The organism is Kribbella catacumbae DSM 19601, assembly GCF_000372465.1.
Lineage (GTDB): Bacteria > Actinomycetota > Actinomycetes > Propionibacteriales > Kribbellaceae > Kribbella > Kribbella catacumbae.
Genome location: NZ_AQUZ01000051.1, coordinates 1 through 55,931 on the forward strand (window position 1 = coordinate 1; position 55,931 = coordinate 55,931).

The 55,931-nt window shown below is 67.4% G+C and carries 52 protein-coding genes (1 of these 52 running past the window's edge); 21 read left to right on the forward strand and 31 right to left on the reverse strand.

The window, feature by feature from the left end; translation table 11 throughout:
• Nucleotides 1–293: 293 nt before the first annotated feature.
• The 5 genes from A3ES_RS0135470 to A3ES_RS0135490 form a co-directional block, all read right to left on the reverse strand.
• A complete protein-coding gene (locus tag A3ES_RS0135470) occupies nucleotides 294–815 on the reverse strand; it encodes a gamma carbonic anhydrase family protein (protein WP_020391594.1) in 522 nt (173 codons plus the stop codon).
• Between the two features lie 73 nt (nucleotides 816–888).
• Nucleotides 889–2,127, reverse strand: a complete 1,239-nt coding sequence (locus tag A3ES_RS0135475) for an MFS transporter (RefSeq protein WP_026163504.1) — start codon at nucleotides 2,125–2,127, stop codon at nucleotides 889–891.
• A complete protein-coding gene (locus A3ES_RS0135480) occupies nucleotides 2,124–3,491 on the reverse strand; it encodes a GH1 family beta-glucosidase (RefSeq protein ID WP_020391596.1) in 1,368 nt (455 codons plus the stop codon). The genes A3ES_RS0135475 and A3ES_RS0135480 overlap by 4 nt, the downstream gene beginning before the upstream one ends.
• On the reverse strand, nucleotides 3,481–4,089 hold the full coding sequence (locus tag A3ES_RS0135485; RefSeq protein ID WP_020391597.1) for a YbjQ family protein: 609 nt from the start codon (nucleotides 4,087–4,089) through the stop codon (nucleotides 3,481–3,483). Before A3ES_RS0135485 ends, A3ES_RS0135480 begins: the two co-directional genes overlap by 11 nt.
• A gap of 27 nt (nucleotides 4,090–4,116) precedes the next feature.
• Entirely contained in the window at nucleotides 4,117–7,311 is a 3,195-nt protein-coding gene (locus A3ES_RS0135490) for a penicillin acylase family protein (protein WP_020391598.1), read from the reverse strand.
• Between the two features lie 140 nt (nucleotides 7,312–7,451).
• Here A3ES_RS0135490 and A3ES_RS0135495 point away from each other — a divergent pair, with 140 nt between their 5' ends.
• Nucleotides 7,452–8,042 (forward strand): TetR/AcrR family transcriptional regulator, encoded by a 591-nt coding sequence (locus A3ES_RS0135495; protein WP_020391599.1) that lies wholly within the window; start codon nucleotides 7,452–7,454, stop codon nucleotides 8,040–8,042.
• Here A3ES_RS0135495 and A3ES_RS49545 read toward each other — a convergent pair.
• Nucleotides 8,039–8,974 carry a neutral zinc metallopeptidase gene (locus A3ES_RS49545; protein ID WP_157630913.1) on the reverse strand — a complete coding sequence of 312 codons (936 nt, stop codon included), beginning with the start codon at nucleotides 8,972–8,974 and terminating at the stop codon, nucleotides 8,039–8,041. The two genes, A3ES_RS0135495 and A3ES_RS49545, sit on opposite strands and share 4 nt — an antisense overlap.
• Nucleotides 8,975–9,102: 128 nt before the next feature.
• Between A3ES_RS49545 and A3ES_RS0135505 the strand changes: the two genes are divergently transcribed.
• A complete protein-coding gene (locus A3ES_RS0135505) occupies nucleotides 9,103–10,218 on the forward strand; it encodes a beta-eliminating lyase-related protein (protein WP_026163505.1) in 1,116 nt (371 codons plus the stop codon).
• A 56-nt stretch (nucleotides 10,219–10,274) separates the two neighbouring features.
• Here A3ES_RS0135505 and A3ES_RS0135510 read toward each other — a convergent pair whose 3' ends face one another.
• Nucleotides 10,275–12,311: a DEAD/DEAH box helicase gene (locus tag A3ES_RS0135510; protein WP_020391602.1), complete on the reverse strand. Its 2,037-nt coding sequence runs from the start codon at nucleotides 12,309–12,311 to the stop codon at nucleotides 10,275–10,277.
• A gap of 375 nt (nucleotides 12,312–12,686) precedes the next feature.
• Here A3ES_RS0135510 and A3ES_RS49550 point away from each other — a divergent pair, with 375 nt between their 5' ends.
• The 3 genes from A3ES_RS49550 to snpA all read left to right on the forward strand — a co-directional run bounded on the left by A3ES_RS49550 (nucleotide 12,687) and on the right by snpA (nucleotide 14,369).
• Nucleotides 12,687–13,013, forward strand: a complete 327-nt coding sequence (locus A3ES_RS49550; RefSeq protein WP_083933906.1) for a TetR-like C-terminal domain-containing protein — start codon at nucleotides 12,687–12,689, stop codon at nucleotides 13,011–13,013.
• 52 nt (nucleotides 13,014–13,065) lie between these two features.
• Nucleotides 13,066–13,542, forward strand: a complete 477-nt coding sequence (soxR, locus tag A3ES_RS0135525; RefSeq protein ID WP_020391605.1) for a redox-sensitive transcriptional activator SoxR — start codon at nucleotides 13,066–13,068, stop codon at nucleotides 13,540–13,542.
• 170 nt (nucleotides 13,543–13,712) lie between these two features.
• Nucleotides 13,713–14,369, forward strand: a complete 657-nt coding sequence (snpA, locus tag A3ES_RS0135530) for a snapalysin (RefSeq protein ID WP_020391606.1) — start codon at nucleotides 13,713–13,715, stop codon at nucleotides 14,367–14,369.
• Between the two features lie 226 nt (nucleotides 14,370–14,595).
• Here the strand turns inward: snpA and A3ES_RS0135535 are convergent, their stop codons facing one another.
• On the reverse strand, nucleotides 14,596–15,615 hold the full coding sequence (locus A3ES_RS0135535) for a LacI family DNA-binding transcriptional regulator (RefSeq protein WP_020391607.1): 1,020 nt from the start codon (nucleotides 15,613–15,615) through the stop codon (nucleotides 14,596–14,598).
• 234 nt (nucleotides 15,616–15,849) lie between these two features.
• On the opposite strand from A3ES_RS0135535, the gene A3ES_RS0135540 reads away from it, so the two are divergent.
• Entirely contained in the window at nucleotides 15,850–16,929 is a 1,080-nt protein-coding gene (locus A3ES_RS0135540; protein ID WP_020391608.1) for an ABC transporter ATP-binding protein, read from the forward strand.
• Nucleotides 16,930–17,006: 77 nt separating this feature from the next.
• Here the strand turns inward: A3ES_RS0135540 and A3ES_RS0135545 are convergent, their stop codons facing one another.
• Nucleotides 17,007–18,017: a glycosyltransferase family 2 protein gene (locus tag A3ES_RS0135545; RefSeq protein ID WP_020391609.1), complete on the reverse strand. Its 1,011-nt coding sequence runs from the start codon at nucleotides 18,015–18,017 to the stop codon at nucleotides 17,007–17,009.
• Between the two features lie 124 nt (nucleotides 18,018–18,141).
• Here A3ES_RS0135545 and A3ES_RS49555 point away from each other — a divergent pair, with 124 nt between their 5' ends.
• Nucleotides 18,142–20,778, forward strand: coding sequence for a YfhO family protein (locus tag A3ES_RS49555; protein WP_020391610.1), 2,637 nt, complete (start codon nucleotides 18,142–18,144; stop codon nucleotides 20,776–20,778).
• Here A3ES_RS49555 and A3ES_RS0135555 read toward each other — a convergent pair.
• From A3ES_RS0135555 to A3ES_RS0135570, 4 genes are all read right to left on the reverse strand, one after another.
• On the reverse strand, nucleotides 20,775–21,758 hold the full coding sequence (locus A3ES_RS0135555) for an ABC transporter permease subunit (RefSeq protein WP_020391611.1): 984 nt from the start codon (nucleotides 21,756–21,758) through the stop codon (nucleotides 20,775–20,777). The genes A3ES_RS49555 and A3ES_RS0135555 overlap by 4 nt on opposite strands.
• Nucleotides 21,755–22,711: an ATP-binding cassette domain-containing protein gene (locus tag A3ES_RS0135560; protein ID WP_020391612.1), complete on the reverse strand. Its 957-nt coding sequence runs from the start codon at nucleotides 22,709–22,711 to the stop codon at nucleotides 21,755–21,757. The genes A3ES_RS0135555 and A3ES_RS0135560 overlap by 4 nt, the downstream gene beginning before the upstream one ends.
• A 229-nt stretch (nucleotides 22,712–22,940) precedes the next feature.
• The gene (locus A3ES_RS0135565; protein ID WP_020391613.1) at nucleotides 22,941–23,981 is read right to left on the reverse strand and encodes a CU044_5270 family protein; all 1,041 of its coding nucleotides are present in this window, start codon (nucleotides 23,979–23,981) and stop codon (nucleotides 22,941–22,943) included.
• Entirely contained in the window at nucleotides 23,974–24,639 is a 666-nt protein-coding gene (locus A3ES_RS0135570; RefSeq protein ID WP_020391614.1) for an RNA polymerase sigma factor, read from the reverse strand. The genes A3ES_RS0135565 and A3ES_RS0135570 overlap by 8 nt, the downstream gene beginning before the upstream one ends.
• A 181-nt stretch (nucleotides 24,640–24,820) precedes the next feature.
• On the opposite strand from A3ES_RS0135570, the gene A3ES_RS0135575 reads away from it, so the two are divergent.
• The 5 genes from A3ES_RS0135575 (at nucleotide 24,821) to A3ES_RS49565 (ending at nucleotide 30,054) form a co-directional block, all read left to right on the forward strand.
• The gene (locus A3ES_RS0135575) at nucleotides 24,821–25,129 is read left to right on the forward strand and encodes a metal-sensitive transcriptional regulator (RefSeq protein WP_020391615.1); all 309 of its coding nucleotides are present in this window, start codon (nucleotides 24,821–24,823) and stop codon (nucleotides 25,127–25,129) included.
• Between the two features lie 35 nt (nucleotides 25,130–25,164).
• Entirely contained in the window at nucleotides 25,165–25,395 is a 231-nt protein-coding gene (locus A3ES_RS0135580) for a heavy-metal-associated domain-containing protein (RefSeq protein ID WP_020391616.1), read from the forward strand.
• On the forward strand, nucleotides 25,392–26,384 hold the full coding sequence (locus A3ES_RS0135585) for a hypothetical protein (protein ID WP_020391617.1): 993 nt from the start codon (nucleotides 25,392–25,394) through the stop codon (nucleotides 26,382–26,384). Before A3ES_RS0135580 ends, A3ES_RS0135585 begins: the two co-directional genes overlap by 4 nt.
• Before the next feature lie 14 nt (nucleotides 26,385–26,398).
• The gene (locus A3ES_RS0135590; protein ID WP_020391618.1) at nucleotides 26,399–28,630 is read left to right on the forward strand and encodes a heavy metal translocating P-type ATPase; all 2,232 of its coding nucleotides are present in this window, start codon (nucleotides 26,399–26,401) and stop codon (nucleotides 28,628–28,630) included.
• Nucleotides 28,631–29,049: 419 nt separating this feature from the next.
• Nucleotides 29,050–30,054: a HipA domain-containing protein gene (locus A3ES_RS49565; RefSeq protein WP_020391620.1), complete on the forward strand. Its 1,005-nt coding sequence runs from the start codon at nucleotides 29,050–29,052 to the stop codon at nucleotides 30,052–30,054.
• Nucleotides 30,055–30,125: 71 nt separating this feature from the next.
• Here the strand turns inward: A3ES_RS49565 and A3ES_RS0135605 are convergent, their stop codons facing one another.
• The 5 genes from A3ES_RS0135605 to A3ES_RS0135625 form a co-directional block, all read right to left on the reverse strand.
• On the reverse strand, nucleotides 30,126–31,670 hold the full coding sequence (locus A3ES_RS0135605) for a glycoside hydrolase family 13 protein (protein ID WP_020391621.1): 1,545 nt from the start codon (nucleotides 31,668–31,670) through the stop codon (nucleotides 30,126–30,128).
• 25 nt (nucleotides 31,671–31,695) lie between these two features.
• Nucleotides 31,696–32,667 (reverse strand): carbohydrate ABC transporter permease, encoded by a 972-nt coding sequence (locus tag A3ES_RS0135610; RefSeq protein ID WP_020391622.1) that lies wholly within the window; start codon nucleotides 32,665–32,667, stop codon nucleotides 31,696–31,698.
• A complete protein-coding gene (locus A3ES_RS0135615) occupies nucleotides 32,664–33,593 on the reverse strand; it encodes a carbohydrate ABC transporter permease (RefSeq protein WP_020391623.1) in 930 nt (309 codons plus the stop codon). Before A3ES_RS0135615 ends, A3ES_RS0135610 begins: the two co-directional genes overlap by 4 nt.
• Nucleotides 33,594–33,618: 25 nt before the next feature.
• The gene (locus A3ES_RS0135620) at nucleotides 33,619–35,001 is read right to left on the reverse strand and encodes an ABC transporter substrate-binding protein (RefSeq protein WP_026163509.1); all 1,383 of its coding nucleotides are present in this window, start codon (nucleotides 34,999–35,001) and stop codon (nucleotides 33,619–33,621) included.
• Nucleotides 35,002–35,174: 173 nt separating this feature from the next.
• Complete coding sequence (locus tag A3ES_RS0135625; RefSeq protein WP_026163510.1) at nucleotides 35,175–36,185, reverse strand: LacI family DNA-binding transcriptional regulator; 1,011 nt, start codon at nucleotides 36,183–36,185, stop codon at nucleotides 35,175–35,177.
• A gap of 87 nt (nucleotides 36,186–36,272) precedes the next feature.
• On the opposite strand from A3ES_RS0135625, the gene A3ES_RS0135630 reads away from it, so the two are divergent.
• Complete coding sequence (locus A3ES_RS0135630; RefSeq protein WP_020391626.1) at nucleotides 36,273–37,517, forward strand: DUF4032 domain-containing protein; 1,245 nt, start codon at nucleotides 36,273–36,275, stop codon at nucleotides 37,515–37,517.
• 63 nt (nucleotides 37,518–37,580) lie between these two features.
• Here the strand turns inward: A3ES_RS0135630 and A3ES_RS55720 are convergent, their stop codons facing one another.
• From A3ES_RS55720 to A3ES_RS0135640, 3 genes are read right to left on the reverse strand one after another with little or no spacing between them, the layout of a single operon-like run.
• Nucleotides 37,581–37,841, reverse strand: coding sequence for a PIN domain-containing protein (locus A3ES_RS55720; protein WP_337587780.1), 261 nt, complete (start codon nucleotides 37,839–37,841; stop codon nucleotides 37,581–37,583).
• 9 nt (nucleotides 37,842–37,850) lie between these two features.
• Complete coding sequence (locus tag A3ES_RS56845; protein WP_020391628.1) at nucleotides 37,851–37,973, reverse strand: hypothetical protein; 123 nt, start codon at nucleotides 37,971–37,973, stop codon at nucleotides 37,851–37,853.
• Entirely contained in the window at nucleotides 37,970–38,206 is a 237-nt protein-coding gene (locus A3ES_RS0135640) for a hypothetical protein (RefSeq protein ID WP_020391629.1), read from the reverse strand. Before A3ES_RS0135640 ends, A3ES_RS56845 begins: the two co-directional genes overlap by 4 nt.
• A gap of 168 nt (nucleotides 38,207–38,374) precedes the next feature.
• Between A3ES_RS0135640 and A3ES_RS0135645 the strand changes: the two genes are divergently transcribed.
• Both A3ES_RS0135645 and A3ES_RS0135650 read left to right on the forward strand, forming a co-directional pair.
• The gene (locus A3ES_RS0135645; protein ID WP_020391630.1) at nucleotides 38,375–38,884 is read left to right on the forward strand and encodes a SigE family RNA polymerase sigma factor; all 510 of its coding nucleotides are present in this window, start codon (nucleotides 38,375–38,377) and stop codon (nucleotides 38,882–38,884) included.
• Complete coding sequence (locus A3ES_RS0135650; RefSeq protein WP_020391631.1) at nucleotides 38,884–39,936, forward strand: hypothetical protein; 1,053 nt, start codon at nucleotides 38,884–38,886, stop codon at nucleotides 39,934–39,936. The genes A3ES_RS0135645 and A3ES_RS0135650 overlap by 1 nt, the downstream gene beginning before the upstream one ends.
• A gap of 549 nt (nucleotides 39,937–40,485) precedes the next feature.
• Here A3ES_RS0135650 and A3ES_RS0135655 read toward each other — a convergent pair.
• The 4 genes from A3ES_RS0135655 to A3ES_RS0135670 form a co-directional block, all read right to left on the reverse strand.
• Nucleotides 40,486–40,884, reverse strand: a complete 399-nt coding sequence (locus A3ES_RS0135655) for a type II toxin-antitoxin system VapC family toxin (RefSeq protein WP_020391632.1) — start codon at nucleotides 40,882–40,884, stop codon at nucleotides 40,486–40,488.
• On the reverse strand, nucleotides 40,884–41,156 hold the full coding sequence (locus A3ES_RS0135660) for a type II toxin-antitoxin system Phd/YefM family antitoxin (protein WP_026163511.1): 273 nt from the start codon (nucleotides 41,154–41,156) through the stop codon (nucleotides 40,884–40,886). The genes A3ES_RS0135655 and A3ES_RS0135660 overlap by 1 nt, the downstream gene beginning before the upstream one ends.
• A gap of 112 nt (nucleotides 41,157–41,268) precedes the next feature.
• Nucleotides 41,269–42,036, reverse strand: coding sequence for an SDR family NAD(P)-dependent oxidoreductase (locus A3ES_RS0135665; protein WP_020391634.1), 768 nt, complete (start codon nucleotides 42,034–42,036; stop codon nucleotides 41,269–41,271).
• Nucleotides 42,033–43,184, reverse strand: a complete 1,152-nt coding sequence (locus A3ES_RS0135670; protein WP_020391635.1) for an acyl-CoA dehydrogenase family protein — start codon at nucleotides 43,182–43,184, stop codon at nucleotides 42,033–42,035. The genes A3ES_RS0135665 and A3ES_RS0135670 overlap by 4 nt, the downstream gene beginning before the upstream one ends.
• A gap of 85 nt (nucleotides 43,185–43,269) precedes the next feature.
• On the opposite strand from A3ES_RS0135670, the gene A3ES_RS0135675 reads away from it, so the two are divergent.
• The 4 genes from A3ES_RS0135675 to A3ES_RS49575 all read left to right on the forward strand — a co-directional run bounded on the left by A3ES_RS0135675 (nucleotide 43,270) and on the right by A3ES_RS49575 (nucleotide 47,339).
• A complete protein-coding gene (locus A3ES_RS0135675; protein ID WP_020391636.1) occupies nucleotides 43,270–43,854 on the forward strand; it encodes a TetR/AcrR family transcriptional regulator in 585 nt (194 codons plus the stop codon).
• 75 nt (nucleotides 43,855–43,929) lie between these two features.
• Nucleotides 43,930–44,811 (forward strand): S1 family peptidase, encoded by an 882-nt coding sequence (locus A3ES_RS0135680; protein ID WP_051084883.1) that lies wholly within the window; start codon nucleotides 43,930–43,932, stop codon nucleotides 44,809–44,811.
• A gap of 33 nt (nucleotides 44,812–44,844) precedes the next feature.
• A complete protein-coding gene (locus tag A3ES_RS0135685; RefSeq protein ID WP_020391638.1) occupies nucleotides 44,845–46,491 on the forward strand; it encodes a DUF7800 domain-containing protein in 1,647 nt (548 codons plus the stop codon).
• Entirely contained in the window at nucleotides 46,488–47,339 is an 852-nt protein-coding gene (locus tag A3ES_RS49575; protein ID WP_020391639.1) for a formylglycine-generating enzyme family protein, read from the forward strand. Before A3ES_RS0135685 ends, A3ES_RS49575 begins: the two co-directional genes overlap by 4 nt.
• Here A3ES_RS49575 and A3ES_RS0135695 read toward each other — a convergent pair.
• Together A3ES_RS0135695 and A3ES_RS0135700 are read right to left on the reverse strand one after the other, a co-directional pair.
• Nucleotides 47,320–48,297: a LacI family DNA-binding transcriptional regulator gene (locus A3ES_RS0135695; protein WP_020391640.1), complete on the reverse strand. Its 978-nt coding sequence runs from the start codon at nucleotides 48,295–48,297 to the stop codon at nucleotides 47,320–47,322. The two genes, A3ES_RS49575 and A3ES_RS0135695, sit on opposite strands and share 20 nt — an antisense overlap.
• Complete coding sequence (locus A3ES_RS0135700; RefSeq protein WP_020391641.1) at nucleotides 48,294–49,760, reverse strand: arylsulfatase; 1,467 nt, start codon at nucleotides 49,758–49,760, stop codon at nucleotides 48,294–48,296. Before A3ES_RS0135700 ends, A3ES_RS0135695 begins: the two co-directional genes overlap by 4 nt.
• Before the next feature lie 228 nt (nucleotides 49,761–49,988).
• Here A3ES_RS0135700 and A3ES_RS0135705 point away from each other — a divergent pair, with 228 nt between their 5' ends.
• A complete protein-coding gene (locus tag A3ES_RS0135705; RefSeq protein WP_020391642.1) occupies nucleotides 49,989–50,876 on the forward strand; it encodes a S1 family peptidase in 888 nt (295 codons plus the stop codon).
• 102 nt (nucleotides 50,877–50,978) lie between these two features.
• Here the strand turns inward: A3ES_RS0135705 and A3ES_RS0135710 are convergent, their stop codons facing one another.
• The 3 genes from A3ES_RS0135710 to A3ES_RS0135720 all read right to left on the reverse strand — a co-directional run bounded on the left by A3ES_RS0135710 (nucleotide 50,979) and on the right by A3ES_RS0135720 (nucleotide 53,738).
• Nucleotides 50,979–52,601, reverse strand: coding sequence for a cellulase family glycosylhydrolase (locus A3ES_RS0135710; RefSeq protein WP_020391643.1), 1,623 nt, complete (start codon nucleotides 52,599–52,601; stop codon nucleotides 50,979–50,981).
• 454 nt (nucleotides 52,602–53,055) lie between these two features.
• On the reverse strand, nucleotides 53,056–53,460 hold the full coding sequence (locus tag A3ES_RS0135715) for a type II toxin-antitoxin system VapC family toxin (protein WP_020391644.1): 405 nt from the start codon (nucleotides 53,458–53,460) through the stop codon (nucleotides 53,056–53,058).
• On the reverse strand, nucleotides 53,457–53,738 hold the full coding sequence (locus tag A3ES_RS0135720; RefSeq protein ID WP_020391645.1) for a type II toxin-antitoxin system Phd/YefM family antitoxin: 282 nt from the start codon (nucleotides 53,736–53,738) through the stop codon (nucleotides 53,457–53,459). Before A3ES_RS0135720 ends, A3ES_RS0135715 begins: the two co-directional genes overlap by 4 nt.
• Nucleotides 53,739–53,955: 217 nt before the next feature.
• Between A3ES_RS0135720 and A3ES_RS49580 the strand changes: the two genes are divergently transcribed.
• Nucleotides 53,956–54,912: a hypothetical protein gene (locus A3ES_RS49580; RefSeq protein ID WP_157630915.1), complete on the forward strand. Its 957-nt coding sequence runs from the start codon at nucleotides 53,956–53,958 to the stop codon at nucleotides 54,910–54,912.
• Between the two features lie 80 nt (nucleotides 54,913–54,992).
• Here the strand turns inward: A3ES_RS49580 and rlmB are convergent, their stop codons facing one another.
• Nucleotides 54,993–55,931, reverse strand: partial view of a 23S rRNA (guanosine(2251)-2'-O)-methyltransferase RlmB gene (gene rlmB, locus A3ES_RS0135730; RefSeq protein ID WP_020391647.1) — the 3' portion only. The gene runs 21 nt beyond the window's last position; the window shows 939 of its 960 coding nt (coding positions 22–960); the start codon falls outside the window, past its right edge; its stop codon occupies nucleotides 54,993–54,995.

Genomic DNA, 55,931 nt, shown 5'->3' on the forward strand with positions numbered 1-55,931 from the left:
CCCGGTGCCCAAAGTCAGCGCTCGTACCGGGCCGGACGCGACCTTGGGCACGGAGCCGACACACAGCCGCCGAACCGGTGACTACCCGGTGCCCAAAGTCAGCGATCACCGGCCGGACGCGACCTTGGGCATGGGGTAGGCATCAACTTGCCGAGCTGGTGACTGGTGGGTGCTCAAAGTCAGCGCTCACCCCCGAGCGGGCGTGACCTTGGGCACCGGGTAGGCGGCAATTTGGCGAGCTGGTGACTGGTGGGTGCTCAAAGATGACATGCATGGGCCGGTGGTGGCGGGGGCTAGCCGACCTGCTTGGCGGAAGCTGCGTGGCGGCGGGCTAGGTGGTGGTAGACGGTGGCGTTGTGGTCCACGAAGAGCTTGGCGGTGCCTTCGAGCGGGATGATCTTCTTGGCCGGGCTGCCGAGGGCGACCGATTCCTCGGGGATGACGGAGCCGGGTGTGACGGTGGCGCCGGCCGCGATCAGGGTGCGGGCGCCGACGACGGCGCCGTCGAGCACGATCGCGCCGTTGCCGATCAGCGCCTGCTCGCCGATCGTGCAGTCGTGGACGAGGCACTGGTGACCGACGGTCGCGTTCTTGCCGACCTCGCAGATCCCGCTGCCGACGTGGATCACCGAGTTGTCCTGGATGTTGGCGCCCTCGCGGATGATCACCCGGCCGAGATCGGCGCGGATCACCACGCCGTACCAGATCGACGCGTCCTTCTCGACGACCACGTCCCCGACCAGGGTGGCGGTCGGCGCGATCCAGGCTTCCGGGTGCACGGTCGGGCTGACGCCCTCAAAGGAATACAGCGGCATGGTCAGCAGACTAGTGCCCGATGTCCGAGGTTGTTTGGCGCCGCAAGCGCCAAAGAACCTCGGACACCGGGCACTACGCGACCGACTTCACTTTCCTCACCAGTACTGCGCCCGCGAGGGTTACCGCGGCCGCCAATGTGTAGAGGACGGGGTAGCCGCCGAGGAGTTTGACGACCGGGGCTGCGATGGCTGGGGCGATCACCTGGGGTAGGGAGTTGGCGATGTTGACGACGCCGAGGTCCTTCGCGCGGTCGCGGGCGTTCGGCAGGACCTCGGTGAGCAGGGCGAAGTCGACGGACAGGTAGACGCCGAAGCCGGCGCCGAGGATCACCGCGCCGATGATCGCGGCGATCCAGGTCGGCCAGATCGCGAGCACCATGCCGCCCGCGGCCATCACGACCCCGGCCCAGATGACGAAGATCTTCCGCCGGCCGATCCGGTCGGACCAACTGCCGGACCAGACGGCGGTGAGGATCACGCAGAGGCTGTAGATCGCGGTGAGAATCAGTACTCCGGTGTCGGGGTCGGCGTACCCGACCGCGTCCTGGAGGTAGTAGAACAGGTAGAGCGTGCCGAGCGCGTTGCCTACGTTGAGCAGGAAGCGGGTCAGCCACGCCCAGCCGAAGTCCGGGTACCGGCGTGGGCTCACCCAAAAGCTCTTCACGAACTCTCGCCAGACGAGCGGCGGCTTCGATGGCAGGCGTTGATCGCCGCTGCGGACGAGGTACGGGATCACTGAGAGCAGGAGGAACCCGGCACAGGCGAGGTAGCCAACGCCGACTCCTCCGACGACGGTGGCGAGGCCCACTCCGACCAGCGCGCCGAGGGTCTGGGCCAGCGCGACCCAACCGCCGACCACGCCGCGCTGTACCTTCGGCACCCGATCCGGTACTGCGGCGGTGATTGCCGCCAGCAACGCATTGCAGAACAGTTGCACCAGGCACCAGCCGACCACCATCACCGCGATCGTCTGCGCGCCGGCGAGCACCAGGAGCCCGGCCGCGCCACCCAATGCACCACCTAGGACCCAAGGCGCTCGCCGACCGAAGCGCGATCCGGTCCGGTCGGAAACCGCACCTGCCAAGGGATTGGCCACCACCGAGACGGCGGCCCCGATCCCGGTCACCAGTCCGAACACGAACTCCTTGTTGCTCCCAGCAACGGTCTCGGACTGCTTAGCCAGCAAGACCTGAATGGGCCCGAGAAACGCCGCGAAGACACCGACATTGGCCAGCACCACCGCAGTAGTCCACCGCCCCCGAACAGCAACCACCGGCTCAGCAAGAGCGAGGGGGCCTGGCGCGTGGGTCATTGGTGGTTCTTGGTGATCAGGTCGCGGTACCAGTGGTACGAAGCCTTGGGGGTTCTGCTGAGGGTTTTGTAGTCGACATGGATCAGGCCGAAGCGTTGGGTGTAGCCGACTGACCATTCGAAGTTGTCGAGCAGCGACCACTGGAAGTAGCCCCGGATGTCCATGCCTTCGTCGATCACGCCTTTCAGCGACCGCAGATAGCCGTCCAGGTAGTCGATCCGGCGCTGGTCGTCTACCACTCCGTCGACCGGCTCGTCGTTGATCGCGCAGCCGTTTTCGGTGATGTAGAGCGGCGGCAACCGGTCGCCGTACCGGGTCTTGAAGGTGCGCAGGATCTCGCCGAACGCGTCCGGAACGATCGGCCAGCCGAAGTCCGTCTTCGGGTAGCCGTCCAGCGTTCGCGGCTCGAAGGGAAGGCCTTCGGGGATCGGGATCCCGTCGGTGGCGGCTGTGTCGGGGTTGCCGGTCGGCGCGCCGACGCGAACCGGCGCGTAGTGGTTGAGCCCGAACCAGTCGATCGGCGTGGAGATGATTTCCAGGTCCTCGGCGACAGGCCCTGGCATGCCGTCGCCGATGCCCGACGGGTACTCCCCCAGCAGGATCGGATCGGCGAAGAGCCAGTTGATCAGGTTGTCGTACAGCCCGGCCGCCTCGACGTCCTCAGGACTGTCACTGGCCGGCCAAGTCGGTGCGTGGTTCGACGCGATCCCGATGTTCGACGCGCCACCCGCCCGCAACGCCTGTACTGCGCGCCCGTGCGCCAGCAGCTGGTGATGCGCCACCGGCAACGCCTCGAACCCGAGCTGCTGACCCGGCGCGTGCCCACCGACGGCGTACCCGAGCAGCGTCAGCACCATCGGCTCGTTGATCGTCATCCACAACGGCACCCGATCCGCGAACCGCTCCGCCAGGATCGTCGCGTAGTCGGCGAACCGGTCGGCGATATCCCGCTTCAGCCAGCCACCCGCGTCTTCCAGCTCCTGCGGGGTGTCCCAGTGGAACAAGGTCGGCGCGGGTTTGATGCCAGCGGCAAGCAATTCGTCGATCAGCCGGTCGTAGAAGTCCAGCCCGGCCGCATTGGCCTGCCCCTTGCCACCCGGCTGCACCCGCGGCCAGGAGAAGGAGAACCGATAGACATCGACCCCGAGGTCCCGCATCAGCGCGACGTCCTCGGCGTACCGGTGGTAGTGATCGCAAGCGACCGCACCGGTGTCGCCGTTCACGATCCGGCCGGGTTCGGCACAGAACGTGTCCCAGCTCGAAGGTCCGCGACCACCCTCGGTCACGGCCCCTTCGATCTGGTACGCCGACGTCGACACACCCCAGAGAAAGTCGGGGCCGAAGGCAAGCGGTTCAGCTGTCATTGGCATCATCCTCGTTGTCGACCTTGTCCTTCGGCCGGGGCTTCTCCATCGGCCGGACGATGACGGCCGTGCCGTACGCCGCCACCTCGCTCATCGTGTTGGCGATCTCGGTGCAGTCGAACCGCATCGCGAGGATCGCGTTCGCGCCCATCTGCTGAGCCATCTGGCACATCCGCATCACCGCGACGTGCCGCGACTCGGCCAGCATCTGGGTGTACTCCGGCACCTCGCCGCCGGCCAGCGACCGGAAGCTGGCGGTGAAGTTGGACCCGAAGTCGCGGCTCCGCACGGTCAGCCCGAAGACCTCGCCGAACACCTTCTCCGCGGTGTACCCCGGCAGGTCGTTCATCGTCGACACGAGCACCGGGTACGGCGAACCCTGCGGCGCCACCTTCGGCACGTTCTGCTGCTGAGCCGCCTGGTAACCACCCGGCGCCTGCCCATAGCCCGTCTGCCCCTGACCAGGCTGCTGCCCATAGCCCTGCTGAGGCGGCGGACCTTGCTGGTACCCCGGGGCGTAGCCGGGCGGCGGTCCCTGCTGGTACCCCTGCTGCGGCGGGTAGGGCTGGTTCGGGTTCTGAGGAAAGTTCTGGTTCATGCCGTCATCTTTCCAGGCACCTGGGGGTCACTGTCGGAAGACCTGCAACTCATAAACCGAGTACCCGTACGACGTCGCCCGCTTCGTCCCGGTGAGCCGCACATACCGCGCCTGCACCGGGCTGAACCGCGCCACATCTTCCCCACCATTTCCACTGCTGGTCGCGGAGACCTGCTGCCAGTTCACGTTGTCCCGCGACACCTCGATCCGGTACGCCGTTCCGTACGCCGCCTCCCACTGGAGCACCACCCGGCGTACCGTCTGCTCGGTGCCCAGGTCGACCTTGAGCCACTGTGGATCCGACCAGTCGCTCGCCCAGCGGGTCCGCGGATCGCCATCGACAGCCTTGGCCGGTGGCGAGTTGAACACCCCACGCTCGTAGCTGCTCGCGGTCGCCGTCTTCCCCACCGCCTGGTTGCTGACGTCATCACCACGCCGCGCCGGGAACTCGATGACCTGCTGGTACGTCGGCCGGTTGACCCACGCCATCCTGTCCTGGGTGATCCCGCCCATCGGCTGGTGGACGATCTGGTCCGCACAGAACTGGTCACCCGCGGCGCAGTCCCCGGTCGCCGGGTACGTCGTCGCCGCCGGCACCTTCGTTGCCGCCAGCAAGGAATCTGCCAACACCGTCCGGCAGGCCGCCAGCGAACCAGCGCCGCAGAACGTCACCGGCTGAGGCGTCTTCACCGGATCACCGAGCACCTTCCGCAGGTCGCGCTGAACGAAACCCCACCAGCCCGTCTGGAAGGCAGAGCCCTGCGCACCCGGCCGCTCGTCGATCTTCTGGGCCCGCACCAGCGCGTTGTAGAGCTCAGGCCCGAGCCCCTGGAACTCGGCCGGCACGAGCAACGGCCACCAGGCATCAAGAATCCGGATCGCCTCTGCATGGTCGTACGTCTTGACCGCTTCGCTCGGCGTCTTCCGGTGACTCCCAGCCGCCTGCCAGGCCTGCAGTTTCGCGACGGCAGCGGCCACGGCCGGGTCGGTGATCGGCGCGCTCTTCAGCACCCGCAACATGTACGGCAACACCTGGTCGGCACGCAGGTCGACCGTCGCGGCCGACTCCATCGCCTCGACCAGCTTGCCCCGGGTGAACTTCTGCCCGAACCCGATCACGGCCTTGATCCGGTCGTCCAGCGGCTGGCTGCGATAGACCGCGTTGTAACCGAACTGACCGTCGGAGGCCGAGAACCCCGGCGCCTGCTTGTTGTTCCAGCTGGTCAGGTAGTCCTGGTTGATCACCTGCGGATGCTGCGCGGCCGGCGTGTACGTCGCCCGGTTGGTGGCCGGGTTCCAGCCTTGCCACTCGTACGAACTCCACGTCGGCAGGTTCGGATCGGCACCGGCCGCCCGTACCGGGTTGTCGCCGGAGTTGTAGTACGCGATCGAGGTCTTGTCCGTGTAGAACCAGTTGAACGTGTACCCGATGTTCTGCGCCGCCGCCTGGAAGTCGCTCGCCGAGTGGATCGCGTCAGGATCGTTGAACAACATGAACCCGAGCGCCGATCCCGCCTCGTTCCCGTACGTCGACCGGTTCTTCGTGAACAGCACCGCCTGGCCCGCGACCGTCCCCCGATGCGTGACGATCCCGTACTTCGTGCGCTGGGCAACCAACGTGTACGACCCGGCGGGCTCCGACGAACCGAGGCTCGGGTACCACGCGTTGTGCCGCTCCAGCTTCTCGATAGGCACGCACTGACCGCGGAACACGTAGTGCGTGGAGTTCTTGGTCGGAGTACCGCCACCCGGCTCGCACAGCGGTACGGCGTACGTGTCGGTGATGTCCTGACCGGCCGAGGTCGCGCTCCAGGAGTAGTCGGCCCCACGGCCGATCAGCGTGTAGAAGTTGAGCCCGGCGAACGCGACTCCGCGGGAGCTGACACCCGGTCCCTGAAGCTCCTGGCGGAGCAGGAGTTGCGGTGCGAAGTACCCGGTCTGCGGGCCGTAGACGGCGATCGGGTTGCCGCTCTCGGTGTGCTGGCCGGAGACCAGCAGCGCGTTCGACATGCCCTTCTGACCGAAGCCCTTGGAGAAGAGGCCGCCGTCGAAGATGCCCCGCAGCGATTCCTTGCCCTGGGCCCGTTTCGGTGGCTGGAAATCGTCGCTGCTCTTGGGTTTCAGCGTCGTCAGCCCGGCCGATCCGGTCTGGTCGATGACGTCCGGCTCCGGCGTGACCGAGCCGCGATCCGGCATCGCGCGGCCTGGCGGGTTGGGGCCGGTGACGCCGTACGGGAAGCTGGTTCCGTTGTGCACGGTGGTGTTCGCCTCGGGATCGTTCTGCGAGCGGAACGACTCCCAGACTTTGGTGCCCTCGGCAACGCCGTACCTCGCCTGCGCCTCCAGCAATGCGAGCGCGGAAGCCATCTCGCCACCGCCGCCGGTGCCGAAGATGCCGGCGACAACGGCCGCAGTGGCGACCACGTCGGTCACCTTCCAAGGCTGTGGCGTCGGCAACCCGAGCGCGACGTACTCGCCCGGATAGGCGATCCCGACCGTGTTGATGTAGTGGTTGACGCCGTCCACCCAGGCCTGGATGTCCTTCTGCATCTTCAGGCCGTTCGCGCCGTAGCGCTCGTCGGCGTCGTCGTACTGCTTCTGCAGATCCGCCTCGGTGTACGGCGCGGTCCGCCAGAACTCCTGCTCGAACGCGCGGTTCCCCGCCGCGCCGCCCGCGAACGGGGTCAGCTGGCCGCGACCGAGATGCCGGAAGACGTCCATCACGAACAGCCGGTCCTGCGCACCGGCGTACCCGGCGCCGAACATCGTGCCCTCGCGGGTGGTGCCGGTGATGTGCGGGATGCCACGGGATTTGTCGCGCACGATGGTGACGTCGGCGCGCGGCTTGACGGTGCTCGCGACGTCGGCCGGCTGGACGCCGAAGGACGCGTCGTCGAAGTACGGATCGAGGCCTTCGTCGGTGACGCCCTGGGAGTTCCAGGCCAGTCGCTCATAAGGTTTGACGGTGTCGCTGAAGTGCGGCGGCCTGACCCCGAACCCCTGGAAAAGAAGGAGATCCGCGAAGGTCGCGTTGCCGTTCTGACCCGGCGGCAGGATGTCCGAGCACTGCCCGACGCAGTAGTCGACGGGGGCGGCTGCGGTGACTGCTGCCGGTCTGGCCTGGCTGGTACCGGACAGGCCGGCCGCCAGTACTGCGCTGACGGTGAGCGCGGCGGTCGTCGTACGGACAACGCGGGTGAGCTGAGCGGGGCGGCGCGTCACGGGTCCTCCCTAGAAGCATCTTCGGGCTGATGACGGCAGGGATCGTCAAAAACTGACAATGACTCACTAGTAGCTTTAGGTCAAGAGTCTTGGACGCTTGACCTGATGGCCGTATTGTGAAAGCGGTCGAGAGGAGTCCGATGCCCCGGGTACCCGCGCAGGAGCGGCGCGCTGACCTCGTCCAAGCGGCGATCCAGGTCGCGACGAGGGAAGGACTGGCCGCGACCACGACGCGGCGGATCGCGCAGGAGCTCGGCATCTCGGTCGGCATCGTGCACTACTGCTTCCGGTCCAAGGAGGAGTTGCTGCACGAGGTGATCCGGGTGATCGCGGACGCCCAGGTGGTGGCCGCGCGGTCGGCGATCGCGCCCGGCGGCGATCTGGCCACCAGCGTGCGAAACGCGTTCCTCGGCTTCTGGCAGCTGGTCGAGACGACACCCGAGGCGCAGCTGCTGACGTACGAGCTGACGAGCTGGGCGTTGCGCAACGCGGAGACCGAGCCGCTCGCCCGCGAGCAACGGGCGAGTCAGCTGGCTGGGATCGAGGCGATCCTCGCCGAGATCTCGCAAGCGACCGGGGCCGACTGGAAGGTGCCCGCGGAGCAGCTCGCGCGGATGACGCTGGCCGTCACCGATGGGGTGACGCTCGGCTGGCTGGTCGATCGCGACACGGCGTCCGCAGTACAGACGCTGGAGACGTTCGCCGAGCAACTGCTCGCGCTGGCTGTCTAGGAAACAGTCGCTGGCTTGGCGATGAAGGTGTTGCAGGCGGCGGGATCGGCGGCCTCGAAGCCGGCCCGGGACCAGCGGCTGTGGTTGTTCTTGTTGCCGTGCGTGCGCTTCGGGTTCCACTCGTCGCCGCGGTTGCGGACAGTCCACTTCCACTTCAGCAGCCAGGAACCGCGGGCCGGGAAGAACTGCTTGTCGGCGCCTAGATAGACGCCGCTCAGGCAAGACGCCTGGAGTTCGCGGCGCCGGCTCTCGAGCAGTTGCATCGTCGTGTTGCTGAGGACCATCTCGCGGGAGTGCGACGCCTGCAGGATGCCGGCCATCGCCTGGACGTGATGCCCGTACTCGTGGGCGATCAGGAACGCCATCGTCGTCCGCGACCAGAGCGGGTCGTAGGTCGCGTAGTTCTTCAGGTCGTAGTCGGCACTCATGTAGATCGTGCCGTCGCAGTACACGGCTGTGCTGGTCAGATCGCAGTACGAGTTGGCCGAGCGGCCGGCGTACACAACCAGCTTGGGTGCGCGGAAGGGAAAGCCGGCTTCGCGCATCACTGGCGCCCATGCCTTGTTCAGGCATTCGAGGTACTGCGTGTAGTAGAGCCTGACCTTGGCCAGTGAAGTCGGCCTGGCCGATGGCTCCTTGCAGCGAGAGGCAGGGATGCGACCGACCTTGTAGAGCCTGCTCTGCAGGACCAAGCGGTTCTGCGTGACTATGGGCTCCTCGGTAGCAGTCGTCTCCGACGGAGTCGGCGTCTCCGGTACGCCGGGAGGCGCGCTCGGGGCGAGTGACGTCGGCGTACCGGTCGGGGTGGAACCACTGAGTCGTCCCGCATCCAGACTCTGGTCCGCCAACCGAGCGGCGATCACCCCGGAGCCCGCGGCAACCGCGAGCGCCGCACAGACCAACACGACGCGGCTACCCCGGCTGTTCCCCACCGCCAGACCATATCCCGCCGCCGAGACCACAGACCAGAACCAAGAAGTTGCTCTCGGTCTCTCCCAGCAACTTTTAGTGACGAAGTCATGGCAGACCGATGCTCAGAGCCACTATGGTGATTCGCACCATGGGCACACATGAGCGGCATCGGTTGACCGAGGTCATCAACGCCAGGGGGACCTACACACCGCTCGGAGTCTCGCGCAGCTCGGCCGGAGTCGCCGCGGCCGTCGCGGAGGCGCTCCCCGAGTTCTTCGTCATGGGCGAGCTCGCCGATCGCGCCAGCGAGGCCATCGCCCACTCCACCGGCGCCCAGGCCGGCGCGATCACCCACTGCACCTCAGCCGCGATCACACTCGCCGTCGCGGCCGCCATGGCCGGTACGGATCCGGACCGGATCGCGACGCTGCCGGACACCAGCGACATGCACAACCGCGTCATCCTGCCCGCCGGACAGGTCGTCGACTACGGCCAGTCGGTCGTGCAAGCGATCCGCCTGGCAGGCGCCAGCGTGACGCTGGCAGGCGACGAAAACCGTTGCAGCATTGACGATCTGGACGATGCGCTGGCCGGTCCGGACATCGCCTGCCTGCTGCTGGTGTCGTCGCGACTCGTCACGAGCGAGCCAATGGATCTGACCGCCGCGGTACGAGCCGCGCACCGCCGAGGCGTTCCCGCCATCATCGACGGAGCAGGACAGTTCCCCCGTACTGCGGACCTCCTGGCGACCGGAGCGGACGCGGTACTGATCAGCGCGCAGAAGTATCTGGCCGCGCCGACCGCTGGTCTGGTGGTCGGAACCCATCGACTGGTGCGGGCCGTTCGCGCGCAGGAGAAGGGAATCGGGCGCGGGATGAAGCCGACGAAGGAAGCGATCGTCGGTGTGCTCGCGGCGCTGGAGGAATGGCACGCGATGGACCGGGCCAAGTGGGAGGCCGACCAGGCCGCCAAGGTGATCGCATTCGTTGCCGGGGCCAACGAGCTGCCCGGGCTCGCTGCCGAAGTACTGCCTGATCCGGCTGGTCTGCCCTTGTCACGTGTGCTTTTGACGGTGTCCGGCGGCATCGATGCCACAACGCTGGCCGCGGAGCTGGAGGCCGGTACGCCGCCGATCTTCGTCATGACCGACCGAAGCCTCGAAGGCCAACTGGTTCTCGAGCTCGTCCCCCTCGACGCCGACGAGCTGGAGATCATCCTGACCCGGCTCGCGATGGAGCTGCAGGCAACAGAAAAGGCCGACTGACAGCAAGAATCCCGGTGACCGCAAGGGTCACCGGGATTCTGTGTGTAGCTGAAACGTCAGCGCTGGAAGGCCTTGCCGCCTTCGTAGCGGTTGCCCTCGGTACGGCGCGGGCCGCTGCTGGAGCGCTCCGGACGACGGCTGCCGCCGCTGGCGCCACGGCCTTCATAGCCACCGCGACCCTCGTAGCCACGGCTATTCGAACGGCCACCGCCGCCGAACCGCTTGCCACCCTTGTTGAAGCCACCGCTACCACGCGTCGGCTTCGGGGCCGGAAGCTTGACCGGGTAGCCCGACGGCTTGGTGCCACCAGTCAGCTCGGTCACCAGGCCGTCACCCGGACGGGCGCGGACCGGCTCGGTCGCGACACCGGCCGACTCGGCCATCCGGATCATGCCCCGACGCTGGTGCGGCAGGAGCAGCGTGACGACGGCGCCCTTGCCACCGGCGCGCGCAGTACGGCCGGCGCGGTGCAGGTAGTCCTTGTGCTCGGCCGGCGGGTCAGCCTGAACGACCAGGCCGACGTCGTCGACGTGGATGCCGCGAGCAGCGACATCCGTTGCCACCAGCACCGGTACCGAACCGTCCTTGAACTGGTCCAGGGTGCGGTTCCGCGCGCCCTGGGTCAGGCCACCGTGCAGTGCCGCGGCCATCACACCCCGGTCGCGCAGCTGGGTGGCGACGCGGTCGGCGCCCAGCTTGGTGCGGACGAAGACGATGGTGCGGCCGTCGCGGCTGGCCAGCTCGGCCGTCAGCGACTGCTTGTGGCCCGGCTCGATCACGAGCAGGTGGTGCTCCATCGTGGACACCGTGGCCTGGCCGGACTCGGTCGAGTGCGTGACCGGGTCCTTCAGGTAGGTCTTCACGATGGTGTCGACGTCGTTGTCCAGCGTCGCCGAGAACAGCAACCGCTGACCGGTCGCCGGCGTCATGTCGAGCAGCGTGGTGACGGCGGGCATGAAGCCCATGTCGCACATGTGGTCGGCCTCGTCGAGGACGGCGACCTCGACCGCACCCAGGTCGGCGGCGCCCTGCTCACACAGGTCGATCAGCCGGCCGGGGGTGGCGATCAGCAGGTCGACACCACGGCGCAGCGCGTCGATCTGCTTCGGGTAGGGCAGGCCGCCCGCGATCAGCTTGATCGAGACACCCATCACGTGGGCGAGCGGCTCGAGCGCGTCGTGCACCTGCATGGCGAGCTCACGCGTCGGCACCAGCACCATGCCGCGCGGACGGCGCGACTCGGTGTGGCCACCGGCCAGCCGCATCAGCGTCGGCAGACCGAAGCCGAGCGTCTTGCCCGAACCGGTCTGACCGCGGCCGAGCACGTCCTTGCCGGCCAGTGCGTCCGGGATGGTCGCTTCCTGGATCGGGAACGGCTGGGTGATGCCGTCCTTGGCCATCCGCTGCACCAGCCGCGGCGCGAGGCCGAGCGCGGCGAAGCCATTGCCCTCGGCAACCTCGCCGAGGTCCTCGATCGGCTCGAACTTCCGCTCGGGGCGGTCGTAGGCACGGTCGCTGCGGTCGTAGCTACGGGCCGGACGGTCGCGGTCGAAACCACGGCTGTCCCGGTCGTTGGTCCGCGGGGCCGGACGGTCGTCACGGTTGAAGCTGCGAGCCGGACGGTCGGTCCGGTCGAAACTGCGCGCGGGGCGGTCGTCGCGAGCCGGACGGTCGCGGTCGAAACCACGGCTGTCCCGGTCGTTGCGGACGGCCGGCTTGTCCGAGGAGCCCTGGTAGCTGCTCTTCGGGTACGACGAAGTCGGCTGGGCGCTCTTCGGGTAGGAAGAACGGTTGTCGGTGCTGCGGTTCGGGGTCCGCTCGGAGCGGTAACCCTTCACCGGGGCGTCACGGCGCTCGCCGCGGCTGCCACGGTCGGAGTACTGCGAGGGGCCGCCGCGACGCTCGGGAGCGGGGGCAGCCTTCTCGACCCGGGCTGAGCTGCGCTCGGTGCCGGGGGTGTTCGGTGCGTCCAGCTCAGCGGCCATCCGCTCGCCGTACGACTGGGTCTGGAACTTCTTGTGCCGGGGCTTCTTCTGGCCGGCGGCCTCGGAGCCTTCGGCGGGTACGAACTGGTCCTGGTGGTGCTGGGACACGCAATCTCTCTCTCAACGTCACGGACTGATGCCGGATCGGAGCCGCACGCGAGCGCCGGCCAAAATTATTTGGCCGGACTGAACCGTGCTGGGCAGGAGATAGGCATCGACCTGCGGGTGCTATCGCGGATTGCACCCATGTCGCCGGTGGTCCATCAGCGGGATGCTGAAACCGACGGGTCGGAGCGCCTGGGAAATGCTCTGGTGACGCGACTCGCGCACCGACCCGAAAAGTATACCCCGTCTCAGCTCAGGCTTTGACCACGGCCGGTAGCCGCCGCCGGAGGGCGTAGCAGGCGACGATCACGGCGACCGCCGCGGCGGAGATCAGCGGGACGAAGACCGGATGCATGTCCTTGGACAGGCTCGGCGCGCCTGGACTTCGCGCAGCGGTTGCCCGGTCGGTACCGGATCTTGTTCGGTGCGGCCTGGGATGCCAGCCAGTCGATCGAGCGAGCACCGGCGATGGCGCCAGACCTCGCAGTGCTGGGGATGGGTGCCTTCGGCATCCTTGAGCAGGCGCTGACCGACTGTGTCGCGGCCGGCCGGTCGACCAGCTCGGACCCGGCGACTGATGCGGCCGCGCTCTGGGTCGGGTTGCACGGGTTCGCCCAGTTGCAGGTGGCCGCCTCCTTGTTTCCTTGGCCGGCCGGCCTGCAGGAATCGATCATCGAGCGGCTGGCCCTGCTGACGCGCGACTAGTGCAGGCTTCAAGTGTCCTTCAGGTCTTGTGTGGGCGGCCTACGCTGAAGGCATGGCCGAGGACACCATTCCCAGCAAGGACCACTGGCTCTCGATCGGGGAGATCGCTCATCGTTCTGGTGTCGCCGCGTCGGCCTTGCGGTTCTACGAGGACCAGGGCCTGATCAACTCCCGGCGGACGGCCGGGAACCAGCGGCAGTACTTGCGCAGTACCTTGCGCCGGATCGCATTCGTCCAGGCCGCGCAGCGGGTCGGACTGGCGCTCGCCGAGATCAAGGCGGCGCTCGACTCGCTCCCCGACGACCGCACCCCGACCCGGGCCGACTGGAGCCGGCTGTCGAAGTCCTGGCGCAGCCGCCTCGATGAGCGGATCTCCGAACTGGAGCGCCTCCGCGACGATCTCGACGGCTGTATCGGCTGCGGTTGCCTCAGCCTGCAGCGCTGCAACCTCTACAACAAGGCCGACCGGCTGGCCGAACGTGGACCGGGTGCCCGCATTCTGAACGTCGGCATACCTGGCGAGTTATGAAGGACATACCGCCAGCGGTGGCGAACGCGGGTTAACCCCTGCCTTTTTCCCGATCTGATGTGGATTTCTTCAAGCCTTGGCAACATCCCGATCTGTAGCGATCAGTAATCCGCCGATCGCTTTCCGCCACAGATCACGGAGTGAGGCCCTCCATGTCGCATCGCCGTATCATGACTTCCCTGGCCGGGCTGGCAGCAGCCGCCCTGGCCGTCCCTGCCTTCGCGGCCGCCGCCCCTGCGGCCGAAGCGCCGAGCACGACTACCTCCACGCCGGCCAGCATCGCGGCGTACACCGGTTCGCCCTTGGACGAGGCGGCCACCAAGGCCTTCTACGACGCGGTGATCAAGTCCGCTCGCGCGAAACAAGCCAAGGCCGGAAACAAGGCTGCCGCGGTCACCGTCACCTATGCGGTCGATGCCCCGACCTTCCAGTCCCAGATCAACTCCAGTACGTCGATCTGGAACTCCTCGGTCAGCAACGTGACCCTCGTCGAGGGCAGCAACTACGACTTCTACTACACCGAGGGCAACGACCCGCGCGGCTCGTACGCGTCCACGGACGGCCACGGCAGCGGCTACATCTTCCTGGACTACGCCCAGTCGCAGCAGTACGACCCGACCCGGATCACCGCCCACGAGACCGGCCACGTGCTCGGCCTGCCGGACCACTACTCCGGCCCGTGCAGCGAACTGATGTCCGGCGGCGGCCCCGGCCCGTCCTGCACCAACGCGACCCCGGACGCCAACGAGCGCAGCCGGGTCAACACGCTGTGGGCCAACGGATTCAGCAGCCTTGGCGAGAAGGCAGCCTTCCACACCTCGAAGTGAGGTAGCCCCCAGAGCCTCCGGCCCGGACCGCCCGGCAGGGGACGGCTCCGGGCCGGAGTCCTTCCCCAGTACGCCGCACGCCCCACCCCAGCCGACCGACCGCCCCGCGCGGTCGGCTGCCCGGACCGCCGCCACTCACAAACCTCGCCTGACCAGCTCTGGCCAGGCGTGCGTGAGCGGGCGTCGCGCCGGCCACGGCAGGTTTGTGAGTGGTGGCGGTCCGGGTCTAGCGGTGCGGGCCGGTGGTGTTGCGGACTACCAGTTCTGGGCGGAAGAGGAATTCTGTGTGGGGGGTGGTGTGGCCGCGGACCTCTTCGAGTAGGGATTGGACCGCGGCCAGGGCCATTGCGTTGACGGGCTGGCGGACCGTTGTCATCGGGGGGTCGGTGAACTCCATCATCGGGGCGTCGTCGTAGCCGACCACCGAGAGGCCGGTGGGGATGTCGAGGCCACGTTGCCGGGCTGCTCGGATGACGCCGAGCGCCATCATGTCGGAGCCGCAGACGACAGCGCTGACGTCGGCGTCGAGGAGGCGCTGGGCCGCGGCGTGGCCGCCCTCGACGCCGAACATGCTCAGTTCCACCAGCTCGTCGAGGTCCGCGTCGGTCAGGCCGAGTTGTGCCTTCATCGTGGTGCGGTAGCCGGCGAGTTTGCGCTGCACGACGGTGAAGCGCTCCGGCCCGGAGGCGAAACCGATCCGTTTGTGGCCCAGGGCAACCAGATGCGAGACGGCGAGTTCCATCGCGGCGTACTCGTCGCAGGAGATGAAGGGCGCCTCGACGCCCGGCAGCCAGCCGTTCACGAAGACGACGGGGAGATTGCGCTCCACCAGCGACTGGTACCGGCCGTGGTCCGTGCCGGTGTCCGCGTGCAGACCCGAGACGAAGATGATGCCGGAGACGCCGCGCTCGAGCAGCATCTCGACGTACTCCTCCTCGGTGGCACCGGAAGGCGACTGCGTGCACAGCACCGGGGTGTAGCCGCGCTGGGACAGGGCCGACTCGATCACCTGAGCGAAGGCGGGGAAGATCGGGTTGATCAGCTCCGGCATCACCAGCCCGATCAGCCCGGCCGAGCGGCGCCGCAGCCGGGTCGGCCGCTCGAAGCCGAGCACGTCGAGAGCGGTCAGCACCGCCTGTCTGGTCTCGTCCGCGACGCCCGGTTTGCCGTTCAGGACCCGGGACACCGTCGCCTCGCTGACGCCGGCCTTGACCGCGATGTCGGCCAGCCTCGCTCTACTGCTCACGGCGGCACTTTACCCACCGGTCACTGAATTTGCAGCAAGATGTTGCAAGAACTTGCAGAGCCGTCCGGCGCCGATCCTGCGCAGAAGTGTCCAAGTAGTGAACAGTACGGACATCTCACACGCCGTACACCTTGTCAGGAGCTGCGGCTCAGGTGAGGATGGGCGCACCCCCGGCCTGGGGGCCTTTACTCGGATCGTCCGGCACGTTCCTGCCGGTGAAGGAAGGTAACAGTCATGGCTACTGTCTCGTTCAAGGCGGCTTCCCGGGTCTACCCGGGCACCGAAACCCCCGCCGTCGACAAGCTCAACCTCGAGATCGAGGACGGCGAGTTCATGGTCCTCGTCGGCCCGTCGGGTTGCGGCAAGTCCACCTCGCTCCGGATGCTCGCCGGCCTCGAAGAGGTCAACGAAGGTTCGATCTACATCGGCGACCGCGACGTCACCCACCGTCCACCGAAAGAGCGGGACATCGCGATGGTGTTCCAGAACTACGCGCTCTACCCGCACATGTCCGTCGCGGACAACATGGGCTTCGCGCTGAAGATGCAGGGTGTCTCCAAGGAAGATCGCGCCAAGCGCGTGATGGAGGCCGCCAAGCTGCTCGGCCTGGAGGAGTACCTCGACCGCAAGCCGAAGGCGCTCTCCGGTGGTCAGCGTCAGCGCGTCGCCATGGGGCGCGCCATCGTGCGTAACCCGCAGGTCTTCCTGATGGACGAGCCGCTGTCGAACCTCGACGCCAAGCTGCGCGTCCAGACCCGTACCCAGATCGCCGAGCTGCAGCAGCGTCTCGGCGTCACCACCGTCTACGTCACCCACGACCAGGTCGAGGCCATGACGATGGGCGACCGGGTCGCGGTACTCAAGGACGGTCTGCTCCAGCAGGTCGACACCCCGCTGAACCTGTACGACAACCCGAAGAACAAGTTCGTGGCCGGCTTCATCGGCTCGCCCGCGATGAACCTGCTCGACGCGGACCTGGTCGAGGGCGGCGCCAAGCTGGGCGACTACACCGTCCCGGTCGAGCGCTCCCTGCTGGCGAAGGCCGGTAGCGACAAGACCCTGACGCTGGGCGTCCGGCCGGAGGCCTTCAAGGTCGCCGACCAGGGCCTGCCGGTCAAGGTCGCCGTGATCGAGGAGCTCGGCGCCGACGCGTTCCTGTACGGCACCGCCGAGCACAACAACGAGCACCAGCAGATCGTCGCCCGGATCGACGCCCGGATGAAGGTCGAGAAGGGCTCGACCATCCACCTGGCCGCTCAGCCCGACAAGCTGCACCTGTTCTCGGCTTCCACCGAGGCGCGCCTCACCGCCTGATTCTCAGGACCGGTACTGCGTACGCCGGCCCCGGGTGGTTCGTCCACCCGGGGCCGGCGTTTGCCTTGCACGTGATCTCAATCGGGCTGGTCGAGCCGTACTTCGTCCGGCCGGCTGTTCAGCCGGTAGGTGGAGGTGGCGGCACCACCCAGTACTACGCCCGGCGGGGTCAGGTTGCTCTCCTTGACCAGGTAGTGCGGGCGCTGCTTGGTCTCGTAGTAGATCCGGCCGATGTACTCACCGATCACCCCGAGCATCACCATCTGCAGCCCGCCCAGCCCGGTGATCGCGGCGATCAGCGTGACGTAACCGGGCATCTCCACACCCTGGGTCGCCGCCACCACGATCACCCAGATCGCGTAGACCACGGCGACCATGGTGAGCACCATGCCGACGTAGATCGCGGCCCGCAGCGGCTTGTTGTTGAACGACAACAACCCGTCCAGGCCGTACTCGAAGAGCTTGCGGAACGACCACCTGCTCCGGCCGCCGCCCTCGCGCTGGACGTTCTCGTACTCGAAGACGATCGAGTCGAAGCCGATCCAGGCGAACAGGCCCTTGGAGAACCGGTTGTTCTCCTCGAGTTTCAGCAACCCGTCGACCGCGCGCCGCGAGATCATCCGGAAGTCGCCGACCCCGTCGACGAGCTCGACGTCGGCCCAGCGGTTGATCAGCCAGTAGTAGGCGCGGGCGAGCAGCGTCCTGGTGGCGGGATCGCCGGCCCGGGTCCGGCGCGCGATCACCTGGTCGAACCCGCGAGCGTGCAGTTCGAGCATCCGGCCGATGAGCTCCGGCGGGTGCTGCAGGTCGGCGTCCATCAGCATCACGGCGTCGCCGCCGGCGTGCCGCAGACCGGCGAGCATGGCCGCCTCCTTACCGAAGTTCCGGCTGAAGGACAGGTAGCGCACGGCCGGGTCGGCGGCGGCGATCTCGAGCAGCGCGTCGAGCGTGCCGTCGTTGCTGCCGTCATCGACATAGATGATCTCGTACGGCGCTTCGGTGCCGGCCAGTTCCCGGCTGACGGCCTGGTGGAACCGGGCGATCACGTCGGCCTCGTTGAAACAGGGAACTACCAGCGTCAGCCGCATTGCACTCCAGGGGAGATCGACCACCAGGCCAGGAGTGTAGCCTGGGCGGGGTTAACCGCCGGACCGGAATCGGGTGTCCGGTGCGCGGGGGCGCGGCTCGAATTCACTTCCCGGAGGACGATCCTTGCAGTCGGACGACCACCAGCAGCCGCCCTCCACCACCGACCCCACCCCAAAGGCGCCCAAGGCAAACAACAGCAGCACCGAAAAGCCTGCGATGGAGGATGGCACCACCGAAGAGCGTGCGGTGGAGGGTGGCAGCACCGAAAAGCCTGCGATGGAGGATGGCACCACCACCGAAGAGCGTGCGGTGGAGGGTGAGCCTGCGGTTGAGGGTGGCACCACGTTTGCGGCGTTGGTTGCCGGAGTTGTGGCGGCGTTGGGGTTTGTGGTGGCGGGGATGTTCCGGGGGACGTTTCCGTTCGGGGACGCGTCGCGGAGTACCAACGATCTGGGCACGCAGTACGTTCCGTTCTTCGCGCACTTGTGGGATGTGCTGACGGGAAACGCGCAGGGCGATTTGCTGTTCAACTGGCAGAGCGGCTTCGGGGTCGGGTTCCTTGCGGACTACGGCGTCGACCTAGGCAGCCCGTTGTCGTTCCTGGTGGTGTTGTTCCCGCGGGACGACATCGACCTCGCCGTCTTCGTCATCACCACGCTGAAGCTGGCGTTGGCAGCCGCCGCAATGGCCCTGCTGCTCATGCGGATGCGCCCCGGCCCGTGGTGGCTGGCGGCGGCCCTCGGAGCGTCGTACGGGCTGTGTGGATGGGCGATCGACGACGGCGCCTACGTACCGATGTGGCTGGACGGCCTGATCGCGCTGCCGATGTTCTGTCTGGTCGTCGAGTGGTCGCTCAAACGCAAGCATCTAATGCTGAGCGTCCTGGTGATCGCGGTCTTCTGGGTGTCCAACTTCTACACCGCCTACATGGCGACGATCGCCGCCATCCTGATCCTGCTGGTCCGCGTGCTGACCAGCGAGCTGAGCTGGCTGGACAGGCTTCGCGCAGTACTACGCCACGCCCTCTCGACCGTCCTCGGTCTGGCGCTGTCGGCCCCGGTCCTGATCCCGCTCTTCAAGGCCAACGGCTTGGCCGCCCCCTCCCCCGCAGGCATCTTCGTGCCCGTCCCGCTGGAGAACTTCTTCTCGCGACTCCTCCCGCTCTCCGAAGGCGTCGGCCGCGGCGCCGGCCTGTACGTCGGTACTGCGGCCCTGGTGCTCGCCGCGACGCTACCGTTCAACGGTTCGGTCAAAGCCGTCACGCGGATCGCCTGGACCCTGCTGGCCGTGCTCGTCGGCGCCTCGTTCCTCTGGAAGCCGACCCAAGAGATCTGGCACGGCTTCGACACCCCGAACGGAAGCCAGTACCGGCAGGGCTTCGTCCTCTGCGCGATTCTCGTGATCGCCGCCTGGTTGTCGGTCGCCGAGCGCACACCGAGCTGGATCGCCCTGACCGGTGGAACGGCACTCGTGGTCACGCTGGCGCTCGTCAGCCAGGACAGTCCCCTGCTGACCAATGGCAGCATCACCGTGCTCATCTGCTCAGGCGTGCTGATGCTGCTGGTACTACTAGCCATCCGGTACGCCGGTCGCCCGCGCCTGGTCGCTCTTGTCGCAGGCATAGCGGTCCTCGCCGCGGTCGGGGTGGAGCTCACCTGGACCGCCGTGGTCGTCGACCAGCAACGGAGCAAGCTCCTGTTCGCCAAAGTGCCCCCGTGGGGACCGCGCCAAAGCGAGCTGGCCGACAAGTTGCGTGAGGCATCCAACTGGCCGCAGTACCGGACCGATCCCGGGACGTCGCTCACCTCCAACGACCCGATGTTGCTGGGTGGTCAAGGCGCTGGGTTCTACAGCAGTCTGTTGCCCGCGAGCCTCAGCCACACGCTGACCGAGCTCGGCTTCGGCTGGTCGGGTTACGGCCGCGCCACGTACGCCCTCGACAACCCGGTCACGGATGCCATCTTCTCCATCGGCGCCAAGCTCAAGGACGGCACCGTCCAGCGCGCCGACGTACCGCCGCCGGTCACCGTGCACCCCAAGCCGGCCGACAACACGGCCCAGCCGGACAGCGCTTTCGCCTTCCAGGAAAGGCTTCTGGGCGCGAAGGTGTACGACGTACCGGAGTACAAGGGACGCAAGACCGGCGACGGGCTGGTCACGCTGACTGCGCGGTGCCCGGTTGGGTCGACCGTGTTCCTGAGCCTGCCGCGAGTCTCCGGTGAGGCGCGGATGGGAGCGGACAGCAAGTGGCAGCAGCTCCTCGCGCCCCGACGGCCGGGCATCAACACGAGCAGCGCAATGCTTCAGCTCGGGCCGACCCCAGCGAGCGGGGTGGCGGTCGCGGAGATCAAGATCTTCGACTCGCCAGGACCGCTGCCGGTGACCGGCGCTCTGGGTTGTCTCGATGCGGCCAAGCTCAAGGCCGCTGTCGCTGCCCTGCGATCGTCAGGCGCCACCGACGTGAAGACCGGCGGGCATTCGATCGACGCAACACTGCCGCCTGGCAGCACGGGGTTCGCGGTCGTCGCCGTACCGCGACTCCCCGGCTGGCGTTGCTCGGTTGACGGCGGCAAAGCGCAGGAGCCCACCGATTTGGGCGGCCTCCTCGCCGTGCAGTTGCCAGAGCGGGCCGAGAAGGTCAGTTGCAGCTACCGGCCACCAGGCCTGGATCTCGGCCTGGCAGCCGGTGGCGGTGCTGTCCTGATCACCCTTGCCCTCGTGCTGATCCCGCTGCTTCGACGTCGGAGGACGGCTAGCTAGTTGACGTCGCGGCGGCGGAAGACCAGTGCACCGAGCACGACCAGCGCCACGGCCGTGATGCCGAGGTACCAAGCGCCATGCTCGAAGGACACGTGCTTCTCGACGCTGGTGCACGAGTAGCTGCCCCCTGAGCTTTCGCACTGCTGGACCCAGTACGTCGCTCCGTGGCCGATGAACGCGTCGAAGTTGAGCCGCACCAGCCAGGGCTGAGCCTTCGTCAGGAAGCTGCCGAACACGCCCTCGATGAGGATCAAGTACCCCATCACGAGGCCGATCGCGGCCGCCGTGTGCCGCAGCAGCACCCCGACCACGCCGCCGAGCGCGGCTCCCACCGCCGTCATCAGCACGATCCGGCCGGACGTCTCGTTCAGATCGCCCCAGACCTTGCCCGTCGTACTGGCGGTGTTCCCGAGCTGGTCCACGATCACGAACGCACCGAGCGTCAAGAAGGCGACGACCACCACCGCGACCGGGACGAACCCGATCGCGCCACCCAGCAATTTGCTGCCGTAGACCCTCATCCGCCGCGGTTCGAACGTCAGCCAGTTGCCGATCGCCCCGCTGCTGAACTCCGCGCCGACGAAACTCGCGCCGACCAGGAACGCGATCCCCACCAGCAGATAGGACACTCCCTGGAGCAGGTCCGGCATCAGCTCGGCGAACACCACCTCCGGCTTGCCGAACTGGTCGATCGTCGGCGGCCCCGGGCAGAACTCCTTGAGGGAGGGCTTCGGGTCGGGCTGCGACTGGTACTGCGCCTCACAGTCCTTCTGGTACTGCGCGCCGTTCAGCTTCCAGTCCTTCTGGGCTTCCTCGAGGTAGATCTGGTTCTGCCGCTGCTCGGCCGCCGACATCGGCTGGGCGTCACGCCAGACGGCGAACAGCAGCAGGGCGGTGATGATCAGCACCCCGCCCACGCCGATGACGGTGAGCCGGCGGGCGATCAGCCGGCGGAGCTCGACGCCGGTGAGCCGGATCATTGCTGACCTCCCAGACCCTCGTCGGCGGTCAGTTCGAGGAAGACGGACTCCAGGCCGGCACGAACCGGGATCAGCTCTGACACGTACAACTCCTGCTGGGCGAGCCTCCTGGTCACGTCGGCGGAGTGCTCGGCTCCGTCGACGAAGAGGTATTTGCCTTCGGCCCGTACCGACAGGCCGGCCGAGGTGAGGATCGAGGTCGCGCGCTCCTGGTTGGCCGCATGCTCACCGGCCGCGGTGTCGAGGGCGACCTTGACGGTGGGCTTGCCGCTCCCGCCGATCACCTCGGCAACGGTGCCGGAGGCAAGCAACCGGCCGTGGCCGATGATCGAGACGGTGTCGGCGACCTGCTCGACCTCGGCCAGGATGTGACTGCTGACCAGGACGGTCCGGCCCTGTTGTCCCAGGTAGCGCATGGTCTCGCGGATCTCCCGGATGCCGGCCGGGTCGAGGCCGTTGGTGGGCTCGTCGAAGATCAGCAGGTCGGGTTCCTTCAGCAGCGTGGCGGCGATCGCCAGCCGCTGCTTCATGCCCAGCGAGTAGCTCTTGAACTTGTCCTTGCCGCGGTCGTTCAGCGAGGTCTCGGCGAGCACCTCGCCGACCCGCTGACGTGGCGCGCCGATCGCGTCGGCGAGCAGCTCGAGGTTCTTGCGGCCGCTGAAGGCGGGGAAGAACTTGGGCGACTCGACGATCGCGCCGACCCGGCCGACGATGTCCGGCAGCCGGTCCGGCACCACCTGGTCGAACACGGTCATCGTGCCGGCGTCGGCCCGGACCAGTCCGAGTAGCATCCGGATCGTGGTCGTCTTGCCCGAGCCGTTCGGCCCGAGGAAGCCGTGCACCCCGCCGATCGGCACCTCCAGATCCAGCCCCTGGACCGCGACCACCCGCTTGCCCCGCCGGGTCCGGTACGTCTTCCGCAGCGCCTGCGTACGGATCGCCAGGTCAGGCATGCCGCCCCTCTCGTCTGCCCCCCTCGGCGAGGGGGACACTCATCCTTGCAGAGGGAGACGTCCAGCCCGCCGGGTTTGTTGCTCCGCTGCCTCAACAGACATTCCGGCGCCACCCACCTCCGGTTCATTCGCCCCCTTTTCACCCTCTTCGCCGGCCCGCAGTCGACGGGGAAGGTCCAAAGAGGGTGAAAAGGGGGCGAATGAACCCAGGGGTGGGCGGCCAGGCCGGTCAGCGGCTCGGGCGGACCCCGATCCGGTCGACGATGCTGGTGGCTACCGAACTGAAGCCGATCACCCGGCCGCGATCCTTGCCGCTGGTGACGACATCGCGCTCGCCGATGAAGTCGCCGGTGCGCGGATCGATGATGATCTCCTGGCGTTCCGTGCCGTCGTCACTGCCGTAGGCGATGCCGGTCTTGCCCGCCAGATTGGCCGCACGATCCGACACCTCGAGGTGGTCGAGGTAGCCCAGCGCCCGGTACAGCGCGGACCGCACGTCGGCCGGCACATCGCCGGTGCGGAGCGCATCCGCGGCGTACACGAGCAGTTCGGTCTCGCCGCGACTGTTGCGCGGAGAGTCCTTCTTCAGCCGCTGGTACAAGGCCTTCGGGTCGCGCGGCAGGCCGGCGGCCCACTCAGGCGTCGGGTCCTGCCAGCTGCCGGCCCGGGCGCACGGCTGTTCGCCTTCGTTCAGGTAGAAGTCGCCACACTTGGCCCGCCGTACTTCGGGTTTGCTGTCAGCCATCAACCTGTTGACGAACTCGAGCTCCTGCTGGGTACCGCTGATCAGCTTCCGGTTGCCCGTCTGCACGCCGCGCTCCATCCACTCCTGGCTGCGGTCGGCGGGGATCCAGGTTTCGATCAGCGACTCTTCGAGGTAGCTGACGCCCTTGTTCGGGCTGGTCTCCGTCATGCCGTAGTTCCAGGCGTGGCTGACCCGGTAGCGGTACTTGCCTGGCGGGATCACCGGATCCTTGGCGACGACATGATCCGCCGCGGCGTTCAGTCCGGCCTTCGCCTCGGCCGTGCCGCCTGGGGAGTTCGTCGTGACCACGAAGCCAGTGGCGACGAGGGTGACCACCGCGGCGGCTGCCGTCAGCGCATACGCCCAGCCGCGCTTCCGGCGTACCGGACGATTGACGGCTGCCAGAAAGGTGGCGCGGGTGGTGTCGAGCTCGGCCTGGTCGGTCCGGACGTCGCCGTGCAGAGCGCCGAGGGCGCGGTCGAGGTCGTCTTCGGACCACAGGTTGGTCAGCTTGTCATCAGTCATGGTGCATCGCCTCCGGTACTTCGGCTGCTGTCAGGTGGTCGGTGACGGCCTTGGTGCGCAGTTGGCGGCGGATTCGGTGCAGCCGCGAGCGCACGGTGCCGACCGGGATGCCGAGCGCGTCGGCCACCTCCACGGTCGACAGTTCGGCCCAGGAGGTCAGGAGCAGGACGTCGCGGCCGCCATCCGACAGGTCCGCGATCGCCGGTGCGATCCGCCGTGCCATCGTCTGGGCGTCCACGCGATCGGCGACCGACCCGTCATGGGAGGGCTGGTACGCCGCAGTCCTGCCGTCCACGCGGGCCGATGCCCGCAGCCCCCGGATCTCCTGGCGGACGTGCCGCCGGGCGAGGTTTGTCGCGATGCCGTAGAGCCAGCCTCGAACGGCGGCTACGGCGGGGTCGTAGGTCCCGCGCTGCCTGAACGCCGTCAGGAAGGTCTCGCTGACCAGGTCGTGGGCGTGTTCCGCCCCCACGCGGCGAGCGAGGTAGCGGTGGAGTGGCGCGGCATAGGTGTCGAAAAGGCGGCCGAACTCCACATCCGCGTCCAGGCCGCCGAGCTCGGGCCGGTCCTCGCCAGGTGGGGCCGGGTCTTCGCCAGGCGACGGACCGCCGTGTGTGCCGATGTCAGCCTCCGGGCTGTCGTAGCGGATCGCTCTCATGACTGTTGTTGCCCGACGGGCGCCGCCACGTTCACGGTAGGACGGCGCGGGGTCGCCGACCCGCAGTACGCAGTACCCCCTATGGGTATTCGGTGTGGACTTGCGCTGGATACCCATAGGGGGTACTTTCTTGGTGTCGGCATACCCCGCAGGGGTAGCAGTTGGGAGAAAGAGGACCGCGATGACCACCGAAGAGAACGCCGAGCACGTGCACGGGTACACCTCGGAGAAGACCAGCCACTTGAAGCGGCTCCGCCGGATCGAGGGGCAGGTTCGCGGCCTGCAGCGGATGGTCGAGGAGGACAAGTACTGCATCGACATCCTCACCCAGGTCTCGGCGGCCACGAAGGCCCTGCAGTCCTTCTCCCTGGAACTGCTGGACGAGCACCTGTCGCACTGCGTGGTCGAGGCCGCGCAGCGGGGCGGCGCGGAGGCGGAGGAGAAGGTCCGCGAGGCCTCCGACGCGATCGCCCGTCTCGTCCGCAGCTGAACCAGTCATCACACATCCGAGCAAGGAGCACCACTATGACCACCACGACGTACGCCGTGAACGGCATGACCTGCGGCCACTGCAGCGCCGCCGTGACCGAGGAGCTCGGCAAGCTGCCGGGCGTCCAGGAGATCCGCATCGACCTCAACGCCGGCGGCACCTCCGCCGTCCACGTGACGAGTGAGTCCACTCTCGACGAGACCGCTGTGCGCGGGGCCGTCGACGAGGCCGGCTACGAGCTGGCCGCTCCGGGCGCGAGCGCATGACCAGGGCTGTCGCGATCCGGCTCGGCGCGTTCGCTGGTGCACTGGCGCTCGCCTTCGCCGGCGCGTTCGCACTCGGCTCCGTGGTCGATCCGGTCGCGGCAGCCGACCCGGCGCCGGGCGACCACGCCGAGGGGATGGGCGAGGAGAAGACCGAGGGCGGTGCGCATGGCGCCGAGCACAGCGAGCCCGACGAGCAACCGCCCGGGCTGGCCGTGTCCCAGTTCGGCTACACGCTGGTACCGAAGACCACCTTCTTCCAGCCAGGCAAGCCGCAGACGCTGCAGTTCACCATCCAGGGTCCGGATGGCAAGGCGGTTACGCAGTACGCGCAGACCCACGAGAAGGACCTGCACCTGATCGTCGTCCGGCGGGATCTGTCCGGCTTCCATCACGTGCACCCGACGCGGGCCGCCGATGGGACCTGGAGCATCCCGTTCACGTTCACCGCCGGTGGCACGTGGCGGATGTTCACGGACTTCCAGCCGAAGGCGCTCGGCAAGACGCTGACGCTCGGTGCTGACGTCAGCGTCTCCGGTCTCTACATCCCGGTTCCGCTGAACGAGCCCGCGAGCATCTACTCGATCGACGGGTACGACGTGACGCTGGCCGGCCAGCCGGTCGCCGGCAAGGAGTCGGAGCTGACCTTCAGCATCAACAAGGCGGGCAAACCGGTCACCGATCTGCAGCCGTACCTCGGCGCCTTCGGGCACCTGGTGTCCCTGCGCGGCGGCGATCTCGCCTACCTGCACACGCATCCGTCCATCGAAGCCAAGGCGGGGATGAAGGGCGGGCCGCAGATCACCTTCGGCACCACCTTCCCGACCGCCGGCACCTACAGCCTGTTCCTGGACTTCCAGCACGCCGGCAAGGTGCGCACCGCCGAGTTCACCGTGAACGTCGGCAGCACCGGGACGGCGATCGTGCCGCCCAGCGAACTGCCTGGCGCGAGCGAGACGCCGGGCCACGAAGAATCACCGCACGGCCACTGAGAGGAGGCCCAGCAATGACCACACCAGACAACTCCGTCGAGCTCCTGATCGGTGGCATGACGTGCGCCTCCTGCGCCAACCGGGTCGAGAAGAAGCTCAACCGGATGGAAGGCGTCACCGCCACCGTCAACTACGCCACCGAGAAGGCGAAGGTGACGTTTGCCGAAGGCATCAGTACTGACGACCTGGTGGCCACCGTCGAGGCGACCGGCTACACCGCTTCGTTGCCTGCTCCCCCTGTTGCCGACAGCCCCGAACCGGCCGATGAGCTGAAGCCATTGCGCGAACGGCTGATCGCTAGCATCGCTCTCGCCGTACCGGTGATTGCCCTGGGCATGATTCCGGCATTGCAGTTCGACTCGTGGCAGTGGGCGTCGCTGACGCTGGCGGCTCCGGTCGTCACGTGGGCGGCCTGGCCGTTCCACAAGGCCGCCTGGACGAATCTGCGGCATGGCGCGGCGACGATGGACACGTTGATCTCGGTCGGTGTGATCAGCTCCTTCATCTGGTCGCTCTACGCGCTGTTCCTCGGCGAGGCGGGCACGCCGGGGATGAAGATGCCGTTCACGCTGATCCCGTCGCGGGGCAGCGGCGCCGAGGAGATTTACCTCGAGGTCGCCGCCGGTCTGACCATGTTCATCCTGACAGGCCGGTACTTCGAGGCGCGGGCCAAGCGACAGTCAGGGGCGGCACTGAAAGCCCTGCTGGAGCTGGGCGCGAAGGATGTCGCCGTCCTGCGCGATGGCACCGAGGTCCGGATTCCGGCCGATCAGCTTGCTGTGGGCAACGAGTTTGTCGTGCGGCCGGGCGAGAAGATCGCCACTGACGGTGTGATCGTCACCGGGAGCAGCGCGGTGGACGCGTCGATGCTGACCGGCGAGTCGGTGCCGGTGGAAGTCGGCGAGGGTGACGCCGTCGTCGGCGCCACCGTGAATGCCGGCGGGCGGCTCGTAGTACGGGCGACTCGAGTTGGGTCTGACACTCAGTTGGCGCAGATGGCGCGGTTGGTGGAGGACGCGCAGAACGGGAAGGCTGCCGTCCAGCGGTTGGCCGACCGGATCTCCGGGGTGTTCGTGCCGATCGTGATCGGGCTTGCGCTGACGACGCTGGGCTTCTGGCTCGGGAACGGGTCGCCGACCGAGGTGGCGTTCATGGCTGCGGTCGCAGTACTGATCATTGCCTGCCCTTGTGCACTGGGGCTCGCGACTCCGACCGCGTTGATGGTCGGGACCGGGCGCGGGGCTCAGCTGGGCATCCTGATCAAGGGGCCGGAGGTGCTGGAGTCGACGCATCGCATCGACACCATCGTGCTGGACAAGACCGGGACCGTGACGACCGGGCGGATGGCGCTGGTCGACGTACTGCTGGCGGAGGGTGAAGAGCGAGCCGAGGTACTGCGGCTGGCGGGTGCTCTGGAGCACTCCAGCGAGCACCCGATCGCCCAGGCGATTGCGCGTGGGGCCGCCGAGGAGGTTGGCAAACTCGCTGCTGTCGAGGACTTCGGGAACGTGGAAGGGCTCGGCGTACAAGGGATTGTCGACGGGCACGCAGTACTGGTCGGCCGGACGCAGTTGCTGGAGGAGTGGAGTCAGTATCTGTCTGCGGAGCTTGCGCATGCGAAGGAGCACGCGGAGGCCGAGGGCAGTACTGCGGTCGCGGTTGGGTGGGACGGCAAGGCGCGAGCTGTGCTGGTGGTTGCGGATACGGTGAAGCCGAGTTCGGCCGAGGCGATCCGGCAGCTGAAGGCGCTGGGGCTGCGGCCGGTGTTGCTCACCGGGGACAACGAGGCGGTGGCGCAGAAGGTGGCGGCTGAGGTCGGCATCGACGAGGTGATAGCCGAGGTGCTGCCGGCCGGCAAGGTCGACGCGGTGAAGAAGTTGCAGGACGAGGGTCGCACGGTGGCGATGGTCGGCGACGGCGTGAACGACGCCGCTGCGCTGGCCCAAGCGGACCTTGGCCTGTCGATGGGCACCGGCACCGACGTGGCGATCGAGGCAAGCGACCTGACGCTGGTCCGAGGCGACCTCCGCTCAGCCGCCGACGCGATCCGCCTGTCCCGAACCACCCTCAGAACCATCAAGGGCAACCTCTTCTGGGCCTTCGCCTACAACGTAGCCGGCCTCCCCCTGGCCGCCGCCGGCCTCCTCAACCCCATGCTGGCCGGCGCCGCCATGGCCTTCAGCTCAGTCTTCGTAGTAACCAACAGCCTCAGACTCCGCCGCTTCCAACCTCTCACCAATCCCTGAGACTGAGTTCCCGCCGAGCAATCTCTGGGGGCAATGTGGTCGTACGACAACATCTGACACAGGCGGAACTGGCCCATCGCGCTGGGGTCTCGCGCGAATGGCTGATCCGACTCGAGCAGGGTCATCCTCGCCTGGAGGTTCAATTGGTACTCGACGTTCTGGCCGCGGCCGGACTGGCGCTGACCACGAGTTCGGCAGAGCCCTTGCCCACCGATCCATCCGAGACGACCTGGGACGAGCTCTTCCCGCACCTCACAGGCGAGTCTGACGATGGCTGAGGATCGATTGGTCGTCTACCTCGAAGACAGGTAGCGCGCCGTCTTCAGGGGAGCCGGCTCGGCCGGAAGTACGGAGTCTCACCCAACAACCCCTTCGCCCTGTTGCGGCACATCGGTAGAGATGCCGCCGGAGCGGTTCAGGTGCTCCCAGAGGAGATCGCCTCCAGCGACGCAGCCAACCAGCAAGGGGACATCGACTGGCTGAGCGCCGACGCGATGGACAAGACGCTGGCCGGCTTGGCGCAGCATCCCGACAGCTGGGATCCCGGCAGGAACGCGGGCCGATGGAGCCTGGCCGGCGCGCAGAGCAAGATCGCACTGTTCCGGTCCCCCGAAGGGCGTTGGGGGGTTCCCTGCGACTCGACGCCGACTACTCACATTCTCAAACCGTCGATGCCGAACTACGAGGGCCACCATCTCAACGAGCACCTATGCCTGAGGGCGGCGCAGCTGTGCAGCCTGCCCGCGGCCACCACCGAACTCCTCGCAGGCGACAAGTACGAAGTACTGATCTCGCACAGGTACGACCGGTATCAGGGCGCCGACGGTCGATGGCGGCGCCTTCACCAGGAGGACTTCTGCCAGGCGCTCTCGATACCACCGAGCAAGAAGTACCAGTCGGACGGAGGACCAGGGCCCGATCAGCTCGGTGAACTACTCTCCAGTCGCAGCCTCGGTTCCCACCGACGCGGAAACCTGCAGACCTTGTTCGACTACCTCGTATTCAATGTCGCGATCGCTGCGACAGATGCCCACGCGAAGAACTTCTCACTCTTGTTGAGTTCGCGAAGTGTCCGTCTCGCTCCCCTGTACGACGTGGCGTCGTACCTGCCCTACGAGCACGGCCGAGGACTTAGGTCGGCCATGAAGATCGGTACGACGTGGGAGATGGCAGGAGTCTCGGAGCAGGATTGGATTGCCGTGGGGCGACGGCTGGGCCTGACGAGCGACGAGTCCGTCACCCGCCTGAGATCGATCCGTTCGCGAGTTCCCACCGCCTTCCAGCAAGCTGCAGTTGAGTCCGGCATTCCCGCTGTGCTCAGGAGCCGAGCCGGTTGGATCGCAGATCTGATCACAGCTCAGGTAGAAGGGCGTCGTGACCGGTGGGGGCAGCTGGACGTCGCGCCGTTGGAGGCCGACCGCTGAGCTCTTACGTCCGAAGAAGTCGAGAAGACGAGGGGACGTACCTCCACTTCTTCGGACGTAAGAGTCTTCGGTCAGCGGAGCCAGGCGGTGGTGTCGGAGGGGAGTTTGCCTTCCTCCAGGGGGTTGCTGGTGAGGACGATCTCGGAGTGGGGCGGGAGGTCTATGGGGTGGGGGGTGAGGTTGGTGATGGAGGTTAGGGATTCTCGGGTGAAGGACAGGACACCGGGGGCGGAGTCCAGCCAGGTGAGGGTGCCGTCGCCTAGTGCGGTGCGGCGGAGGTTGAGGCCGTCGCGGTAGAGGGCGAGCATGGAGTTCTGGTCGGCTTGCTGGGACTCGACGGTGAGGTTTTTCCAGTCGGCGGGTTGCGGCAGCCACGGCGTACCGGCGCCGAAGCCGAAGGGTGGTTCTTTGCCTGACCACGGGATGGGGACCCGGCAGCCGTCGCGGCCGCGGTCGGTGCCTCCCGAGCGTTCCCAGAGGGGGTCTTGGAGGAGGTGGTCGGGGAGGTCTTCCACCTCGGGGAGTCCCAGTTCCTCACCCTGGTAGACATACAGACCACCCGGCAACGCCATCGCCAGGAGGGCCGCGGCGCGGGCGCGACGTTCGCCGAGCACCGGGTCCGTCGTCATCCCGTGCTTGCGATCCTGATGCGAGAACGACGTGTCCGGTCGCCCGTACTTCGTCACCGGCCGGGTGACATCGTGATTCGAGAGCACCCAGGTCGGTGGCGCACCGATCGGCACATGGGTCGCCAGCGTCAGGTCGATCGACGCGCGCAATTCGGCCGCATCCCACGGCCGGGACAAGAAGTCGAAGTTGAACGCGGTCTGCATCTCGTCGGGCCGCAGGTACAGCGCGAACCGCTCCTGGTCCGGCATCCACATCTCACCGACCAGGAAACGCCCCTGGTACGAATCGGTGATCTGCCGCCAGCCGCGGTACACGTCGTGCACCTCGTCGTGGTCGGTGTAGGACTCCTCAGCACTGTCCAGGTCCTTGAAGAGCACCGCCGCACTGTCGATCCGGATCCCGTCCACGCCACGTTCCAGCCAGAACCGCAGGATGGCGTGGAACTCCTCCACCACCTCGGGACTGCGCCAGTTGAAGTCGGGCTGCTCGGGCGCGAACAGATGCAGGTACCACTGACCGTCCGCGATCTGTGTCCACGCCGGACCGTTGAAGATCGACTGCCAATCGTTCGGCGGCAGCCCGCCCTCCCTGCCGTCGCGAAAGAGAAACCGCTCCCGCTCGCGCGATCCGGGCCCGGCAGCCAGCGCCTGGACGAACCAGTCCTGCTGATCCGATCCATGATTCGGCACGATGTCGATGATGGTGCGAATCCCCAGCGCATGCGCCTCCTCGATATAGGCCTCCGCCTCCGCCAGGGTGCCGAAGCTCGGATCGATCGCGCGGTAGTCGGCCACGTCGTACCCGCCGTCGGCCATCGGCGACGGGTACCACGGGTTCAGCCAGATCGCATCGACTCCGAGGTCCGCCAGGTAGGGCAGCCTGGCGCGCAGCCCAGCCAGGTCGCCGATCCCGTCACCGTTGCCGTCGGCAAAGCTGCGCAGGTAGACCTGGTAGATCGCGGCTCCGCGCCACCACGTATCCGACATTGCTTCTCCTTAGGATGTTGGGGGATCAGCCTTTGAGGCTTCCGGCGGTGAGGCCCGCCATGATGCTGCGCTGGAACACGAAGAACACCAGAATCGTCGGCAGGGACGCGATCACCAGCGACGCGATCAGGACGTTCTGCGGCATCTGCGCGGACAACGACGCGATCCCGACGCTGATCGACATCTTGTCCGTCTCCGGCAGCACCAGCAGCGGCCAGACGAAGTCCTTCCAGACCGTCACGACGGACAGGATCGACACCACGCCGAGGATCGGCCGCGACACCGGCAGCACGATCGACCAGAGAATCCGCAGCGGTGAGGCGCCGTCGATCTCGGCCGCCTCCAGCAGTTCCCGCGGGATCGAGTCGAAGAACCGCTTGAGCAGGAAGATGAAGAACCCGTTCGCGGCCGCCGGCAACCAGATCGCCCAGGGGGTGTTGAGCAGATCGAAGTGAAAGATCGGTACGTCCTTGGCGACCAGGTACGTCGGCAGCAGCAGCACCATCGGCGGGATCATCAAGGTGGCCAGCATCAGCGCGAGGATCACCTTGCCGAAGAACGGCCGCAGCTTCGACAGCGCGTACGCCGCGGTGACGTCGACCGCGAGCGTGAACAGCCAGGCGCCACCGGCGTACAGGACGGTGTTCTTCAGGAAGACGCCGAGCTGCAACTGGTTCCAGGCGTCGGCGTAGACGCCGAAGTCGAAGCTCTTCGGGAAGAAGCTCGGCGGGATCTGGGCCAGCTCGTCCGGCGACTTCAGCGCGCCGGTCACCATCCAGTACAGCGGGAAGACGAAGGCCAGCGTGAAGCCGGTCACCACCACGACCAGCACGGTCCAGTACATCAGCTTGCCGCGCCGGGACTGCAACGACAGCGGCGACATCAGGCTCCTGGTCTCGTAGCCGCGGCCCTTGTCCTTCTTCTTCCTCGTACTCCGCGGTGCCGCCGCCGGTGTGGTTGCCTTGAGCATCCGTTGTGGCTGCAAGGTCGTTGTCATCGGCCACCTTCGTTGTCGCGCGCGACGCGCAGGTAGATCGTCGAGAACACCATCAGCACGACCATCAGCATCAGTCCCAGTGCGCCACCCGCACCGAAGTCGCCGAAGTTGAAGGCGTACTGGTACATCAGGTAGGCCACCGTCACAGTCGCGTTCTCCGGTCCGCCGCCGGTCAGCAGGTAGGGCTCGATGAAGACCTGCATGGTCGCCACCACCTGGAGCATCAGCATCACCAGCAGGATCAGCTTGGTCTGCGGGATCGTCACGTGCCTGACCCGCCGGAACAGCCCGGCGCCATCGAGTTCGGCGGACTCGTAGAGCTCACCGGGGATGCTCTGCAACGCGGCCAGGTAGATCAACGTGCCGGTGCCGAGGTTCATCCAGGTGGAGACCAGGACGAGCGAGATGAGCGCGGTACTGGACGAGTCGAGCCAGCTCAGCGGTGGAATGCCGAACCCGTCAAGGATTTGGTTGAACAATCCTGCACCAGGATCGTAGAACCACTTGAACAACAGCACGCCGACGGCCGGCGGCAGCATCACCGGCAGGTACACGACGAACCGCAAGTACCCACGCGCGTGCCGCAGTTCGTTCAGCACCACCGCGAGGACGAATGGGATCGCATACCCGACGACCAGCGCGAGACCGCTGAACGCGGCCGTGTTCAGCCACGCCGCGCGGAAGGCCGGATCCTCGATCACGGTCCGGAAGTTGTCGAAGCCGACCCATTTGGCCGGGTCGACGAAGTTGTTCTCCTGGAAGCTGAGCACGACCTCGCGCACCATCGGGTACCAGGAGAAGAAGGCGAAACAGATCAGCGCCCCGCAGAGGAACCCGTACGCCGTGAGGTTCCTGCCCACCGCGCGGCGCGCCGCCCCCTGGGGAAGGGAACGGCGCACCGGCGGCTTCGCGGTCAGATGAGCCATCAGGTGTTCTTGGCTAGGGCGTGGCTCACGAGGCACGCCCTAAAATCTTGTTGGCCTTGCCCTCTGCGTCAGAGAGCAACTTGTCGATGTCAGCGTCCTTCCGGGTGAGCACCGCGGACATCGCCACATCGAGTACGGCGTACAGCTCCTGCGCCTTCGGTGGCTCGAGCTTGTTGGTGATGCCGGCCTGCGCACTCACGTACGGCGTGAAGTGGTCGACCGGTACCGTCGCGAACTGCTTGCGCAGAGCGGTGATCTCCTTGCCGGGTGCCGAATCGCCGTACAGGTCGGGGATCGGCAGACCGACCGGGCGGCCCTGCGCCTTGGCACGCTCGTAGTTGAACTGGCCCTTGCCGGGCGTCAGTTCGTGGAACTCCAGCCAGAGCAGGCCGGCCTTGATCTTCTCCGGCGTCGCCTTCGGGTTGAACATGTAGCCGTCACCGCCACTCAGCGACGACTTGCCCTCGGACTCCGGGACCGCGGTGACGCCGTAGTCCTCGAACTTGCCCTGGAAGTCGTTGTTGACCGACTGGACGACGTCCGGCGCGCCGATCATCATGCCGAGCTTGCCCGAGCCCATCATCCGCATCAGGTCTTCCCACTGCAGCAACTGCTTGGTGCCCATGCTGTTGTCGTCCCAGCGCATCTTCTTGAGGTTCTCCAGCACCGCCTTGCCCTCGGAGCTGTTGAACGCGGCGCTCTTGCCGTCGTCGCTCACCATCGAGCCACCCCGGGCGTACAGCGACGCGGCGAAGTGCCACCCGCCGGTGTTGCCCGCGCTGTACTCACCGAAGCCGGTGTAGCCGGCGCCGAGCCCGGCGATCTTCTTGGCGGCCTCCTGGACCTCGGCCCACGTCTTGGGCGGCGAGTCCGGGTTCAGCCCGGCCTGGGTGAAGAGCTTGCGGTTGTAGACCAGGCCCATGTTGTAGTTGTTGCGTGGCAGACCGTAGGACTTGTCGCCCTCCTTGAAGACACTCTGGACGTCCGCGCGGATGTCCTTGAGCGCCTTGACGTCGCCGATGTACTGGCTGATGTCGGCGGCCTGCCTGGCCTTGATGATCTTCTGGACGTCGGTGTAGTAGACGTAGAAGACGTCCTCCTGGGTGCCGCCGGCCAGCTTTGCCTGGAAGGTGTCCGGGTTGATGCAGGGGAACGCGTCCTTGCTCTGGATCGTGATGTTCGGGTGCAGCTTCTGGAAGGCCGCGACGTCCTCGTCCCAGCCGCTGCGTTCCTTCGGGTTGCTCTTCGGTGGCTGGCATCCCACGGTGATCGTGACCGGCGCGGTCCCATCGCCCGACCCCTGAGCAGCCGGCTTGTCCTCGTCCCCGGATCCACAGGACGCGGCCGTCAGGCCCAGCCCTGCCACGAGCAACAGGCCGAGCGCCCTGCGGTGGCTCGTTTTCCTCATCGATCTGCCCTTCTACTGGCCCTCGGATGTGGTCCGTACCGTAGGCAACTCGACCGGAATAGCGCAATACTTCAATCACAAGTTGCAAAAACGTGACGGCATCGCGGAATGTGGGGGCACACCAAAAGGGCGAAGCGGGTTGTCACCCACTTCGCCCCTCAGTGATCAGTCGGCTACAGAACGTCCTTCGCCGGCGATCGCAGCCGGGCCGTCGACGCGCGGACGACGAGTTCGGGCTCGAAGAGCAGCTCGTCGGCCGGTACGACGGCGCGCTCGATCAGCGCCACCAGCATGTCGACCGCGGCCCGGCCCATCGCGTCGATCGGCTGACGGACCGTGGTCAGCGGCGGGTCGGTGCAGTTCATCATCGCGGAGTCGTCGTACCCGATCACCGAGACGTCACCCGGTACCGTCAGGCCGGCCCGGCGGACCGCGCGGATCGCGCCGAGCGCCAGGATGTCGCTCGCGCAGACGATGCCGGTGACGCCTTGTTTCACCAGCCGGGTGGCGGCCGCGTGCCCGCCCTCGAGCGAGAACATGGTGTGCTCGACCAGCTCCGGATCCGCCTCCGGCGAGGCGAGGAACGTTTCCAGCTTGCGCCGCGAGGGGATGTGGTCCCGCGGGCCGAGCACCATCCCGATCTTCTGGTGCCCGAGCGCGCGCAGGTGCCCGATCGCCATCTCCGCGGCGACCACGTCGTCCGACGACACCTGCGGGAAGCCGAGATGGTCGACGGCCGCGTTGACCAGTACGGTCGGCAGCTTGCGCTCCTGGATCAGCTCGTAGTGCGCGTGCGGCGCATCGGCTTGCGCATAGAAGCCACCGGCGAAGACGACACCCGAGACCTGCTGCTGCAAGAGCAGATCGACGTAGTCGGCCTCGGAGACACCGCCGACCGTCCGGGTGCAGAGCAGCGAGGTGAAGCCCTGCTGCGCGAGCGCCCCGCCGACCACTTCGGCGAACGCCGGGAAGATCGGGTTCTGCAGCTCCGGCAGCACCAGGCCGACCAGGCGGGCCCGATCCCCACGCAGTTGCGTCGGCCGCTCGTACCCCAGGACGTCGAGTGCGGTCAGCACCGCCTCCCGGGTCGCCTCGGAGACGCCGGGCTTGCCGTTCAGCACCCGGCTCACGGTCGCTTCGCTCACGCCGACCTTCTTGGCCACCTCTGCAAGACGTCGTGTCATAGCGCAAACACTACGCCATATTCCGCAAATTCTTGCAGCCACTTACGTTCATTACCCGATCCGTCAGGAACTGAGACACTGGTCGACGTGCCTCGTTTTGTCGCCACCCGCCCGGACACCGGTCTGCTGTCACTCCCCTGGGACGTCCCCCTGGAGGACTGGCCCGACGATCAGCTGGTCGCGCTGCCGCGCGGTATCTCGCGGCACGTGGTCCGCTTCGTCCGGGTGAACGGCACCGTCTACGCGATCAAAGAGGTGATGGAACACCTCGCGATGCACGAGTACAGGCTGCTCCGCGACCTCGAGCGCCTCGACTCCCCCTCGGTCGAACCAGTCGGCGTCATCACGGACCGGGTGGACAAGAACGGCGAACCGCTCGACTCGATCCTGGTCACCCGCCACCTGCAGTTCTCGCTGCCGTACCGCGCGCTGTTCTCCAGCACGCTGCGGCCGGACACGGTCAACCGGCTGATCGACGCGCTGGTCGCGCTGATCGTCCGGATGCACCTGCTCGGCTTCTTCTGGGGCGACTGCTCGCTGTCGAACACCTTGTTCCGGCGCGACGCGGGCGCCTTCGCGGCGTACCTGGTGGACGCTGAGACGGGTGAGCTGCACCAGGACATCTCCGACGGGCAGCGCGCGCATGACCTCTACACCGCCGAGATCAACCTGTTCGGCGAGCTGTCCGATCTGGAGGAGGGCGGCCTGCTCGACCCGGACATCGACCCGCTGGAGACGATCCACTCGATCACGGCCCGGTACGAGGCGCTCTGGAAGGAGCTGACCGCTCCGGAGGAGTTCCACTCCGACGAGATGCACCGGCTGGATTCGCGGATCCGGCGGCTGAACGAGCTCGGCTTCGACGTCGCCGAGATCGACATCATCACCGACTGGGACGGCAGCCAGGTCCGGATCCAGCCGAAGGTCGTGGACGCCGGCCACCACAGTCGCCGGCTGCTGCGGCTGACCGGCCTCGACGTCGAGGAGAACCAGGCCCGCCGGCTGCTGAACGACCTGGACTCGTTCGCCGCGTCGACGGACCAGCAGAACGAGGACGAGGAGATCGTCGCGCACCAGTGGCTGTCCGAGGTGTTCGAGCCGGTCGTCCGGTCGGTACCCCGCGACCTGAAGCGCAAGCTCGAACCGGCCGAGGTCTTCCACGAAGTACTCGAGCACCGCTGGTTCCTGTCCGAGGAGGCAGGCCACGAGGTGGACACGATGAAGGCGGCCCGCTCCTACGTCGACGACGTCCTGAGCGCCAAGCCGGACGAGAAGCTGACCCTCCCCCCACCGCCGGTTCCAGGAGCGACGATCGACCCCGACCGCGACTGAGCCGAGCTCCGCTTGAACGTCTGACGGCTGGCTCTGCCAAGCCGCCCGTGGCGGAGGGGTGTCTCAGGCAGGCATGTCGACGGGCAGGCCGGCTGCGTGGGCGGTATCGGCTAGTCGTTTGTCGTAGGTGATGAATGAGGTGAGCTGCGAGCGGATACGGAGAGCCGATGCCAGGTGAATGGCGTCCAGGCTCCGTACGGTCGCTGGTTTCACGGTCTGGGCCAGAATGCGAATGCCGGCATCCAGTTCCACCAACTCGATCAGGTCGAGGACCGGGTGAGCCGGGCAATGGCTTCCGGGGCGTGATGTGCCAGGGCCCGCGATGACTCGATCTCAGCCAGAACCGAACTCGTCCACCCGGTCTCCGGCGCGTTCGTCGAGCCAGTCGCGCAATGCCTGCGTCTCGGCCCCGGCGTGGACGAGCTTCGCCACGGCGGCCGAGTCGAGATAGATCATCGGCCGTCGTCCTCGCGGTTGCGGGCGATCTCAGCGGCGATGTCGATGCCATCCGGTTCGCCGAGCGGCATCCGCAGAACAGCGCGACGCATCGCCGCGGCCCGCTCTCTGCGCAGTGCGGCTTCAAGTACGGCTTGGCGGATGGCCGCCGAGCGGGAGCTGCCGTCCTGGGTCAGAACATCCAGGGCGTGCTCGGTCTCCGAATCGCTGCGGATCGTGATGGTGCCAGCCATGCCGTCAGCGTAAGACGTTCTGTCGCTTACGCGGCAAGCCCTGATTCGCCTCAGGCTCCGGTGGGACCCTTCTGGTCTATCCGAGTCGTTGATAGGCAACGCAATTCGGTCCTGTCCCGGTGCAACGTCTGGGCGGCCGCGGGCGTGGTACTGGGTAGGAGGTGGCCGATGGTCGTGGGGGGATCGCCGGATTTCGACGAGTGGGTCCAGTTGCGTGGAGCCGCGCTGTTGCGGTTCGCGTACCTGATCACCCGCGACCACACTCGCGCTGAAGAGGCGGTCCAGGACGCGCTCGTGGCGGCGTACTCGCGGTGGTCCCGGATCACCCGGGGCGGCGATCCGGAGGCTTATCTGCGCCGGATGGTGATCAACGCGGACATCTCCCGGTGGCGCAAGTTCTTCCTCCGTGAGACATCGGTCGGCGATCCGGCGACGTTCGAGTCGGCCACCGGCGACCACGCCGGACCGCACGCCGAACAGGACGCGGTCTGGACGCTCTGCGCCTCCCTGCCGACCAAACAGCGTGCCGCCGTCGTACTCCGGTACTACGAAGGGCTGCCCGACAGCGAGATCGCCGAGATCCTCGAGTGCACTCCCGGGACGGTTCGCTCCCAGATCCATCGCGCCCTGGCGTCCCTGCGGACGACTCTGAGCACGACAGAGGAGGTCACGCACTGATGACCAGCCACGAAGACCCCACCGAAACCCTGCTCGCGCAAAGCCTGGACCGCCAGGCGGAGCACGCACCTCGCGATCACGACCTGCTCGACCAGGTCCATGCCCGGCTGCGGCGCCGTCGGTCGGGGCGGGCGGCCGGCGCGCTCGTACTGGCCTGCGCCGCGGTCGCGACCGGAATCTTCGGCGTCCACTCGGTCCTGGATGCCGGCCCGAGCAACACACCGGCCACCAAGATCTCCCCCGGCCCGCCGCCCGCGGAGGCCGGCTGGCGCTGGGAGTCGTATCGCACGATCCAGCTCCAGGTGCCCAGCAGTTGGAGTTACGGAACGACTGACCAGCCGGCATGCCTCCTCACGAAGAAGGTGGCCGGCTACGTCGGGCGGGGCGGAACTTTCGAAGAGGTCGGGTGCGACCCCCGCCTGCCGAAGCCCGCGGTGCGTTCGCCTTACGTCTGGTTCAACGCTCGACAGCAACCAGTCGGCATCCAGACCACCGGTGACGGCTGGACCGAGGAGACCCGGGAATTCGACGGAGTGAAGATCGCTGTCTTCACCGGCGACGACGCGCTACGCAAGCGCATCTTCGATTCGATCACCCCGATCGTCAGTACGGACGCGAACGGGTGCGCGCCGGTCCTGCCCCTCAGTTCGCTGCAGCTGCCCGACCGTGCCCTGGCATCCGTCGGTACAGTCCACTCGATATCCGTCTGCGCGTACGGCGGAGAGGTACTCAACGCCAGCTCGAAGCTCGACGCCGACAAGGCGCGAGCAATCGTGGCCGCCATCCTCGCCGCACCCAAGGGCGCCGGCCCCGACCTGCCGAACTGCACCAACTTCAGCCCGATCGACCTATTACTAGAAGTCGACGGCACCGCCCACGACGCCAACGTCACGATCCAGTACAGCGGCTGCGCCGGCAACGGCGCCTCGGACGGAACCATCTCCTCATGGCGCCTGGCCAAGCCCTACCTCGACCCCCTCCTGACCGGCCCCCACCAACCCTCCGGCTTCAGCGACCAAAGCGGCCTCGGCCTCCTCCGCAAACCCAAGTAGCCCACCGTCGTCGCCCCTCGACCCCTCACCAACCTGCGACCGCCCTCCGCTGCCAACCGAGCAACAGGTTCCTAGCTCATGCAGGTCCGCACCGCCATCACACACCAACCTCGACTGGGTGCATTGGCTGAGCGTGCACAGGCGTGCGACCGGGCAGAAACGGCAAGTTGGCATGTGGTGGCGGTCCGGGCCCGCCACCCAACATCACAAACTCCGGCTGAAGTACCAGCCGACTATTGGACGGCTGGCGGCTTGTAGAGCCTGTTGCTACTGGAGGCCCGGTGTGGGTGAGGTGGGGAGAACTGCGCGAGAACCGGCCGATTTTGGGGACCAAGTGGAGGGATCCACGATCAGGCGGCGAAGTCCCGCCTCGCTGACCAGGGCGTATTCGGCGGCTCCGATGCCTCAGGGATGAACATCGTTTCATCTTTCAAAAACAACAGGCTCTGCAAAGGCGCTATCGCTCGAATAACCCGCCAGTGGACCAGTCAGCCCACCTCGGCGTACCGCGGGGGATGGCACGCCAGCGGGCCGGTTTGCCCGCCGTAGTTAGGTGCCGGGTGCTGTGACGGTCAATCCCAGCTCCTCCGCGGCGGCGAGCAGGCGACGGTCGTACGTGACGAATGCCGTCAGATCGTCGCCCAGTACTGCGTCCGCGGTGGCGAGGTGGATCGCGTCGAGCGAGCGGATGGCGGGATCGTCGTAGGCGGCGGCGGTGGTTCTGACCAGTTCGTCGATCTCGTAGATCGCGATCCGGCCGAGCACTCCCGGCACCGCGGACAGCAGGTCGGGCTCGGTTCGCCGCAGTGCTCGCGGAAGCTCCACCTCCGCGAGCGCCGAGGAGACCAGCAACTGGTCCCGCTGGTCCGCGATCCAGTCGACCAGGGCGTACGACTCCACTTCGCGGCGGAAGAATTTCACCAGAGCTGCCGTGTCGAGGTAGATCATCAGTATCGTTCCTCGTCCCGCAACTCCTCCAGCAGTTCACCTGCCTGCCGGTCCGTGCGGATCTCACCCCGCGGGTGTGGCATCGGGCCCGTCGCACGCGGCAGCCGGAGCTTGCCTGTCTCCAGCAGGCGCGCCACGGGTGATGGCTTGGCGGGCACCAGCCGCGCGATCACCGCGCCGCGCTCGGTGATCTCGATCTCCTCGCCCTGCTTCACCCGAGCCAGCACCTTCGCCGTCTCCTGATTCAGCACCCGCACCGGGATCTCAGCCATGACCACATTGTAGTACATATTTGTCAGACACCTCCCGTGTCGCGAACCGTTCAGTCGATTCAGCAGGGAAGGTATCCGGGTTTCGGTCCCGGAAGGCCTTTGTCCACAGGGTTTAGCGCGGGGGCATCCTGAGGGCGCCGTCCAGGCGGATGACCTCGCCGTTGAGGAGCTGGTTGGCGACGATGTGCTCGACCAGAGCGGCGTACTCCGACGGGCGGCCGAGGCGCGCTGGGTGAGGGACCTGCTGCTCCAGGACCTTGCGGGCGTCTTCGGGGAGGCCGGCCAGCATCGGGGTCTCCATCGTGCCGGGGGCGATCGTGACGACGCGGATGCCCCTGTCGGCCAGGTCCCGCGCGGCCGTGAGGGTGAGGCCGACGATGCCGCCCTTGCTCGACGCGTACGCCGCCTGGCCGATCTGGCCGTCGTACGCGGCGATCGAGGCCGTCATCACGACGACGCCGCGGTCACCGTCCTCGCCGGGCTCGAGCCCGATCATCCGCTCGGCGGCCAGACGGAGCACGTTGAAGGTGCCGATCAGGTTGACCTCGATCACCTGCCGGAAGGTTGCCAACGGCAACGGACCCTTGCGGCCGACGACCCGGCCGGGGGTGGCGATGCCTGCGCAGGTTACGACCAGCCGCAGGTCGCCAAGTGAAGCCGCGGCATCGAGCGCAGCGGAGACGGCAGCCTCGTCGGTGACGTCGGTGGGCACGAAGACGACGCGCTCCCCCAACTCGTCGGCGATCGCCTTGCCCGCCGACGACGGCAGGTCGCAGATCACCACGCCGGCGCCGGACGCGGCGATCCGGCGTACGGTCGCCTCGCCCAGCCCCGAACCACCGCCGGTGACGAGAGCGACATCGGACGCGCCAAGCTTCATCGAACACTCCTGAGGAGATCGCGGCTGATCACGAGCCGCTGGATCTGGTTGGTTCCTTCGAAGATCTGGGTCACCTTGGCTTCGCGCATGTAGCGCTCGGCGGGGAACTCGCGGGTGTAACCGTAGCCACCGAGCACCTGGACGGCGTCAGTGGTCACCTTCATCGCGGCATCCGTGCAGATCAGCTTGGCGATCGCCGCCTGCTGGGTGAACGGCCGGCCGAGGTCGCGCCGCCGGGCGGCCTGCAGGTACGTCGCCCGTGCCGACTCCGTCGCCGCCGCCATGTCGGCCAGCAGGAACTGCAGCCCCTGGAACTCCGCGATCGCGTGCCCGAACTGCTGCCGCCCCAGCGCGTACGACGCCGCCAGGTCGAGCGCGGCCTGAGCCAGCCCGACCGCACAGGCCGCGATGCCGAGCCGGCCGGAGTCGAGCGCCGACAGCGCGATCCGCATCCCGTCGCCCTCGGCGCCGATCAGGTTGGCGATCGGCACCCGGACGCGGTCGAAGTTGACCAGCGTGGTGGTGGATCCGGTCAGGCCCATCTTGCGTTCGGGAGCGCCGAAGCTGAGGCCCTCGGCCGAGGCCGGCACGTGGAAGGCCGAGATGCCGTGCTTCGGGTCGGCCGACGTCCGCGCGAAGGTGGTGTAGAAGTCGGCGTGTGAGCCGTGCGTGATCCACGACTTGGTGCCGGTGAGCACGTAGTGGTCGCCGTCGCGGATCGCCTTCGTCGTCATCGCGCTGATGTCCGAACCGGCCTGCGGCTCCGACAGCGCGTAGGCGCCGAGCAGCTCGCCACCGACCATGTCGGGCAGCAGCAGCTCGCGCTGGTCCGGCGTCCCGAAGGTGGCGACGGCGTAGCTCGTCATCGTGTGCACGGACAGGCCGACACCGACCGACATCCAGGCCGCGGCGATCTCCTCGAGCATCTGCAGGTAGACCTCGTACGGCTGCTCGGCGCCGCCGTACTGCTCCGGGTAAGGAAGCCCCAGCAGCCCGGCCTTGCCGAGCGTGCGGAAAGCCTCGCGGGGGAAGGTCTCGGTCTCTTCCGCCTTCGCGGCGTACGGCGCGAGCTCGTGCTCGCACAGGTCCCGGACCAGGCCCAGCAGATCGGTGGACTCCTCGGTCGGGAGCAAGCGGTCGACAGCCATCAGGCACCCCTCTCAACAACTGTCGAAATGATACTACGATTGATACTGAAGACCAAAGCTCCGTATCGTTCTATGCTGTCTCGATATGACAACAGTCGTCCCCGGGCGCCGCACCCGCAGGCAGTCAGAGCTGCTCGACCGGCTCCTGTCCCTGTTCCTCGCTCAGGGCTTCAGCCGGTTCACGCTGGACGACCTGGCCGCGGAGCTGCGCTGCAGCAAGACGACCCTCTACGCCCTGGCGCCGAGCAAGGAACAACTCGCCGTCGAGGTGGTCAAGCACTACTTCAAGAATGCCACCGCTGAGGTCGAGGCGGCGGTCGCCAAACAGACCCGGCCGGAGCGCCGCATCGCGGCGTACCTGAACGCTGTCGCCGACGCGCTGCGGCCGGCCGGGCGCACCTTCCTGGACGACGTGGCGACGTTCGCGCCGGCCCGGTCGGTGTACGAGCGCAACACCCGGATCGCGGCCGACCGGGTCCGCTCGCTGATCGAGGACGGCATCACCAGCCGGGTCTTCCGGCAGGTCGACATCGGCTTCGCCGCGGAGATGATCGCGCACACCATGCAAGCGATCCAGCGCGGCGACATCGGCCGGCGGACCGGCCTGAGCGACGCCGAGGCGTACCGCGAGCTGGCCTCGTTCGTGCTGCACTCCTTGCGCCAGGACTGACCGGCTCTGCAGGAAGAGGACGTCCTGAAGCTGCCATCCGGCCTCGCTGAACCGGTGCAGTGGAAAGCTGTCAGCATGACTGCCTCCCTCCGCCGAGGCGTGGCGCTGCTGGTCACAGGTGCGCTCGCCCTGACCGCCCTGCCCGCAGCTACCGCCGTTTCGGCCGTCCCAGCCAAGCCCGAACCCCGTACCGTGGCCGCGATCACAGCCGCCCTGAACAAAGATGTCGAGATCCCCGGTACCGCCTGGATGACCAGGCCGGACGGCAAGATCCTCGTCTCCTATGACTCGACCGTAGTCGGCGCCAAGCTCCAGTCCCTGACGAAGGTGACCAAGCAGTTCGGCAACCAGGTCGTGCTGGAGAAGGTCCCCGGCAAGTTCAAGAAGTACCTCGGCGGCGGCGGTGCCATCTACGGCGGCGACTTCAAGTGCTCGCTCGGCTTCAACGTCACCCGCAAGGGCCGGTACTACTTCCTGACCGCCGGACACTGCGGCAACGACGCGGCCAACTGGTACCACGATTCGAACCACACCAACCGGATCGGCACCGTCCACCACTCCAGCTACCCGTGGAACGACTACGCCCTGGTCGTGTACCGGACAGGCATCACCCCCGGTGGCAGCGTGAACCTCTACAACGGCCGCTCCCAGAACATCACCACGGCAGCCAACCCCGGCATCGGCCAGCTGGTCTACCGCACGGGCGCCACCACCGGCCTCGCCAGCGGCCGGGTCACCGGCCTCGGCGCCACGGTGAACTACGACGACGGCCGGGTGGCCGGCCTGATCCGCACCAGCGTCTGCGCGGAACCAGGCGACTCGGGTGGCCCGCTGTTCTACCGGACCTGGGCCTTCGGCCTCACCTCCGGCGGCAACGGCGACTGCACCTCGGGCGGCGTCACCTTCTTCCAGCCTGTGGTCGAGGCGCTGAACGTGTACGGAGTGAACGTGTACTGATCAAGCTTGTCCGCAGCCGGTAGCGTTTCCGGAATGCAGCTGAAGTTGGGGCCTCTGCTCCGGTACGTCGATGAGTCGCGGGCGACCGTTTGGGTGGAGACCACTGCCGCCGGCGAGGTCGAGGTGCTCGGGCACCGGGCCCAGACCTGGTCGGTGCACGGGCACCACTATGCGCTGATACTGGTCGAAGGGCTGCAGCCGGCCAGCGCGACGCCGTACGAAGTGCATCTGGACGGCGTGAAGGCGTGGCCGCTGGACGACAGTCCCTACGGCCCGAGTGTGATCCGGACACCTCGGGCCGACGGGACCTTCCGGCTGACCTTCGGGTCTTGCCGACGGTCGGCACCCTTCGACGAGCAAGGTTTCAAGGAGTTCGGGCCGGATGCGTTGGTGGCACTGGCCGAGCGGATGGCCGCGGGCGACGCCGAGTGGCCCGACGCACTGTTGCTGCTGGGCGATCAGGTGTACGCCGATGACCCGTCGGACGCAGTACTGGAGAAGTTGCGGACCGCTCACGGTGGCCGGCAGGAGTCCGAGGTGGCCGACGAGATCGGCAACTTCGAGGAGTACACCTGGCTGTACGACGACGCCTGGCTGACCCCGGCCGTCCGGTGGCTGTTCTCGACCGTGCCGCTGTGCATGCTGCTCGACGACCACGATCTGCGCGACGACTGGAACACCTCGCTGACCTGGCGGCGCTGGGTCACGTCGCAACCGTGGTGGCACGACCGGGTGGTCGGCGCCTACGCGTCGTACTGGGTGTATCAGCACCTCGGCAACCTGTCCCCGGAGCAGCTGGAGCGGGATTCCACCTACGCGGCGATGCGCGGGCTGGACGACGAGGACGAACGCAGCTCCTACCTCGACGCCTTCGCCTGGGAGGCGGACGAGGACCCGGCCTCCACCCGGTGGAGCTTCTCCCGCGACTTCGGCGCGCGGTCTCGCGGCGTCCGGCTGGTCGCCGTGGACTCTCGTTGCTCAAGGCATCTACAGCCGGGTGAGCGGGCGATGGTCGACGCGCACGAGTGGGAATGGGTCCGGCGGCACACGGTCGAGGCCTCGCAGCCGATCAACCACCTGCTGCTCGCCTCCACGCTGCCGTTCCTGCTCGCGCCCGGACTGCATCATCTGGAAGGCTGGGACGAGGCGATCTCGTCGGGCGCCTGGGGTGCACGCGGAGCGCGGCTCGGCGAGAAGATCCGGCAAGGCATGGATCTGGAGCACTGGGCGTCGTTCCGCAAGTCCTTCGACGACGTGACCGACCTGCTCGGCGACCTGGTCCGGTCCGACGACCCGCCGAGCTCGATCCTGATGCTGTCCGGCGACGTCCACTGCAGCTACCTGACGGAGGCCTCACTGGGCTCCATCGCCCACCCCGGTACTGCGATTCGCCAGCTGACCATGTCGCCGTTCCGCAACCCGGTCGGGTGGCACATCAGGCTGGCCAACAAGTTGCTCGACAACAAGGGCATGACGAAGGTGTTGCACCGGCTGGCGCGATCGGCCGGCGTACGGGATGTCGCGGCGCGGTGGCGGACGGCGTACGGGCCGTGGTTCGACAACGGGGTGATGACGCTGACCGTGCATGGCGACGACGCGGCTGTCGACGTGGATCACGCGCGGATGGTGGCCGGGCAGCAGGAGTTGAAGACCACGCTGCGGTACGAGATCAAGGCATGAGTACGCGGGTGCGGTTGCCGGGTGGCGAGTTCTTGATGGGCGACGCGTTCGGCGAGGGGTGCGGGGGCGACGGCGAGACGCCTGTCCACGCTGTCCAGCTCAAGCCTTTCTCGATGGACGCCACGGCCGTGACGAACGCGCAGTACGCGACGTTCGTGAAGGCGACGGGCTATGTCACCGATGCGGAGCGGTTCGGGACTTCTGCTGTCTTTCACCTGCTGGCACGCGGTGAGGTGCTCGGCCCTGCGGCCGGTACGCCGTGGTGGCTGACCGTTGCTGGGGCGTCCTGGCGGCATCCGGAGGGTGGTGATTCGTCGATCGGCTCCCGGCAGAATCATCCGGTGGTGCACGTGTCCTGGGACGATGCCGCGGCCTACGCGACCTGGGCGGGGAAGCGGCTGCCGACCGAGGCGGAGTGGGAGTACGCCGCGCGGGGCGGGCTGGTGTCGCAGAGGTTTGCCTGGGGCAACGAACTGACACCGGGCGGGCGATGGATGTGCAACATCTGGCAGGGGTCGTTCCCCACGTCGAACACGCTTGAAGACGGGCACCTGGGGACAGCGCCGGTGAAGTCGTATCGCCCCAACGGCCACGGCCTGTGGAACATGTCGGGGAACGTCTGGGAGTGGTGTGAGGACTGGTTCTCTCCCACGTACTACGAATCGTCGGCCGCCGCCGTGGATCCGCAAGGTCCTGCCTCCGGTGAGCGGCGGGTCATGCGAGGTGGGTCGTATCTGTGCCACGACTCCTACTGCAGCCGGTATCGCGTGGCGGCTCGAGCTGCGAACACTCCTGACTCCTCCGCCGGCAATCTCGGCTTCAGGTGCGTCAGCGACTCGGGGCACTAGCTCGGCGGTGGAGTCTCCAAGGGGCTTCGTGGAGTCGGCCGGGGCCGCCGTTCTGCAAGCGGGTCAGGAGAAGCTGGGCGGCCGCGGGGAAGACGGCATCCGGCCCGACCGACGTCAGCGGCGGGTCGGATTGCGCGGCGTCGGGAGTGTTGCCGACGCCAACGATCTGCAGTTCCTGCGGGATGGCCAGGCCGAGTCGATGGCCGGCCCAGATCGCGCTCGTCGCGGTCAGATCGCTGCAGGCGAAGATCGCGGTCGGGCGGTCGTCGCGATCCAGCAGGTCGACGGCCGCGCGGTAGGCGAGATCTCTGGAGTTGCGGGTGGTGCGGACCAGTCGTTCGTCGTACGGGAGGCTGGCGCGTTCGAGGCCGGCGCGGTAGGCGGCGTACCGGCTGTCGCTGCGGGTGAGTTGGAGGCAAGCGATCCTTGTGTGGTTGGCGGTGAGGAGGTCCATCGCGTCGGCGAGTGCGGTCTGCTCCTCGGAGCGGATGACGTCGAAGCCATCCGGTTCCAGCTCGTTGCTATGGACAACCAGCGCGATTCCCTGCTGGGCAAGGGCTTTGAGCATCGGCCCGTCGCTCGCCGGGTCGACATGGTCGATCAGGGCACCGTCGGCACCGCGGCCGAGGAGGAACTTCGACCAGTCGCCGTCGAGCAGGATGAGTGAGCTGTAGCCGATCTCGCGCATCCTCCTGGAGACCTCGTCGGCCATCGCCTTCGCCCATGGCGAGTCCAGCTGGCGTAGTACGAGGCAGACCTGCTCGGTGCGGCCGCGGCGTACTCCCCTGGCTTGCTGGTTGGGACGATAGCCGAGCTTGGTCGCTGCCTCGAGCACGCGAGCTGTGGTCTGCTCGCCGATCCGGGCCTCACCCCCGGCGCGTCCGGACAACACGTAGGAGACGGTCGCCACCGATACGCCGGCCTCGGCCGCAACCAGCTTGATGGTCGGCGAACTCACCGGCTCGCCTCCAGGCGATCCCTTGTGTGCTTGAGGATTGTGGTGACGGGTCTGCCGGTGACCAGCTCGCCGTTCTGGACGAAGCCTTCCTCCCGGTCGGTGAGGGCCTGGATCAGGCGGTCTCGCCATTCTGTTCGCAGTACGGGCTGTTCGGGTGCGAGGTTGTGGAGTTCACCGGGATCGTCGACCAGGTTGAAGAGTTGCTCGACGCCGTTGGCCGAGCCCCAGATGTACTTGACCTTGCCGTCCGTGACCCATTGCAGGGACTGGCCCCAGTACACGTGCTCGCCGTGCAGCCACTCGCGCACGGGGGTCGTCTGCTCACCCCGCAGATAGGGCGCCAGGGAGTGGCCGTCGACCGAGTCCGGAATGGGCAGCCCCGCGAGGTCGAGCAACGTGGGCATGACATCGCGCAACTCGACGACGTGGTCGATCACGCCGGCCTGGCGACGGCGTGCAGGCGCGTCGGCGACGATGAACGGGATCCGGGCCGACCCTTCGTACGGCACCGCCTTCCGGAACATCCGGTGGTCGCCCATCATCTCGCCGTGGTCCGAGACGAACGCGATCACCGTGTCCTGAGCCAGCCCGAACTCGGCCAGCGCCTCCTTGATCCGGTTGACCTGGAGATCCACCTGCGCCATCAGTCCGTAGTACCCGGCTCTGGCCCGATGGACGACGCGGTCCGGCAGATCCCCGATCGCCGCCTGGTAGTCGCCGTCTCGGCGGAACTCGTCCCAATGCTGCTCCCAGTCACCGAGCACGCGCTGGTACGGCGGGGCGTCGGCGTACAGGTCGTAGGCCCAGCGTGGCGGGTCGTACGGCGGGTGTGGGCGATGGAACGACAAGTAGAGGAAGAACGGTTTGGTCGGATCGCGGCGATAGAGCCACTCGATCGTCTGGGTGCCGAGCCAGTGCGTCGGGTGGAGGTGCTCGGGTTTGTCCCACGGCCGGGCGACGACGGAGTTGCAGTTCACGCCGTGGTCGAAGTAGTCGGCCTGCGGCGTCATCCCGGGCTGACGCCGCAGCCAGGGCACGTAGTCGTCGAAGTACTCGAACTGCCGGCGGTGCTCGCGGCGGGCGTGATGCAGGAAGCCGTCGTGCAGGATCACGTCGTCGAAGCCGACCCGCGACCGCTCCGGCCAGACGTGCATCTTGCCGATCGCCTGGGTGTGATAGCCGGCTTTGCGGAACTCGCCGGGCAGCGTGACCGGATGGGCCGCCTCGAACGGCACGCCGTCGTCGTACCCGACCCGGCCGTGCGCCTCCTGGGACTGGCCGGTGAACAGCGCGACGCGGGCGGGGACGCAGGTCGGGGTGGCGCTGTAGGCCTTCGAGAACCTGGTGCCGTCACGGGCCAGTTCATCGAGGTGTGGCGTCTCGACGATCTGATGCCCGTCACAGGAGAGAGCGTCGCCGCGCCATTCGTCGACGCAGACCAGGATCACGTTCGACTGCGGCATGCTGGCTCCTCTTTCGGCGTCGTTCCAGGGTTCAGATGTGGTGAAACGATTAACACCCTTTCCGGCCGACCTGTCAACGCGAGCCGAAGGATTGAACGAGTTGAACGAAGGTAAACCCTTACGCTCCGAGTTCGGCCGGGTACTTTGTGACAGTTTCGGGTAGAACAGATCACGGTTGAGTCAAGGACGCACCCGCCCCGAGCGCGTCCTCAACACGAGGAGGCAACCGTGAAGTTCCCTTCCGCCCGCCGTACCGCGGCAATCCTGGCCACCGCCGGGTTGGTCGCGACGTCCGCCCTGCTGTCCAGCCCGGCGACCGCCGCGCCTGTGCCGGCGACCCTGTCGGCCAGCGCCATCACCTCCACCCTGGCCAAGGAGGCGTCGATCCCAGGGACCGCCTGGATGACCGATGAGAAGTCCGGCCGGATCATCGTCTCGTACGACGACACGGTGCGCGGCGCCAAGTTCGACGCGCTCACCGCCGTCACCAAGCGCTTCGGCAGCCAGGTCACCCTGGAGAAACTGTCCGGCGTCCTCAGCAAGCGCATCAGCGGCGGCCACGCCATCTACGGCGGCGGCTACCGGTGCTCGCTCGGCTTCAACGTCCGCGCCGGCACCACGTACTACTTCATCACCGCCGGCCACTGCACGAACGCGGCGACCACCTGGTACGCCAACTCGTCGCAGACCACCGTGCTCGGCACCCGGTACGGCACTAGCTTCCCGGGCAACGACTACGGCATCGTCCGGTACAGCACGTCGTACACGAACCACCCCGGCAACGTGTACCTCTACAACGGTTCGTACCGCGACATCACGGGCTCGGGGAACGCCTTCGTCGGCCAGTCGGTCCAACGCAGTGGTAGCACGACCGGCCTGCGCGGCGGTTCGGTCACCGGCCTCAACGCCACGGTGAACTACGCCGAGGGCACCGTCACCGGCCTGATCCGCACCAACGTCTGCGCCGAGGGCGGCGACTCCGGTGGCCCGCTCTTCTCCGGATCCACCGCACTCGGCCTCACCTCCGGCGGCAGCGGCAACTGCTCCTCCGGCGGCACCACGTTCTTCCAGCCAGTCAACGAGGTCCTGAGCCGCTACGGCGTCAGCGTCTACTGATCCACCGCACCAGCGAACGCCCCCTGCCGGTTGCGGCAGGGGGCGTTCGTCGTCACCGCGCGGACACTGTGCAGGATGACGCGGGGCACGGTGACGCGGGGATCAGGAGGCCGTGCAGGTGAACCCGCTCGGGCTCTGCGCGTCCCCGCCGGGTTTACTGACCTGGAAGCCGAAGCTGGTGTTCGCGCCGATGGCCAGGTTGCCGTTGTGAGACACGTTCGTTGCCGTGATCGTGCCGGTGGTCCCGGACAGTGATGCGTTCCAGGAGCCGGCGATCGCATGCCCGGGCGGCAGCGTCAAGGTCACCTGCCAGCCGGTGATCGCCGACGTCCGGGTGTTGGTCACCGTGACAGGCTGAACCACGTAGCCGCTGTCCCAGCGGCTCTGCACGGTCGACACGACCGAGCAGCCGCCTCCCGGGTCGCCACTACCGGTGGTCGTGCCGGTCACCGTTCCCGAGGCCCCGGACGTGCCGGCGGCGTTCGAGGCCGTGACCCTGTAACAGTAGGACGTGTTCGCCGCCAGCCCAGTGTTGGCGAAGGTCGAGGCGGCGGTGCTGCCGACCTGGCTGAAGGTGCTGTTCGCGGCGCAGGCGCCGGCGGCCCGCCGCACCTGGTACTGAGTCGCCGCGGAAGAGCCGGTCCACGATAGCGAGACCGAGCTCGACGTCGTACCGGTGACAGTGAGCCCGGCGGGCGCGGCCGGGACCGTGCCACCGGGGCCGCAACCAGAGAACACCGTCGCGCACCGCGAGGTCTGGGAGACTCCGTTCGGTCCCGTGAACACCCGCTGCCCCCAGGTCGTCAGCTGCGCCGGGTTGAAGGCCACCGTCTGGTCGAGATATGGCTCGGTGTTGCCGCTGTACGACCAGGCCATCCAGCCGATCCCGCGGGTCTGGGCCTCGGCCATGATGGTGTCCTCGTCGACGTTCTGCCCCTGGTGCTCGTGGCCGAACTCGCCGACGATCAGGGGCAGGCCCGCCTGCGCGAACGCGTCGAAGTAGCTCTTGATCGTGGCCGCGGTTCCGTACACCTGGTACATGTGGACGGAGAAGAGGGTGTTGTGCTGGGTGTCGGCGTTCCAGACCGTCTGCGCGTTGTCGCGCATGGTGTTGGTCCAGTCCTGACCCCAGTTCGGCGCGTCCACGACGAGCGTGTGCTGGAACCCGAGGGTGCGCATCCGCTGGACGGCGTCGGCGGTGGCGGTCGTCCACTGCCCTGGGTTGGTGTTGCCGATCGGCTCGTTGCCGATGTTGATCAGGACGAACGCCTCCTGGCCGATCAGCACGTCGCGGATGCTGTTCCAGTAGGTGACGGCCTGGTCCAGCGTGCCGGCGGCCGCGTCCTCGCCGTAGCCGGTCGTGTCGTGCACCTCCAGCACGCAGATCAGCCGATTCGCCTTGCACAGGCCGATGACGTTCGCGACGTCGGCGGCGGGGCTGGGACCCCAGCGCTGGCCGCTGCCGAGCACTACCCGGACGGTGTTGGCGCCCAGCCCGGCGATCTCGGCGTAGGACCCGGTCTCGCCCTGGTACCAGACGTGCGGGTAGCTGGTGCCGCGCATGACGAACGGGGTGCCGTTGGCGTCCAGCAGGTTCCGGCCGCTGATGTGGAATCCCGCCGCCTGGGCGTCGGGCTCGGCGAGGGCCGGGGAGGAAGGGAGGAGGACGAGCAGCGAAAGGATGAGGACTGGGAGCGCTCCCAGCGCCAGTAATCGGAGCTTCATGATCGATCCTTGGGGGTTGCGGGCGCGAGCGACTGGTCGCGCCCGGGGCGAATACGACTGAGGGCGGCACTCGGACACCGACTGCCGGTGACTCCTCGCGCGGACCCGAAAGCTCAGGGTGGCACTTACCCGGTTAAGTGACAAGGGTTCGCCATAGCCCACGAGTTAGGGATGGTCTAGCCCGAGCTCAGCCAGGTGAAGGATGACCCTTACCTTGCGGAGTCCTCCGCGTACGGACAGCGAGCCCGGGTAGGTCTTGCCTCGGTTACGTCTAGGACGCGTCCGCCCCCGAATGCGTCCTCATCGTGAGGAGGCTGACCATGTCTACTGCCCCACCCCGCCGTACCGCGGCGATCCTGGCAACCGCCGGGCTCATCGCGACCACTTCTCTGCTGGCCACTCAGGCCACGGCCGCGCCACCTACAACGTCAACGTGTACTGACGAAACGAGGAATCAGACCGGTGCGGTGACGGGGAAGCCAAGCTCCTCCGCCGCGCCGGCCAGCTCCTGGTCATAGGTGACGAACTCCGCAAGATCCGCACGGAACGGCTCGGCGCTCGCGAGGTGGATGGCGTCGAGAGAACCGAGCCGGCTGGTCCGGTAGGCCATCGCCCGCGAGAGCACCGTCGTACTGAGATCGACCAGATAGATCCCTCGGACAGCCTGCCCCATGAAGTACGGCACCTGCTGGTGATCGACTCCGGCCCACAGCAGCGTACGGCTGATCTCGAGCCGGGCCAGCTCGCTGGTGATCAGCTCCACGTCCTCGGCGAGCGACTCCCGCCACTTCCGAAGCGCAGCTGACTCAGCCTCTGGCTTGATGAACTTGAGCAGAGCACAGGCGTCGAGATAGATCACCTGCGCCGCTCCTTGTCCCGTTCGGCGATCAACAGGTCCGACAAACTCTCCATGCTCGCCGCCAACTCGAGCTCCAGATCCGGCATCCCCAGTTCAGCCGGCGGACTGACCTCACCCGACTCGATCAGCCGCTGCAGCGCCCCCGGCCTTTCATCCTCCGGGACCAGCCGGAGGACCGGCCGGCCGCGGTCCGTGACCACGATCGTCTCTCCCGCCCGCACCCGCGCGACCGCCTTGGACGGGTTCTGGTTGAGCTCTCGCAAGCCGATCGTCTCCATGGATCCCAATGTACCTACATGAGGTAGTTACATCAAGAGTGACGTCCTCGCCTACTGACAAGCCCACTTCTGGTGGGCTTGAACACCGGAAGGTGACCTTGAACAGGGCAGACCCTGTTCAAGGCCGCCGTTTGGTGTTCAAGGTCGCCAGAACTGGTTATCCCCAGGCTGGAAGTTGATGCCGTCCGTGGTGGGTTCTGGCGGCATCTTCTCTGGTGTGAACAAGAAACTGGAGCGGGTGGTGGATGAGCGTGGCGGATGGTTCAGCCGGGCCGATGCGCTGGAAGCGGGGTACACCCTCAGTGAGATCCGGCTACGGCTTCACCGCCGGCAATGGGAGCGTTTGTGCCGGGACGCCTACGTTGAGACAGCTGGCTGGCCTGCCGACGAATCGCCATGGGAACGCACCGAGCGGATGCACGGCCTCCTCGCACGGGCAGTGATCGGCCGGATGGCCGGTCAGGCGGTGGTCAGCCACCAGTCCGCCACATTGCTCCACGGGCTGCCGGCTTGGGGGCTGGATCACAGCCAGGTGCACATCACAAAGTTCACCGGCCGCGCGCGATCCGATCGCGCCGTCCGGGTCCATCGTGCTGCCCTGCGAGCAGACGAGATCGACGAAGCGCTCGGACTCCGCCTGACGAGTCCGGCCCGGGCAATTGTCGAGACCACTTGTACTTCGTCGTACGAGGTCGGTGTGGTCTTGTCCGACGCAGCGCTGCGGGCTGGACTGGTGACCTCCGAACAGCTGACCGCGACGGCAAGGCGGCTCGAACACTGGCCCGGATCCCCCGCTGCCCAAGCTGCGACCGCCTTCGCCGACGGGTCCAGCGAGTCCGTCGGGGAGTCGCGCCTCCGGGTGTTGATGGCCAACGAAGGCCTGCCTGCTCCGAGGCCGCAGGTGGAGATTCGCGATCAGACCGGGCGGCTCCTCGGCCGAGTCGACTTCCTCTTGCTCGACCACCTGATCGTCGAGTTCGACGGCGCACTGAAGTACGAGAGCTCCAAAACCCTGGTGGCCGAGAAGTGGCGCGAAGATCGCCTCCGCGAACTCGGCTACTCCTTCGCCCGCGTCGGTTGGACCGACCTGGACCAGCCGCGCCAAACCGCCGCCCGCCTGCGCCGCCTACTCGGCGTACCGGCGCACACCTTGAACACCAAACGGCGGGCCTGAACAAGGTGTGCCCTGTTCAAGCCCGCCGTTTGGTGTTCAAGCCCACCAGATGTGGGCTTGCCACCGGATGCGGGAGCGGGTTAGCCGCGGCGGCGGGAGATTTCGTAGAGGGCTACGCCGGTGGCGATGCCGGCGTTGAGGGATTCGGTGGCTGACGTCATCGGGATGGAGACGATCAGGTCGCAGTTCTCGCGGACCAGGCGGGCCAGGCCTTTGCCTTCGCTGCCGACGACCAGGACGATCGGGTCGGTGGCGGCCTCCAGTTCGGGGAGTTCCACCTCGCCACCCATGTCGAGGCCGATGATCATCAGGCCTGCGTCCTTGTAGGACTTCAGGGCGCGGTTCAGGTTGGTCGCGCGGGCGACCGGGATCCGGGCCGCGGCGCCGGCCGACGTCTTCCACGCCGACGCGGTCATCGACGCCGTACGCCGTTCCGGCACCAGCACGCCGTGAGCCCCGAAGGCGGCGGCCGACCGGGTGATGGCGCCCAGGTTGCGCGGGTCCGTCACGCCGTCGAGCGCGACGATCAGCGGCACCTGGCCGGCGTCGTACGCACGGGACAGCAGGTCGTCCGGATGGGCGTACTCGTACGGCGGGATCTGCACCGCGAGGCCCTGGTGGGCGCCGTGGCTGGTGAGCCGGTCCATCTCGGTCCGCGGCACCTCGAGCAGCGAGATGCCGTGCTCGGTGGCGATCAGCAGCGCCTCGCGCAGCCGGGCGTCGCGTTCGGTGCCCTCGGCAACATACAGCGCGTTGATCGGGACACCGGCCCGGAGCGCCTCGACGACCGGGTTGCGGCCGTAGACCCACTCGACGGTCGCGTCGAGGTCCTTGCGATCCGGGCGACGGCCGGTGGTGCGCTTCTCGGCGCGCTCCTTGGCCTTGGCCCGCTTGTGGGCGGGGTGCTTGGTGCGGTCCACCGCCTTCGGCGTCGGGCCCCTGCCCTCCAGGCCCTGACGGACCCGGCCGCCGGAACCGGCGGTCGGGTTGCCCTTGGGCTTCTTGCGGATGGCGCCCTT

Excerpts from the sequence above, each read along its gene's own strand:
- A3ES_RS0135470 (WP_020391594.1), bottom strand. The coding sequence starts at position 815 with ATGCCGCTGTATTCCTTTGAGGGCGTCAGCCCGACCGTGCACCCGGAA.
- A3ES_RS0135475 (WP_026163504.1), bottom strand. The coding sequence starts at position 2,127 with ATGACCCACGCGCCAGGCCCCCTCGCTCTTGCTGAGCCGGTGGTTGCT.
- A3ES_RS0135480 (WP_020391596.1), bottom strand. The coding sequence starts at position 3,491 with ATGACAGCTGAACCGCTTGCCTTCGGCCCCGACTTTCTCTGGGGTGTG.
- A3ES_RS0135485 (WP_020391597.1), bottom strand. The coding sequence starts at position 4,089 with ATGAACCAGAACTTTCCTCAGAACCCGAACCAGCCCTACCCGCCGCAG.
- A3ES_RS0135495 (WP_020391599.1), top strand. The coding sequence starts at position 7,452 with ATGCCCCGGGTACCCGCGCAGGAGCGGCGCGCTGACCTCGTCCAAGCG.
- A3ES_RS0135505 (WP_026163505.1), top strand. The coding sequence starts at position 9,103 with ATGGGCACACATGAGCGGCATCGGTTGACCGAGGTCATCAACGCCAGG.
- soxR (WP_020391605.1), top strand. The coding sequence starts at position 13,066 with ATGGCCGAGGACACCATTCCCAGCAAGGACCACTGGCTCTCGATCGGG.
- snpA (WP_020391606.1), top strand. The coding sequence starts at position 13,713 with ATGACTTCCCTGGCCGGGCTGGCAGCAGCCGCCCTGGCCGTCCCTGCC.
- A3ES_RS0135540 (WP_020391608.1), top strand. The coding sequence starts at position 15,850 with ATGGCTACTGTCTCGTTCAAGGCGGCTTCCCGGGTCTACCCGGGCACC.
- A3ES_RS0135545 (WP_020391609.1), bottom strand. The coding sequence starts at position 18,017 with ATGCGGCTGACGCTGGTAGTTCCCTGTTTCAACGAGGCCGACGTGATC.
- A3ES_RS0135555 (WP_020391611.1), bottom strand. The coding sequence starts at position 21,758 with ATGATCCGGCTCACCGGCGTCGAGCTCCGCCGGCTGATCGCCCGCCGG.
- A3ES_RS0135560 (WP_020391612.1), bottom strand. The coding sequence starts at position 22,711 with ATGCCTGACCTGGCGATCCGTACGCAGGCGCTGCGGAAGACGTACCGG.
- A3ES_RS0135565 (WP_020391613.1), bottom strand. The coding sequence starts at position 23,981 with ATGACTGATGACAAGCTGACCAACCTGTGGTCCGAAGACGACCTCGAC.
- A3ES_RS0135570 (WP_020391614.1), bottom strand. The coding sequence starts at position 24,639 with ATGAGAGCGATCCGCTACGACAGCCCGGAGGCTGACATCGGCACACAC.
- A3ES_RS0135575 (WP_020391615.1), top strand. The coding sequence starts at position 24,821 with ATGACCACCGAAGAGAACGCCGAGCACGTGCACGGGTACACCTCGGAG.
- A3ES_RS0135580 (WP_020391616.1), top strand. The coding sequence starts at position 25,165 with ATGACCACCACGACGTACGCCGTGAACGGCATGACCTGCGGCCACTGC.
- A3ES_RS0135585 (WP_020391617.1), top strand. The coding sequence starts at position 25,392 with ATGACCAGGGCTGTCGCGATCCGGCTCGGCGCGTTCGCTGGTGCACTG.
- A3ES_RS0135590 (WP_020391618.1), top strand. The coding sequence starts at position 26,399 with ATGACCACACCAGACAACTCCGTCGAGCTCCTGATCGGTGGCATGACG.
- A3ES_RS0135605 (WP_020391621.1), bottom strand. The coding sequence starts at position 31,670 with ATGTCGGATACGTGGTGGCGCGGAGCCGCGATCTACCAGGTCTACCTG.
- A3ES_RS0135610 (WP_020391622.1), bottom strand. The coding sequence starts at position 32,667 with ATGACAACGACCTTGCAGCCACAACGGATGCTCAAGGCAACCACACCG.
- A3ES_RS0135615 (WP_020391623.1), bottom strand. The coding sequence starts at position 33,593 with ATGGCTCATCTGACCGCGAAGCCGCCGGTGCGCCGTTCCCTTCCCCAG.
- A3ES_RS0135620 (WP_026163509.1), bottom strand. The coding sequence starts at position 35,001 with ATGAGGAAAACGAGCCACCGCAGGGCGCTCGGCCTGTTGCTCGTGGCA.
- A3ES_RS0135625 (WP_026163510.1), bottom strand. The coding sequence starts at position 36,185 with ATGACACGACGTCTTGCAGAGGTGGCCAAGAAGGTCGGCGTGAGCGAA.
- A3ES_RS56845 (WP_020391628.1), bottom strand. The coding sequence starts at position 37,973 with ATGATCTATCTCGACTCGGCCGCCGTGGCGAAGCTCGTCCACGCCGGG.
- A3ES_RS0135640 (WP_020391629.1), bottom strand. The coding sequence starts at position 38,206 with ATGGCTGGCACCATCACGATCCGCAGCGATTCGGAGACCGAGCACGCC.
- A3ES_RS0135645 (WP_020391630.1), top strand. The coding sequence starts at position 38,375 with ATGGTCGTGGGGGGATCGCCGGATTTCGACGAGTGGGTCCAGTTGCGT.
- A3ES_RS0135650 (WP_020391631.1), top strand. The coding sequence starts at position 38,884 with ATGACCAGCCACGAAGACCCCACCGAAACCCTGCTCGCGCAAAGCCTG.
- A3ES_RS0135655 (WP_020391632.1), bottom strand. The coding sequence starts at position 40,884 with ATGATCTACCTCGACACGGCAGCTCTGGTGAAATTCTTCCGCCGCGAA.
- A3ES_RS0135660 (WP_026163511.1), bottom strand. The coding sequence starts at position 41,156 with ATGGCTGAGATCCCGGTGCGGGTGCTGAATCAGGAGACGGCGAAGGTG.
- A3ES_RS0135665 (WP_020391634.1), bottom strand. The coding sequence starts at position 42,036 with ATGAAGCTTGGCGCGTCCGATGTCGCTCTCGTCACCGGCGGTGGTTCG.
- A3ES_RS0135670 (WP_020391635.1), bottom strand. The coding sequence starts at position 43,184 with ATGGCTGTCGACCGCTTGCTCCCGACCGAGGAGTCCACCGATCTGCTG.
- A3ES_RS0135675 (WP_020391636.1), top strand. The coding sequence starts at position 43,270 with ATGACAACAGTCGTCCCCGGGCGCCGCACCCGCAGGCAGTCAGAGCTG.
- A3ES_RS0135680 (WP_051084883.1), top strand. The coding sequence starts at position 43,930 with ATGACTGCCTCCCTCCGCCGAGGCGTGGCGCTGCTGGTCACAGGTGCG.
- A3ES_RS0135685 (WP_020391638.1), top strand. The coding sequence starts at position 44,845 with ATGCAGCTGAAGTTGGGGCCTCTGCTCCGGTACGTCGATGAGTCGCGG.
- A3ES_RS49575 (WP_020391639.1), top strand. The coding sequence starts at position 46,488 with ATGAGTACGCGGGTGCGGTTGCCGGGTGGCGAGTTCTTGATGGGCGAC.
- A3ES_RS0135700 (WP_020391641.1), bottom strand. The coding sequence starts at position 49,760 with ATGCCGCAGTCGAACGTGATCCTGGTCTGCGTCGACGAATGGCGCGGC.
- A3ES_RS0135710 (WP_020391643.1), bottom strand. The coding sequence starts at position 52,601 with ATGAAGCTCCGATTACTGGCGCTGGGAGCGCTCCCAGTCCTCATCCTT.
- A3ES_RS0135720 (WP_020391645.1), bottom strand. The coding sequence starts at position 53,738 with ATGGAGACGATCGGCTTGCGAGAGCTCAACCAGAACCCGTCCAAGGCG.